The organism is Qipengyuania gaetbuli (assembly GCF_009827315.1).
GTDB classification, from domain to species: domain Bacteria; phylum Pseudomonadota; class Alphaproteobacteria; order Sphingomonadales; family Sphingomonadaceae; genus Qipengyuania; species Qipengyuania gaetbuli.
This window is the reverse complement of sequence record NZ_WTYF01000004.1, coordinates 1,789,486-1,842,753: the sequence shown is the minus strand read 5'-3', so window position 1 is coordinate 1,842,753 and position 53,268 is coordinate 1,789,486. Positions and strand designations below refer to the sequence as shown.

Below are 53,268 nucleotides of genomic sequence, written 5' to 3'. Positions count from 1 at the left end.
GCTGTTGTGCGCTCTGGCCGTCATTCTCTTCGGTGCGGCCTTTCTGATCGAACGGGCCAACCCTATTGATATGGGGTCGGCGCCGACCTAGCTGGTGTGGGCCTCACGGGAGAGAACCATGTCCTATTCGTCCGCCGCAATCGCCACTTTTGGCAACATCCTTGGCACGCTCGACCATCTCGCGGCCAAGGCCCAGAAGGCCGGGGTGTCCGACGAGCGATTGGTCGTGGGGCGGCTCGCCGAGGACATGCTTCCGCTGGAATCGCAATTCCGCATCGCGGTGAACCAGGTCTACATGGCGCTCGGCCGGGTGTGGGGCATGGACATTCCGCACGAAGAGACGGCGCTTGCCAGCTTCGACGAGGTCCGCGCCATGCTGGCCAAGGCACGCGAGTATGTGGCTTCTGCCGGTGAACGCGAAGCCGCGGCGCATGACGCGGAAATCGACATGACCCTGCCCAACGGCATGCGCTTTGTGATGGCCGCGCACGAATACCTGCGCGACTGGACGATGCCCAACTTCTATTTCCACGCCGCAACCGCCTACGCCATCCTGCGCAAGGAAGGCGTGGGACTGGGCAAGATCGATTTCGTCGGCTTCCTTGCGCGCTATGCGCGGCCTGCGGGCTAGGCCTCGACCCGGAAAAGCTTCTCGCGCGAAGTCGCGCCGCACAACATCTCGACCCGCGACGGCGCAATGCCGAGCGCGTGGGCAAGTAGCCGGATGACTGCATCGTTCGCCGCGCCGTCCTGCGGCTTGGCGCGCACTTTCACGAGCACGCGGCCATCCTCGATCGTCACCGCCTCGCTGCGCGCGCCGGGCGTGACCCGGACGGCGAGACGCTGCCGATCATCGAGCAGGGCGAGCAGTTCGCCGGCTTCGGGAAGCTCAGCCTTTGAGCGCTTCATCAACGGCGGCAGCGTGATGCTTCGCGTTCTCGGCGTAATGCGCCGTGCCCATGCGCATGCCGGCCACGGCCATGTCGTCGAGATCGCGCATCTTGCGCGCCGGGCGGCCGCCCCACAGCTCGCGCGCGCCCATGACCTTGCCCTCGGTCAGCATAGCGCCTGCTGCCAGCATGGCGTCGCTGCCGATCACGGCCTTGTTCATGGCAATCGCGCCAAGGCCAACGAAGCCGCGGTCCTCGATCCGGCAACCGTGGACCATCGCCATGTGCCCGATCAGCACGTCGTCGCCGATGATGAGAGGCGAGCCATCGGGATCGCCCGGACGCGGCGGGTCGCAGTGGAGCACGCTGCCGTCCTGCACATTGGTCCGCTCGCCGATGACGATGCGACTGACATCGGCGCGCAGCACGCAATTGTACCAGATCGAGCTTCCCGCCCCGATCGTCACGTCCCCGATGATCGTGCAGCCCGGCGCGATGAAGGCGCTCTCGTGGATGTTCGGAACCTTGCCGTGGATCGGTACGATATTGACGCCGGGCCTGGTCACTGGGCATTCTCCCATTGGTCTTTTGTCATGCTGTAGAGGATGGTCTTACGGTCCTCTGGCGGAAAGTTCGGGTCCTCGAAATCGAGATCTTCGCGCCGGACCATGCCGAGCTTTTCCATCAGCTTCCAGCTGGCCACGTTGAGGTCGCTGGTCAGAGCGACGACTTGGGGTGCATCCACGCGCCCGAAGGCCCAGTCGAGAATCGCGCGCACCGCTTCTTCGGCATAGCCCCGTCGCCAGCGGTCCTCGCGGATGAGCCAGCCGATCTCGTGATCGCCCTGGTTCTTCGCCAGCGGGTTGTCGACCAGCTTGATGCCGGCATGGCCGACGAGTTCGCCTGTGTCCTTTTCGACCAGCATCAGGAAGCTGAAGCCGCGCGTGGCGTACCACTGGATCGCCTTGGCGTGCTTCGCCTCGATTTCGTGCAGTTCCTTGGGGCCGCCCAGCCGGGCCATGACCGCCGGCGTGTTGAGCAGTCGGTATTGCTCGGCCGCGTCGCTCTCCTCGATGGTGCGCAGGATCAGGCGGTCGGTTTCGGCGATGATGTCAGCCATGCCAATCGCCGCGCGCGATCGAATAGACGATGATGACGGGATTATCTTTGTCGAAATCGGCGTTCGCGAAATCGAGATCCTCGCGCCGGCGCATGCCGAGCCGTTTCATGAGCCCCCAGCTGCCCTCGTTGCCCATGACGGTGAGCGCCACGACCTCGTTCGCGCCGAAACGCTCGAAAGCGAGGTCGAGCGAGGCCTTGGCCGCTTCCTTCGCATAGCCCTTGCCCCAGGCATCTTCGCGCAGGCGCCAGCCCACTTCCATCATGCCGATCGGCCCGCCCTGCTGGTTGCAGCGCTTGAGCCCGCAAAAGCCGAGGATTTCGCCGTCGTCCTTGCGCTCGACCACCCAGAAGGTGTGGCCGTGGTCGCGGGTGTAGGACAGCAGGCGGTCCTGTGCACCCTGACGCTTGGCATCGTCGGCAACGCCGCCCAGCCAGCGCATGACTGCAGGCGTGTTGGTCGCCGCCCAGAACGGCCCCCAGTCCTCCTCGCGCCAGTCGCGCAGGACCAGCCGGTCGGTTTCGTGCCGGAACTCAGCCATTCAGCAGTCGGGCTGCCAGCGGCGCGTGATAAGTCAGCACGCCCGAACAGCCGGCGCGCTTGAAGGCGACGAGCTTTTCCATGAGCAGCGCCTCGCGGTCGCCGACACCGGCTGCCGCGCCCGCTTCGATCAGCGCGTATTCGCCGCTGACCTGGTAGGCGAAGACGGGCACGCCGAACTGCTGCTTCGCGCGCCAGATCACGTCGAGATAGGCAAGCCCCGGCTTGACCATGATGCTGTCCGCACCTTCGGCGATGTCGAGCGCGATTTCGCGCAGGGCCTCGTCGCCGTTGGCAGGATCCATCTGGTAGCTTTTCTTGTCGCCCTTGAGCAGGCCGCCGGACCCCACGGCGTCACGGAACGGGCCGTAGAAGGCCGAGGCGTATTTCGCCGCGTAACTCATGATCTGGACGTTGGGATGGCCGTTCATTTCTAGCGCCATGCGGATCGCCTTCACGCGGCCGTCCATCATGTCGGAGGGCGCAACAATATCGGCCCCGGCTTCGGCCTGCGTGACCGCCTGGTCGACCAGCACCGCGACAGTGTCGTCGTTGAGGACATAGCCATTCGCATCGATCAGCCCGTCCTGCCCGTGGCTTGTATAGGGGTCGAGCGCGACATCGGTGAGGATGCCGATATCGCCGCCGCAGGCATCGCGCACTGCCTTGATCGCCCGGCACATGAGATTGTCCGGGTTGAGCGCTTCGGCCCCGTCGTCGCTACGCTTGCCCTGCGGCGTGTTCGGGAACAGCGCGATACAGGGAATGCCGAGTTCGACCGCTTCCCGCGCGCGTTTCGCAATCCCGTCGATCGACCAGCGCGAAACGCCCGGCAGGCTCGCGACAGGCTCTTCCACCCCCGTGCCTTCGGTGACGAAGAGCGGCCAGATGAGATCGGCCGGGGTCAGCACCGTTTCGCGGTGCATCCTGCGGCTCCAGTCGTGGGCGCGAGTGCGGCGCATCCGCGTGGCGGGATAGGAAGCGTTGGTCATGATGCGCACCGTCTGCCGCAATCGCGGCGGCGGCGCAATCTCAGCCGACCGTCTTGGGCGCGTCGAGCTTGTCGATTTCGCGCAGGGGCGTTTCGCTGGCGATTTCCTCGGCCGTGGGCGCGAGGTCTTCGAGCGCGGCGCCTGCCTCCACCGTCTTGATCCGGCGCAGCGTTTCGCGGAAGCGCTGCAGCTCTGCACCCGACAGCTGGGCGCGGGTGACGAACTTGACCGAGGCCGGGTTCACCGCGCGGCCGCTGCGGTACATTTCGTAATGGAGGTGGGCACCGGTCGACAGGCCAGTCGAGCCGACATAGCCGATGACCTGCCCGCGCCGCACCGATTGCCCGCGGTTCACCGCAATGCGGCTCATGTGGCAGTAACGCGTGTCGATCCCGCCTGCATGGCGCAGGCGCACCGCATTGCCGCAGCCGCCCATGCGGCCCGCACCGGTCACCTGCCCGTCGGTCACGGCGACGATCGGCGTGCCGTGCCCGGCCTTGAAGTCGACGCCCGAATGCATGCGCCGATAGCCGAGGATCGGGTGGCGCCGCATGCCGAAGCTGGAGGACATGCGCCCGGGCACCGGCGCGACGAGGCCGCCGCGTTCCTCACCCACGCCCGAAGCTTCGTAGAACTGGCCGTCCTTGCCCCAGCGCATCAGCTGGATCGGCGTGCGCGAGCCGCGTTCGAGCCCGGCGAAGATCAGCTGGCCCGCCTGCCGCTCGCCTGTAGCGGCGCGGCGATGCGAGACGATGATGTCGAAGCTGTCGGTGGCGCGCACGTCGCGTTCGAGATTCACCTGCTGCGAAAGCGCCTTGAGATAGGCCTGGATCGCGCTCGATGGCGCACCGGCCGCGCGGGCGGAGCGGTAGAGGCTGTCACCCACCGTGCCGCGGATGCGCAGCGGCGTGTCGTCGACGCGGATGGCCTTCTTCGCCAGCGTCAGTTCGGCTCCCGGATCGAGACGCGAGACCGACAGTTCGAGGTCGAACCGCGCGCGGAACGTGAGGTCTTCGAGCGGGCGCGATACGCCCGGTGCAGGCCGGCGGCCCAGCGTGATGTCGATCTGCGTACCCGGTTCGAGCTCGCCGAGCGGGATGGCGCCCTGCACCATGGACAGCACCTGGCGCGCCTCGTCGCGGCCGACCCCTGCGCGCAGCAGCGTTCGCTCGAAACTGTCGGGCGAGGAAAGCGTGGCGAGCATCTGCAGCTGCGGCCGCTCGGGCGCTTCCGCCAGCGGGCGCACAAGGTTGCTCGGGCCCATGCGGCGGCCGGTATCGGCGCCGAGCGCCAGCGGCAGGATCGCCTGGCTGTGGTATTCGTCGAGCACCGGCTTGTCGTCGGGCAGCGGCGAGGCCGCCTCGAGCGGGGCGAAGTCGGGCCAGAAAGCCAGCGCGACCACCGACAGGCCGACGAATGTGCCAAGACCGCGGAACCAGCGCTTCGATCCGATGTCGGCGCCGAGATCCGGCGCGATGTCGAGCGTTTCAATCCGCGCGAACAGCTGGTCGCGAAGCGTGCCAAGCGAAAAACGGGAAGTGGAAGACGTCGCCTGTGCGCCGGGCATGGCGATTGCGGCCGCCCCTGCGGAGCCGCCAGCAAGCATCGATACCGATTGCGGTCCCTCGTCCTCGTCGGACTCGTACACCTGAAACCCTCCGTCGCGAGCGCATGGCAGCGCCCAGCCCGTGCATTCGTAAAGCGACCTAATCCATGGCGGAATCAAGGTAAAGATCGCCTTAACCGCGACGTCTTTTCGTCGGGAATGCGGTCAATTGCGCGTATCGGGCGACGGGCGGTTGCGCATGGCGGGGGGCGCTGCCACCTAGGCATGCGTGAACGACGCCCCGATCAAGGCGGTCCTCGGGCCCACCAATACCGGCAAGACCCACCTCGCCATCGAGCGCATGTGCGCGCATTCGAGCGGTGCGATCGGTTTCCCGCTGCGCCTGCTCGCCCGCGAGGTCTACGACCGGGTCGTGGCGATCAAGGGCGAGAAGTCGGTCGCGCTCATCACCGGCGAACAGCGGATCGAGCCGCCCGAGGCGCGCTATCTGTGCTGCACGGCGGAGGCGATGCCGCGCGATGCGGGCGAGCGGGCCTTCGTCGCGCTGGACGAGGCGCAATTGTCGGCCGACCGTGAGCGGGGGCATGTTTTCACAGACCGCCTGCTCAATGCGCGGGGACGTGAGGAAACCATGATCCTCGGCGCAGCCACGCTGGAGCCGATGGTTCGCGCATTGGTACCCAAGGCGGAGATCTCTGCCAGGCCGCGCTTTTCCACCCTCACCCATATCGGCCCGCGCAAGCTTTCGCGCCTGCCTCCGCGCAGTGCCGTCGTCGCGTTCAGTTCCGAAGCGGTCTATGCGGTCGCCGAGATGCTGCGCCGCTTTCGCGGTGGCGCCGCCGTGGTCATGGGCGCACTTTCACCGGAAACGCGCAACAAACAGGTCGAATTGTTCCAGAATGGTGAGGTGGATTACATCGTCGCCACCGACGCCATCGGCATGGGCCTCAACCTCGACGTGAACCATGTCGCCTTTGCCGGCCTGACCAAGTTCGACGGGGTGCGCATGCGGCGGCTGCATCCCGCAGAGATGGCGCAGATCGCCGGGCGTGCAGGGCGCCACCAGCGCGACGGCACTTTCGGCACGCTTGCCGGAGCGGGCGGCAAGTTCGGCCCCTCGCCCGAATTCACCGAGGAAGAGATTTACGCGATCGAGGAGCACCGCTTCGCCCCGATCACCAAGCTGTTCTGGCGCGAGGCGGAGCCGCGGTTCGATTCGCTCGCGACGCTCATCGCCGATCTCGAGACGCCTCCGGCCCACGAAGCCTTGCGGCTCGCGCCCGAGGCAATCGACCTCGCCACGCTGAAACGGCTGGCCGAGGAGCCCTTTGCCGCCACGATCCGCAGGCACGGCAAGGTGAGGCGCTTCTGGGAAGCCTGTTCGCTGCCCGATTTCCGCCAGCGCGGGCCCGACGTGCACGCCCGCTTCGTCGCACGCCTGTGGCAGGATCTGCAGGAGGGCTATATCGGCGCGGACTACGTTGCCGCGCGGATCTCGGAACTCGACAATACAAGCGGCGACATCGATACGCTCCAGGGGCGGATCGCCGCGATTCGCAGCTGGGCCTATATCTGCCAGCGTCCCGACTGGGTGCTGGCGCGTGACGAAATGGCGTCACGGGCAAGAGGCGTGGAAGCAAAACTGTCGGATGCGCTCCATGCGCGGCTGACCGAAAGATTCGTGAACCGGAGGACGGCAATCCTGATGAAATCGCTGGGACAGGACGCGGGGCTGCTCCCCATCGCGCTGGATGCAGAAGGCGTGCTGCGCGTCGAGGACGAGGCGCTCGGCCATGTCGAAGGGTTCCGCTTCGTCGTCGACCAGGCCGCCAACCACGCCGACCGCAAGATGCTGCTGGCTGCAGCCGAGAAGGCCCTGCCGCGCATCCTGGGCGAACGCGCCGAAGCGCTCGCCGCCTCGGATATGGCGGACGTGGAATTGTCGCGCGGGGCGATCCGGTGGAAGGGCCACATGCTGGCCAAGCTCAACTCGCGTGACGGACAACTAAAGCCGGAGCTCGAGCCCGCACGCGAGCTAGCAACCTTGCCCGAGGCATCGCGCAAGACGCTGATGGCCGCGCTCGGCACCTGGCTCGACGGCAAGCTCGAACCGCTCGAACCGCTGCACCGGATGCATGTTGCCGCCACCAATCCCGATGCCGGGTCGCAGGCGCGCGCGCTGCTGCTCAACCTCATCGCCGGGCACGGTTTCGTCACCCGCGAAAAGGCAGGGCTCGAACACCTGCCCAAGGAAATGCGCCCCTTCCTGCGCAAGATCGGCGTGACTTTCGGCGCGCTCGACATCTATTCGCCGTTGCTGCTCAAGCCCGCACCGCGCCAGCTGCTCGCAGCCCTCGGCATCGACCGGCGCCCGCTGCAGGACGCGATGCTCCCGGTCATTCCGGATGCGAAGAAGCTTCCGTCGGGATACCGCCATGCCGGGACGCAGGCGATCCGGCTGGACCTGGCGGAAAAGATCTTCCGCGCCGCGCACGATGCGCGGACCAAGGCCGGCGGGAAGCGGCGCTTCGCGCTCGACCTTGCCCTGCCCATCTCGATCGGGCTGGAGGAAAAGAACGCCGAGCGCCTGCTGGGCCAGGCAGGCTTTCGCGTCCAGCGCGCCCGCCCGCTGGCCGAAGGCACCTTCGGACCGCCGCGTCCCGACCAGTGGGAATGGCGCCCCTCGGCACGGCGCAAGCAGAACCAGCGCCCAGCGCCCGCACCGGCGAAACCGCGCGAAGGCAGCGCCTTTGCCGGCCTTGCCGACCTCATGAAACAAGGCTGAGAGTGCGGATCGACCGCCTGCTGTGCTTCCTGCGCTTCGCGCGCACACGAAGCGCGGCTCAGAGGCTGGTCGAAGAGGGGCACATCCGCCGCAATGGCGAGCGCGTGACGCGTGCCAGCCGGGACATTGCCATCGGTGATGTGCTCACTCTCCCGCTGGGGAACGCGGTGCGCCTGATCGAGGTTGTGGAGTTGCCGACGCGCCGCGGTCCGCCGCGCGAAGCAGCGGCCTGCTATCGCGAACTTGACCCGGGCGGGCAAAGCGGAATAGCAGCACCTTAGCCAAAGCGAGACAGGGAATTATCGCACCATGACCTACGTCGTCACCGACGCCTGCATCAAATGCAAATACACCGATTGCGTCGAGGTCTGTCCCGTCGACTGTTTCTACGAGGGCGAGAACATGCTCGTCATCAACCCGTCGGAATGCATCGACTGCGGCGTGTGCGAACCCGAATGCCCGGCCGAGGCGATCCTGCCCGATACCGAGGACAATCTCGAGAAGTGGCTGGAGTTGAACACCAAGTATTCCGCCGAATGGCCGAACATCACCCAGAAGAAGGAACCGCCGGCCGACGCCGACGATCACAAGGGTGAAGAGGACAAGTTCGACAAGTACTTCAGCACCGAACCCGGCGAAGGCGACTGATCGCCGCCGGCGCCTTCCGGCGCAGCTGCATTCCCTGCTGACTCGAGAAGCCGGCTCCGCGCGGCTGGCAGCGATGGCCCGTGCGCAATCGGAAGATTCGATTGCCCGGGCCCGAAAGCGTCAAAGACTCGCAATAATCCACAAGCTGTGCTATATAATGCAACAACTGCGCCGGTGTGCTCCCGGCCAGATGTGAGAATCGAAAGGGCCGGAAGAGCAACCAATCCGCAAGTCGACCGTTATGCCGCATGCCTCCCCCCGGGTGCGGACAGGTCTTTTTTGCCGCTTGGCCAAGCCTTCCACCCCGAGAAAGGATTGATTCATGGCGAGCAAGGCTGATGCCTTCGACGTTGGCGACTACGTTGTCTATCCCAAGCACGGCGTTGGCCGTGTCATCGAACTGCAGAGCGAAGAAATCGCCGGCATGCAGCTCGACCTCTACGTGCTCCGCTTCGAGAAGGAACGCATGACGCTGCGCGTTCCGGTCAACAAGGTCGAATCGATCGGCATGCGCAAGCTGTCGTCGGACAAGACGCTCAAGGAAGCGATGGAAACCCTGAAGGGCAAGCCCAAGGTGAAGCGCACCATGTGGTCGCGCCGCGCCCAGGAATACGAAGCGAAGATCAATTCGGGCGAAATCGTCCTGATCGCCGAGGTGACCCGCGACCTGTTCCGCCCGGACGACCAGCCGGAACAGAGCTATTCGGAACGCCAGATCTTCGAAGCGGCATCCAGCCGTCTCGCCCGCGAACTCGCGGCGATGGAGAAGACCGACGAAGCGACCGCGCTCGAGAAGATCCTCGACGTGCTGCGCGAACATGCGCCGCAATATTACGAGAACACCGAAGAAGCCTGATCGGCCAAGGCCATTGCTGCTTCGACGAAGGGGCCGCTCCGCAAGGGGCGGCCCTTTTCGCATGGGTTGAACCCACCCTCTCGCTGTATTATATCGCCAATACGGACTAGCGGGATAGGCAGAGGGAAGGCCGCATGATGATTACCAGGATTCTCAAGGGACTCGCCCCGGTCGCAGCACTGGCGGCGGGCGCACTCCTCGCAGGTTGCGACGGGGTCAACATCCAGATCGGCGATGGCGAAGGCGTGCCGCTGGCGGAACTCGACACGAGCGGCGCCGCGCCGACCGAAATCGTCCTTGCCGCCCCCGACAACGTAATTGTCACCCACGGCGCAGCGCTCGACATCGACGTGACCGGCGACCAGGCGGCCGTGGATGCCATGCGTTTCCACATCGAAAAGGACGCGCTGGCCATCTCGCGCGCCAAGGACAGCGGCAAGGATCTCGGCCGCGCCACCGTGCGCGTCACCATGCCCAGCCTCAAGGCCATGGTCCTTGCCGGTTCGGGCACGATCGAGGCCGATCGCATGGACGATAACGCCGACGTCACGGTGGCCGGATCGGGTTCGGTCAAGGTCGCGAAGATGGACGTCAGCAGCCTCGACGTGACCATCGCCGGTTCCGGCGATTTCGAAGCGACCGGCAGCACGGACAAGCTCGACCTGACCGTTGCCGGCTCGGGCAGCAGCAAGATGGGCGGCCTCAAGGCCGGGTCCGCCGATATCTCGGTGGTCGGATCGGGCGATGCCGAATTCGATTCCGACGGCACGGTTGATGCCAGCATCGTGGGCGCGGGCAGCGTCACCGTGAACGGCAATGCGACCTGCACGGTATCGTCGGTCGGATCGGGCAAGCTGACCTGCAAGGGCGGCACCACCAAATCCAAGGCCCAGGCACCCGAACCGCCGGCAGCACCCGAGGCTCCCGAAGCACCGGAGGCTCCGGAAGGCTAATTCATCGCCTGATAAGGGAAATTCGGCTAGGCGGCGCAGTGAAAGGAATTTCGATGCGCCGCCTGGCCTTTTTTGTGCTTCCCATCGCCGCCCTGGGCACCAGCGCCTGCGTCGGCACTCTCGTCGACGTCGCGACTGCGCCGGTCCGCGTCGTCAGCAAGGGCGTCGACCTTGCCACGACCAGCCAGTCGGAAGCCGACGAGAAGCGCGGCCGCGAAATCCGTCGGCGCGAGGAACAGCTGGCCAAGCTCGAACGCCAGTACGAGAAGCAGCTCGACGAATGTGAGAAGGGCAAGCAACGGTCCTGCAGCAATGCCCGCGACACCTATGCCGAGATGCAGCAGATCCTGCCCACCATCCCGGTCGAACCCGAAGACGACTAGTTCGGAGGCGTCGCCGCCCTACGCAGGCGGTCGTTGATCGCCACGCCTACCCCTTCATGCGGAACAGGTGCGACCGCGATGCGCGGCTTGTCCGACCGCGCACCTTCGTGGAGACAGGCATAGAGGCGTGACGCCGCCTCGATCAGGTCGCCACTTGCCGACAGCGTGCAATCGCCCGCAACCGCGCCGAAGCCGATCAGGAATTCGTCCGGCTGCGCGTCTGCGGCCCCAAGGCGAACGGGCTTGCCCGGCGCGTAATGGCTCGCCAGCTGCCCCGGCGCCTCGATACCGCTGCCGTCCGGGGAAGAGTTGCGCGGCGCGACTTTGACCGGGCCCGGTCGCAGTTCTTCAAGATTGCCGTCCTCGCGTACTGCCACGATGGTCGATTCGAGTCCGGCACGACATTCGCCCGCGTCGAGCACCGCATCGATCCGTCCGTCGAGCGAGGCCAGCACATGGGCCGCGCTGGTCGGGCTGATGAAGCCGCTTCGATTGGCAGAGGGCGCAGCGACGGGCGCACCGGTTTCATTTAGGACCGCGCGCATCACCGGATGATCAGGCATGCGCAGCGCAACGGTCGGGAGGCCTGCAGTGACTGCCGCCGCAAGTCCCGCATCCTCGCGGCGCGGAAGCACGAGTGTCAGAGGTCCGGGCCAGTGCTCTTCTGCCAAGGCCTCCGCTTCGGCGCTGAATTGCGCCAGTTCCCTTGCCTGCTCGATGGTCGAGACATGGACGATCAGCGGGTTGAAGCTGGGGCGCCCTTTCGCCTCGTAAATCCGCGCCACCGCGGCGTCGCAGTCGGCCCGCGCAGCAAGGCCGTAAACCGTCTCTGTCGGCACGGCGACGAGGCCGCCCTCGCGCAGAATCGCAGCCGCGTGGGCGATGCCACCTTCGTCGGCCTGAAGCGTTTCCGTAGCGTATTTGCCGCCCATGCCCGCGCGCTATATCTGACGCTGCAGAAAGCCAAGAGGAATGCACCCGTGACCTACACTCCAGCCACCCAGGACCAGCTGCTCGCCATCCGCGTCAATGCCGGGATCGAGGAGCTGGCGAGAACCGAGAAATTCGCCGCCGCCGAGCCGGACATGGTCGAAGCCATCGTCGAGGGCGTAGGCCAGTTTGCCGCCGGCGAGTTTGCCCCGCTCAACCGTGTGGGCGATCTGGAAGGGGCAAAGCTGGAAAACGGCGTCGTGCGCCTGCCCGAGGGCTATGCCGAAGCTTACGAAGCCTATGTCGAGCAGGGCTGGAACGCGATTGCCTCGCCTGCGGAATTCGGCGGACAGGGCCTACCCTTCACACTTGCCTGCAACGTGCTCGAAAATCTCGGCACGGCGAACATGGCGTTCAACCTGCTCCCGATGCTCAGCGTGGGCGCGATCGAGGCGCTGGAGCATCACGGTTCGGAGGACCTGCAGCAGAAGTACCTGCCGAAGCTGGTGAGCGGCGAATGGTCGGGTACGATGAACCTGACCGAACCGCAGGCCGGCAGCGATGTCGGCGCGCTGCGCGCTACCGCCATGCCGATCGGGGATGGCGAGCATGCCGGCAAGTACCGGATCAAGGGCCAGAAGATCTACATCACCTGGGGCGAGCACGAACTGGCGAAGAACATCATCCACCTCGTCCTTGCGCGCCTGCCCGAGGCGCCCGAGGGCAGCCGCGGTATCTCGCTTTTTGTCGTGCCGAAATATCATGTGAATTCAGACGGTTCGCTCGGTCCGCGCAACGATGTGCGCTGCGTCAGCCTCGAACACAAGCTTGGCATCAATGCCTCGCCCACATGCGTCATGAGCTATGGCGACAATGACGAGTGCATCGGTGAACTGGTCGGCGCACCCAACCGCGGCCTCGCGGCCATGTTCACGATGATGAACAACGCGCGCATCAATGTCGGCAACCAGGGCGTCCAGATCGGCGAGCGCGCGACGCAGCAGGCGCTCGGCTATGCGCGGGACCGCGTGCAGTCGGCCCGCGCAGGCTCGCCCGACAAGAGCCCCGTGGCCATCGTGGAGCACCCCGACGTGCGCCGCATGTTGCTGCGCATGAAGGCGCTGACCGAAGGTGCCCGCGCGCTGCTTTACTACACCGCCGGACAGGTCGATCGCGGCGTTCTGGGCGATGAGGCCGCCCGGGCGCGCGGCGAGGTCCTGACCCCGCTGATCAAGGCATGGGGCACCGATATCGGAACCGAGGTCGCGAGCCTCGGGATCCAGGTCCACGGCGGCATGGGCTTCGTCGAGGAAACCGGCGCGGCCCAGCACTGGCGCGATTCGCGCATCGCCCCGATCTACGAAGGCACCAACGGCATCCAGGCCGCCGATCTCGTCACCCGCAAGCTCGGCCTCGACGGCGGACAGGCGCTGGTATCGCTGACAGCGGATATCGCGCGCGATTGCGCCGACGAACCGGCGCTGGCAGCCCTCGCCAAGGATTGCGCTGCCGTCGCCGCTTGGATGAGCGATGAAGCCAGCCTCGACGACCGTCTAGCCGGTAGCGTGCCCTTCACCACCATGCTCGCCGTGGCTGTCGCAGGCTGGCAGCTGGTGCGCCAGCTTCGCGCGGTGGAAGCGGGCGGTGCGCCGTCGCTTGCCGTCACGAAGCCTGCAAGCGTGCGCTTCTTCCTCGACCGGATCGTGCCGGAGGCTGCGGGCCTGCGGACGTCGGCCATGGCAGGCGCCGAAGCGCTCTACGCGATCGACACCGAAGCCCTGCTCGGCTGACGCAAGTCGCGCGGCGCAACTTTAGTCGGCGGTCACCTGCCGCGCATAATCGTCGCGCCCGAATGTCGCCTCCTGCCCGCGCAGTTCGCGCTGCGGTGGCAAGCGGCGGCCGGTAACCCGCTCGATCGCAGCCTGCGGCTTCGCGCCGGGCGCGCTGACGCGCCAGATGATGCCGGCGGTATCGTCGCTGACGAGGAGCGAGCCGTCGCTCGCCCATTCGACCCAGGTCGGCCGCCCGCGCGTCGTGCCGTCACCCGTCAGGAAGCCGCCGAGGACCTCGATCGGCTGCCCGGTCGGATTGCCGCGATCGTCGAAGGCGACATAGACCACGTCGTAGCCCGAGGGCGGCTTGCGGTTCCACGAACCGTGGCGTGCGATGAAAGCGCCGTTCGAGAACTTGTCGCCCAGCGCAGCCCCTTCGCGGCTGAATACGAGGCCCAGCGCAGCCACGTGGGGCCCGAGTGCATATTCGGGGGTGCGCACGTAGTTGATGTAGCTCGGATAGGGATATTTCACCCGGCGGTCGAAATTGTCGCCGAAATAGACCCAGGGCCAGCCGTACTGCGCGCCGACCGGGACATTGGTGAGATAGTCCGGCACGAGGTCGGAGCCGAGCATGTCGCGCTCGTTCACGGTGGTCCAGAGTTCGCCAGACCACGGGCTGAAGTCGAGGCCGTTGGCATTGCGCAGGCCGCCCGCAAAGACGCGGCGCCTGCCGGTCTCGAGGTTCACTTCCCAGATCAGCGCGCGACCCTCTTCGGCCTCCATGCCCTTGTCGGCGATGTTCGTATCGGAACCGACCGCGATGTAGAGGCGGTCGCCTTCGGGGTGGAGCGCAAGGTTGCGCATCCAGTGCCCGCCGGCGGGCGCCAGATCGGTGATCTTGCGCGGATCGCCGGATACGCCGTCAGCGCCCAGCTCATAAGGATAGGCCAGGACCTCGTCGTGATTGGCGACGTAGAGCGTGCCGTCGCCCCATGCGAGGCCCGAAGGTGAATCGAGCCCGTCGAGCAGCACCTTGCGCGTCTCGGCAACCCCGTCGCCATCGCCATCGCGCAGCAGCACGACCTGGTTGGGCGATTCGCCACCCGCACCGGCGCGGTTCATCAGCAAGTCCGCAATCCATGCGGTAATCCCACCCTCGTCCTTGGCAGGAGCGCGGGTCAGCGAGACGAGGATATCGCCGTTGGGCAGCGCCTGCACCGTTCGCGGGTGCTCGAGCCCCTCGGCGAAGCGGTTGACGGCCAGACCTTCTGCGGCATCCGGCGCTTCGCCCTCTGCCCAGCCCACCGGCTCGGCGATGGCGACTGTCGGGAAGGATTCCGCATCGGGTTCGTCAAGACGCGGATCGGTGCCGACCACCTCGTCGAACGGAATATCGGCCGTATCCCCGCGCGAGAGGAAATAGAACGCGATTGCAAGGATCGCGACGATGACGAGAAGGGCGATGCCCAGCTTCTTGAGAATGCTCATGATGCAGGCGATACGACAGGCCCGCCGCGCTCGCAACGCCCCTTGCAAGCGCGGCTCTTTCGCCTAGATCGCTCGACATGTTCGATTTCCGCCCCGCCCCGGATTGCCCCAAGCCCGAAGCCTATCGCCAGCTGGTCGATGCCGCCGACGCGTTGACGTCGAGTGAGCCCGACGCAGTGGCGAACATGGCGAATATCGCTGCCTTGCTGTGGGATTTCCTGCCCGACCTCAACTGGGCGGGTTTCTACCGCATGGTCGAGGGCGAACTGGTGCTCGGCCCCTTCATGGGCCGCCCGGCCTGCATCCGCATCCCGCTGGGAAGCGGCGTATGCGGGGCCGCGGCACAAAGCGGCGAAACGCAGCTGGTCGAGGATGTCCACGCCTTCCCCGGACACATCGCCTGCGATGCGATCACGAATTCGGAACTCGTCGTGCCGGTCATGCGTGACGGCGAGGTTATCGCCGTCATCGATCTCGACAGCCCCTCCAAGGCTCGCTTCGACCAGGACGACCGCGCGGGAATCGAGCGTTTGGCAGAAATCCTCGCCAGCCGGATCTGATTCTGCCCCGAAAGGGGACGCAGGTGCAGCTTTTTTGCCGGTCGTGCGTGCGGGTGATAGTTTCGCCCGTAATCGCCAATCCCCGCGTGGAGCGCCTGTCATGAACCGCACCGCCCTAGCCCTTGCCGGCCTTGCTACCATTTCCGGCGTTCCTGCCCTCGCACAGGAGGCCAAGCCGGCCGAACGGGTCATCGAGATCGAGGAGCGGGTCATGCTCCCCGCCGAAGCCGTCACTCCCCAGGGCGAACCGGTAGTTATCGAGCGGATCATCATCCGCCGCGATCCGGCCCAGGCAGGCGCGGACTGGGTGCAGCAGGACGGGACCGTCCACCGGTTCCACACCATGCCTGCAAATACCGTACGTTCAATGACTTATGTTCCATCTGGCGGTGCCGGCGCCTTCCCGGTTCCGCCAGGTGGACGCATCGTCCAGTTCGATCGCGCCGCCTGGCTTGCCGAGTGCCGCGACCGGCTCTCGACCTATGACGACGACAAGCGCGGAGAAGTTATCGGTGCGCTGGCGGGCGCTGCATTGGGCGGCGTCCTCGGCAACCGCATCGCGGGTCGCGGAAATCGCACGCTCGGCACCGTCGCCGGGGTGGTCGCAGGCGGGCTGGCCGGCGCCGCTATCGGCGATGCGGTAGAGGGCGATCCGCAACCTTCGGCCGAGGCTTATGGTGAATGCGAAGCCTATCTCGACGATTACATGGCTAGCGCACAGTCGGGCGCGCTGAGCGGGGCCCCTGCCTATTACGGACAGGAATACATGCTGGTGCCTGTCACGGTGACCGTCCCGCAAAGGGCAGTTTACCGCGAAGTAGAGGTCGAGGTCGAAACCAAGGAATAAAACGGAACGGACGTCACAGCGTCCGTTCCGGTTCAGATATCGCCGCCGGTCAGGCGCTGGCAGATAAGGTCCAGCTGGTCGAGCGTGCGATAGCGGATCGTCACCGTACCGGTATTCGGCGTCCCGTCGGTCCTGATCTGCACCGGCAGTCCGAGAAATTCCTCCAGATGCCCCTGCACTGCCGCGATATCGGCATCGGTTTCGGCTTCGGGAACGCTGGGACGTGACTTGCGCGGTTTGGCAGAAGCCCCGCCCTTGCGCGCCAGTTTCTCGACTTCGCGGACCGAAAGACCTTCCTTCACTGCGCGCGAGGCGAGTTCCGACGCACCCTCGTTGCCGATTAGCGCGCGGGCATGGCCCATGGAAAGCCTGCCGTTCGCAAGCAGGGCGAGGACGTCTTCCGGAAGAGCCAGCAGGCGCTGGAGATTGGCGACGTGGCTGCGCGACTTGTCGACGAGGCCAGCGATTTCCGCCTGGGTCATCCCCTCGTCATCGGCAAGCTTCTGATATGCCCGCGCTTCTTCCAGCGGATTGAGATCTTCGCGCTGGAGGTTTTCGATCAGCGCCAGCGCCAGAACCTCGCGCTGGTCGAGATCGCGGATAATGGCGGGTATCTGGTGGAGCCTTGCGCGCTGCGCCGCGCGCCAGCGACGTTCGCCGGCAACGAGGCGATAACGCCCTCCGCTTCGCGGCGTGACGATGATGGGCTGGATAACGCCGCGCTGGGCGATCGAGGCGGCAAGCTCGTCCAGCGCATCGCTGTCGAAATGGGTACGCGGCTGCCCGGGCAGCGGCTCGATATCCGCAACCGGAATACTGGCGAGCCCGGATGTGGCTTGAGCAGGCGTCGAACCGGTTAAATCACTGCTTTCGCTCGAGGAATTGACTAGCGGCTCTTCGCGCTGGACCTCGCCCAGAAGCGCGCCGAGGCCACGGCCAAGTTTCTTCTTGCGGTCGATAGCTTGGCTCATGCGGCCTTCCTTCTTTCGGGCAGGCGTCCGATCAGCTCGCGCGCCAATCCGATGTAGGCGCGGCTGCCGGGACAATTGTGGTCGTAGACGAGCGCGGGCATCCCATGGCTCGGCGCTTCCGACAGGCGGACATTGCGCGGAATGACGTTTTCGAAAACCAGATTGCCGAGACAATCGCGAACATCGTCCGCCACCTGGTCGGTCAGGCGGTTGCGACGGTCGAACATCGTCAGCGCAACGCCGACAATGCCGAGATCGGGATTGAATCGCTGCTGTACCCGCTCCACCGTCTGCAAAAGCTGGCTGAGGCCTTCCAGGGCGAAAAATTCGCACTGCAGGGGCACAAGCAGCGTGTCCGCCGCGCCCAAGGCATTCAGCGTCAACAGGCCCAGCGAAGGCGGGCAATCGATGAAACAGATGTCGTATCCGGCGAAACCACCCTTCCCGGCCTGGGCCAAGGCCTTGGACAGGCGCGCGGTGCGATCTTCCACCGAGACGAGTTCAACCTCGGCACCGGACAGGTCCTGGGTTGCCGGCACGATATCCAGCCCCGGAATTTCCGTCGGCTGGGCGCACTGCGCCAGCGAGGCCTCTTCTAGAAGCAGGTCATAACTTGTGTATTCGCGCGCCGAACCCTCGATCCCCATCCCCGTCGAAGCGTTTCCTTGCGGGTCCAGGTCGATGAGCAGGGTTTTCCAGCCGGTGGCAGCCATCGCAGTTGCGATATTGATGGCGGTTGTGGTTTTGCCCACCCCGCCCTTCTGGTTGGCAATTGCGACGGTAATCATTGCTTTTCCCTCACTTTGCCCCTGCCAAGGACGATCCCAGCCTCGCTATCCGTAACAGATTGTTCCACGTGGAACATGTTTCGGAGCGTTTTTGGAAGTTCCTGCACTTCCTGCGCTGCCGACCGGCCCTTGGGCAACACCCAATGCGTCCGCTCTGTGGAGAAGCGTGCGGATAACCGGAGGAGTTTCGGCAGCGGAGCGAAGGCTCGTGCTGAAATCACGCCTGCCGGAAAACTTTCGACCAGTTCCAAGCGGCCGCCTTCGGTGCGACAGTTCGCAAGACCCAGTTCGTTGATCATCCGCTCAAGCCAGGCGACTCGCAATTTGCGCGATTCGACGAGAACAACTTCCAGGTCAGGGCAGAGGGCTGCGATGACCAGCCCCGGAAGGCCCGCCCCCGTCCCAAGGTCCAGCCACGGTCCCGATGTTTCACGTGGAACATGGTCGAGAAGCTGGGCCGAATCGGCAAAGTGCCGCGACCACATGCTGTCGAGCGAGGCCTTTGCCACGAGGTTCTGGCGCTCGTTTTCCTGCGCAAGTGCGTCACCGAGACGTTCCAGCCGCTCGATTGCCGCTGCGTCAGCGAAGCGCGCAACAAATTCTCGAGCCTCGGATTCGCCGCGGATTATCATGCCGCAACCCCCTGTGCCCGCTTCACATGCACGAGCAGTGCCGCAAGCGCAGATGGAGTAACGCCGGGCACGCGGCCCGCCGCGGCGAGAGAGGCAGGACGAGCCGCCGACAGTCGCTCGACCATTTCGTTGGAAAGTCCCGGAACCGCGGCATAGGTGAAGCTGTCAGGAATGCGCAGATTTTCACCCGCCCGCAGTTCGCGCAGCTCCGCATCCTGCCGCTCCAGATAGGGCGCATAGAAGGCGTCTTCCGCCATCTCTATGGCGAGCGGATCGGCCGGATCCAGGCCCTCAACAAGATCGGCGAGGCTGCCGATTGAAACGTGACCGCCGCGAAGCCATTCGGCTGCTGGACGGGTCCCCATGTCGAGACGCACCGTGCTGCCTTCATCCGTCAGCGCGCGCGCAGATATCGGGGTGTCGAGCAAATTCTGGATGACATGCTGGCGCTCGCCACGGCGGGCAAACCATTCACGGCGCTCCTCCCCGATAAGACCTGCGGTAAGCCCGAGTGGGGTAAGGCGTGTGTCTGCGTTGGCAGCGCGTAGCCGCAAGCGATACTCCGCGCGCGCGGTGAGCATGCGATAGGGTTCGGTGACGCCCTGAAGCGTGAGATCGTCGACCATCACCGCGATGTAGGAATTCGAGCGGTCCAACTTGGCACTCTCACGTCCAAGAACGGCAGCTGCCGCCTCCATGCCGGCCACCAGTCCCTGCGCGGCGGCCTCTTCGTATCCCGTGGTCCCGTTAATCTGCCCCGCGCAGTAGAGGCCGGGCATGTCCCGAACCTCCAGCGTGGAGCGGAGGGCGCGCGGGTCAATATGGTCGTACTCGACCGCATAGCCCGGAACCTCCATCTCAACCCGCTCGAGGCCTTCCATGGCGCGAAGCATGCCGAGTTGCACATCGGTCGGAAGCGATGTGCTGATACCATTGGGATAGACTAGGTGCGTCGATAGCCCTTCCGGTTCCAAGAAGACCTGGTGGCCATCCCTGTCGCCGAATCGGTGGATCTTGTCCTCGATGGAAGGGCAATAGCGCGGCCCCGCCGCACCGATTGCACCGGAAAACAGCGGCGAACGGTCGAGATTGGCCCGGATGAGGTCGTGTGCCCGTTCATTGGTGCGCGTGATCGCACAGAACACCTGCGGATTGACCCTCCCTTCCGAAAGGGACGACATCGTCCACATCTCGCCATCGGACGGCTGCTCTTCCAGCCGCGCCCAGTCGATCGTGCGCCCGTCGAGACGTGGCGGGGTGCCGGTCTTGAGGCGAGCCATCGGCAAGGCAGCATCGCGCAATTGGGCGGCAAGGCGATGGGCAGCGTTCTCGCCGATCCGTCCGCCTTCGAACCGTTCCTCGCCGCGAAACAGCGTGCCTCCCAGGAAAGTCCCGGTGCAGAGAATAACTGCAGCACTTTCCAGCGCAGACCCGTCGGCAAGTTCGAGACCGGTGACGCGGCCATTCGAGAGCCTCAGAGCCGCAGCCTCGCCCTCGACAAGGGTAAGGTTATCCTGCCGCGCCACGATGTCCTGCACCCCCGCATGGAAAAGTCGGCGGTCGGCCTGGATACGCGGCCCCCAAACGGCGCTTCCCTTCGAGCGGTTGAGCATCCTGTAATGGATTGCCGCTGCGTCGGCAGCACGCCCGATCACCCCGTCAAGCGCATCGACCTCGCGGACGAGGTGGCCCTTGCCTAGTCCGCCAATCGCGGGGTTGCAGCTCATCGCGCCGATCTTGGACAGGTCGAAACTCACCAACGCGGTGCGTGCGCCCATGCGCGCCGAGGCACAGGCGGCCTCGACGCCGGCATGGCCGCCGCCGATAACGATGACTTCGAAGGACTGCATGGTAGGGCCGATAATTGCCTTTGTGCGCAGCGTCAAAGGCGAAGATGTTCCACGTGAAACACTACTTCCCGATGCAGAAGCGGCCGAACAGGGCATCGAGCACATCTTCTGTCGAATGCCGGCCGAGCAAGCGGTCAAGCGAACGCCGCGCAATTCGCAATCTTTCGCCGATCAGCAGGAGGTCCTCGTCCGCCGAAATGCCTCCGATTGCATCATGGGCATCCGAAAGCGATTCCGCCTGTCTTTGGTTGAATGCGGCAAGGCCGGGCTTGGGAAGCAATTGGCGAGCACGCTGGACCAGGTCTGCGATCAGTGCCTCGACACCCTCGCCCGTCTGCGCCGATACGTAATGCGCAGCATTCGACTTGGCCGCCCCTTCAATATCGCTCTTGGACGAAATCTCGAGCGACCCGGCCGGCCCCTGCCCCTCATCGCCCAGCCACAGGATGATATCCGAGCGATCGAGTTCACGCCTTGCGCGGTCTATGCCGATACTTTCGATGGAGCCGGCACCACTTTCCCGTAATCCAGCTGTATCGACGAGGATGAACGGCACCCCTCCGAAGGCGACCGGACGCTCGATCACGTCGCGGGTCGTTCCCGCCTCTTCCGAGACGATAGCTGCTCCCTCGTCAAGCAAAGCGTTGAAAAGCGAAGATTTGCCAGCATTGGGCGGGCCGGCAAAAACCACCCTGATCCCGTCGCGCAGGCGCTCTGCACGGGGGGCATCGAGGGCTGCGCGCCAATCGGCTGCCAGCGATGCCGCCGCATCGGTGAATTCGGGCGGAAGCGCCTCCACATCGCCCTCGTCCGAGAAATCGAGCGCGGCCTCGACCTGGGCGGAAAGGCCCAGCAGGCGATCGCGCCAGCCTTCGACCTGTCGGGAAAGCTGCCCCCCCGCCGACGCCTCCGCCGCGCGGCGCTGCAATTCGGTTTCCGCGGCCAGGAGATCGGCAAGACCTTCGGCCTCCGCCAGATCGACCACCCCATTGGCGAAGGCGCGCCTCGTAAACTCGCCCGGGTCCGCGCGGCGCAAGCCCTCCATCGCGCCAAGCGCGCGTTCGATCGCCGCAACGACTGCCCTGCCCCCGTGACAGTGGATTTCGGCAAGGTCCTCGCCTGTCGCGGTTCGAGGGCCGTCGAAAAACAGGACCAGCGCCCTGTCGAGCACTCCGCCCTCGCCGTCCTTCAGCGTGCGCAACGAGGTGGTACGCGGAGCAGGTAGGCTTCCCGCTAGGCGTTCAAGCGCCCCCGCCGCAGCCGGGCCGCTGATGCGGATCACGCCGATGGCGGCGGGCGGCGACCCGCTGGAGAGCGCGAATATCGTGTCGGTCACTGGCGGCGCTGGACTCAGTCGTCGGACGGCTTATCCGCCTTGGAGGAAGTGCGCGCGGCATTGGCGCCTTCCATGAAGCTCTGGAACAGCTTGAAGCCGGCCTGGCCCATGGGAGCGAGCTGCTTGGCATATTCCTGCAGCTGGTCAGTGTTGGACACGCCCTTCATCGCCTTCGACATCATGTCGACATAGACAGCGTTCGCCTTCCCCACGTCGGGCAGGCCCATGAAGGTCCGCGCCTCCTCCGGCGTGCAGTCGATTTCGATATGGACCTTCATCGCGTTTCCTCCGTTGAGTGCTGGAGCGCACTTCTGGTGTCTGACACTATCTGGGTTTGCCAGCCCCGCACCGCAAGCGCTAGGCCTGCAATCGATCAAGGGAGAGAATATGCAATGAGCGAGATGGTCAGCATTTCCACACTGGACGGCGAGAACAGCTTCAACGCCTATGTCGCGCGCCCGCAAGGCACCCCGCGTGCCGCCATCGTGGTCATCCAGGAAATCTTCGGCGTGAATGCCGGCATCCGTCGCAAGTGCGACAAGCTGGCCGAAGATGGCTACCTCGCCGTGGCTCCCGACCTTTTCTGGCAGTTCGAGGATGGTATCGAGCTCGATCCCGATATTGAGGCGGAAATGGGCAAGGCTTTGGATTTATTCGGCAAATTCGACCAGGATCAGGGCGTCCGCGATATCGAGGCGGCAATCAAGTATGCGCGTTCACAGGGCTGCGCCAAGGTCGGCGCGGTCGGCTACTGCCTCGGCGGACGGCTTGCCTACATGACCGCGGCGCGCACCGACAGCGATGCCTCGGTCGGCTATTACGCGGTCGGGATCGACAATCTGCTGCGCGAAAAGCACGCCATCGCCAATCCGCTGATGCTTCACATTCCGACCGAAGACGGCTTCGTCGACAAGGCGACGCAGAAAGCCATGCATGACGGGCTGGGCGACCATCCCAAGGTCAAGCTGCATGATTACGAAGGGCTGGATCACGGTTTCGCGACCGAATTCGGCAAGCGCCGCAGCGAAGAGGCGGCCCAGCTGGCCGATTCGCGCACCAGCGCCTTCTTTGCCGAACATCTCGGCTGAGCCGGACGCGGGGCGTGGACAGGCTTCCCTTCCGCTACATCATCCCGGTCGCCCTGTACGTGCTGGTCGGCGCGGCCTGGGTCTTCGAACCGGCGCGCTGGACCTTGTGGATCCTCCTGCCTGGCCTCCTCCTCGCAATATGGGATTTTGCACAGGAAAAACATACTCTTAGGAGAAATTACCCGCTCGTCGCCCGGATCAGATGGGTAATGGAAGACCTGCGCCCCTTTGCGCAATCCTATATCGTGGAAGACGATCTGGAGGGGCGCCCCTTCAGCCACCAGGCGCGCGCCCTGGTCTATGCGCGGGCCAAGGGCGATCTCGATTCGCATCCGATGGGCACCGAACTCGACGTCTATTCAGACGAATACGAGTGGGTGGGACATTCTATTGCCCCGTCGCGCGACACACCCGAGGAATGGCGGGTCACCGTGGGTGAGAAGACCTGCGCGAAACCCTATTCCTCCTCGCTGCTCAATATCTCGGCGATGAGCTTCGGTTCGCTGTCTGCGAAAGCGATCGAGGCCCTCAATGCCGGAGCGAAACTCGGCAATTTCGCGCATAACACCGGCGAAGGATCGATCAGCAAGTACCACCGCGAACCGGGCGGCGACCTTATCTGGGAGCTGGGCAGCGGCTATTTCGGCGCGCGCGCAAAGGATGGCCGCTTTGATCCCGAGCAGTTCCGCGACAATGCCGCAAGCGATCAGGTCAAGATGATCGAATTGAAGCTGAGCCAGGGCGCCAAGCCCGGCCACGGCGGCGTGTTGCCCGGCGTAAAGGTCACGCCCGAAATCGCCGAGGCGCGCGGCGTACCTGTCGGCGAGACTGTCACTTCGCCGGCAGCCCATCCCGAATTCGATACGCCGATCGAACTGCTGGAATTCGTGACGCGCCTGCGCGACCTGTCAGGCGGCAAGCCCACCGGCATCAAGCTGTGCGTCGGCCAGCCACACGAGATTTTCGCCATCGGCAAGGCCATGATCGAAACCGGAATGCATCCCGATTTCGTCACGGTGGACGGTGCCGAAGGCGGTACGGGAGCTGCCCCGCTCGAACTGAGCAATTCGGTCGGCATGCCGCTGCGCGAAGGGCAGATTTTCGTGCGCAACATGCTGGTCGGTACAGAATTTCGCGACAAGGTGAAGATTGCGACCTCCGGCAAGATCCATTCGGGCGCCCAGATGGCCAAGAGCTTCGCCCTGGGTGCGGACTGGTGCAATGCCGCGCGGCCCTTCATGTTCTCGCTCGGCTGCGTCCAGTCGATGAACTGCCACAAGGGCACCTGCCCCACCGGCATTGCCACGCAGGATGCCTGGCGCCAGCGCGGCCTGGTGGTCGAGGACAAGGCGCCGCGCGTCGCCCGTTTCCAGCGCCAGACGCTGCACGCGCTGAAGGAAATCACCATCGCCATGGGCCTCGACAATCCCTGGCAGATGCAGCCGATGGATATGCGCGAGCGCATCAACGGCGCGCGCTCGGACGCGTTCGACAAGATCTACTATTTCGCGGAACCTGGCGTATTGCTGGACAAGCCGTCCTCGACCCCCCTCGCCCGCCACTGGGAAGCGGCGCGGGCCAACAGTTTCAGGAGACATTGATGAGTGCGAAACAAGGCCTCGCGCGCTGGCACAAGGTTATCGAGAACGGGTCCGATCCGGCCGAGCTAGCAGCGATCATGCGGCCCGATGCGGTGTTCCATTCGCCGGTCGTCCATACGCCGCAGGAAGGGCGCGATATCGTCGTCGCCTATCTGTCTGCCGCGGGCCAGACGCTGGGTAACGACAGCTTCACCTATGTCCGCGAACTGGTGGACGGAGAGAACGCCATGCTCGAATTCACCACCGAGATGGACGGCATCAAGGTCAACGGCATCGACCTCATCCGTTTCGACGAGGAAGGCCTGATTGCCGATTTCAAGGTCATGGTCCGCCCGCTCAAGGCGGTGAACAAGGTCTGGGAAATGATGGCCGCCCAGCTCGAAAGGCAAAAGGCCGGCTGAAACAGCACCTGCGGCTCAAGCGCGCAGGAAATCCTCGACCAGCCCTAGCACCAGGTTACCGTCCGGTTTTCCGGCCAGTTCCTCGCGCAGCTGGTCGATGGCTGGCGGACCGGTGAAGTTGATCAGCCGCTTCATCGCCCAGTCGGGAAACCAGGGTTCCTGCGCCCCTTCGTCATAGACGATGACCAGGTCGGCATGGCGGGGATCACGCTCGATCTCGGCGAGGAGGCCTTCGACTTCCAGCGGCGGCCCTTCGAGGAATTGCAGGAACCGTTCGCCATCGTGCAGCAGGAAACCGGTGATCCCGCGCGCAGGATTGCGGCGGTTGGAGGTGTCGATGATGTTGAACACCTCGGCGGTGGCAACACCTGCAGCGATGGTGCTGCGATAGACAATCCTCTTCACAAGCCCCCCACCCGGCAGGGCTTTCCTGCCGGGCGCCCCTTTTCCTTACTGGTTCATATTGGCGAAGAAGTCCTCGTTGGTCTTGGAATCCTTCATCTTGTCGAGCAGGAATTCCATCGCGTCGACCGTGCCCATCTGCATGAGGATACGGCGCAGGACCCACATCTTCGACAGCTTGTCCTTCTCAACCAGCAGCTCTTCCTTGCGGGTGCCGGACTTGCCGACATCCAGCGCCGGGAAGATGCGCTTGTCCGCAACCTTGCGGTCGAGGACGATTTCCGAGTTACCGGTACCCTTGAATTCTTCGAAGATGACTTCGTCCATGCGACTGCCGGTATCGATCAGCGCGGTGGCGATGATGGACAGCGAACCGCCTTCCTCGATGTTGCGCGCTGCACCGAAGAAGCGCTTCGGGCGCTGCAGTGCATTGGCGTCGACACCGCCGGTCAGCACCTTGCCCGAGCTGGGCACCACGGTGTTGTAGGCGCGGCCGAGACGCGTGATCGAGTCGAGCAGGATGACGACGTCGTGCTTGTGCTCGACGAGACGCTTGGCCTTTTCGATGACCATTTCGGCGACCTGCACGTGGCGGTTGGCCGGCTCGTCGAAGGTCGAGGAGATGACCTCGCCCTTCACGCTGCGCTGCATGTCGGTGACTTCTTCCGGACGCTCGTCGACGAGCAGGACCAGCAGAAAGACTTCCGGGTGGTTGTCGGTGATCGCCTTGGCGATGTTCTGCAGCAGCACGGTCTTACCGGTGCGCGGCGGTGCGACGATCAGCGCGCGCTGGCCCTTGCCCTGCGGCGAGATGATGTCGATCACGCGGGCCGACTTGTCCTTGACCGTTGGATCGAGCGTGTCGAGCGTCAGCTTCTCTTCGGGATAGAGGGGCGTGAGGTTGTCGAAATTGGTGCGGTGACGCACCGCATCCGGATCGTCGAAATTGACCTGGTAGAGCTTGGTCAGGGCGAAATAGCGCTCGCCCTCCTTGGGGGCGCGGATTTCGCCTTCGACGGTATCGCCCGTGCGCAGGCCCCATTTGCGGACCTGGTTGGGCGAGACGTAGATATCGTCGGGACCGGCAAGGTAGTTTGCCTCGGGGCTGCGCAGGAAGCCGAAGCCGTCCTGCAGCACCTCGATGGTGCCGATACCCATGATTTTTTCTTCGTATTCTTCGTCTTCGGCGAGCTCACGAAGGATGCAGAACATCAGGTCCTGCCGGCGCATGGTCGATGCGCCTTCAACGCCCAGTTCCTCGGCCATTGCCACGAGGTCTGCGGGCGTTTTCGCTTTCAAGTCTTTGAGATGCATAAATTTTACTCGATAAATCTGGAAATGGCCGGCGGGTCGGTGTGGGCTTGGGGAAAGCGGACCCGGCGCCATCAGTCATGCGGTGCCATTTGCCGGTGATGGGTGTGAAATAGGACTGCGTCCGCGCGCCGTCAATCGGCAAACGCGGCTACCGGACCCCCGCTCAGAACGGCCGGACGACCACCAGCACGACGATGAAGGCGAGCAGAATGCCCGGCACCTCGCCATAGACGCGCAGCTGCTTCTCGGTAAGCGGACGTTCCCCGCGGGCCATTGCCTTGGACCGGGCGACCATTATGCCGTGATAGCCGGTCAGCACGATCACGAGCAGCAGCTTTGCATGGAACCAGCCAAGGCTGAACGCGCCGCTCTGCATGGCCAGCAGCAGGCCGAGCACCCAGACCACGATCAGGCTGGGGGTGAGGATGATCTTGCGCAGCAGGCCCATGCGCTTCGCCCACAGCGCCTCTTCTTCCGATCCGGCCGCGGCATCGTGACAGTAGATCATCTGGCGCGGCAGCATGAACAGGCCTGCCATCCAGAAGACCATGAAAATGATGTGCCCGGACTTGAGCCAGAGATAGGTCATCGCAAGAACGTCCTGCATGGGTTCGATCTAGTCATTGCGCGGCGCTTCGTCACCCCTGCCAGCCGCGCACGGTGGCAATCAGCCGCTCGACGTTTTCGATCGGCGTGCGCCGGTCGATCCCGTGGCCGAGGTTGAAGACATGGGGGCGGTCCGAAAAAGCCTCGAGGATTGCCTTGATGCGCCCTTCGAGGGCCTGACTACCCGAAAGCAGCAAAAGCGGGTCCAGATTGCCCTGTACGGCCATTCCGGCAGGCAATTCGCGCGCGACCCACAGCGGATCGAGCGTTTCGTCCACGCCGACCGCCTTCACGCCCGTCTCGCGGGCATAGGCGGGCAGCTTCTCGCCCGAACCCTTGGGGAAGCCGATCACCGGCGTGTCGGGATGGCGCTGTGCCAGTGCAGCAACGATCGCGGCATTGGGCGCGATGACCCAGCGTTCGAACTCGTCGGGCGCAAGGCTGCCGGCCCAGGAATCGAACAACTGCACCGCTTCGGCACCCGCCTCGATCTGGCCGGAAAGATATTCGACCGTTTCGCCGACGATGGCATCGATGATCGCCTGCAGCTTGCCCGGATCGCGATAGGCGAGCGCGCGGGCATCGTGCTGGTCGCGGCTGCCCTCGCCTGCGACCATGTAGGTGGCGACGGTCCAGGGACTTCCGGCAAAGCCCAGCATGGTGACGCCTTCAGGCAGGCGCTGACGGCAAAGGCGCACGGTCTGGTAGATCGGCTCGTAGCGCGAATGGTCGACCTTCAGCCCTTCGAGCGCGGCATCGACCAGCGGCGGCGAGAGCTTGGGACCTTCGCCGGCGAGGAATTCGAGATGCTGGCCCATGGCGTGCGGCACGATCAGGATATCGGAGAACAGGATCGCCCCGTCGAAGCCGAACCGGTCGATCGGCTGGAGCGTGATCTCGCACGCCGCCTCGCTGTCATAGGCCATGGCGAGGAAGCCGCCCTTCTCGGCGCGCAGGGCGCGGTATTCGGGAAGGTACCGACCAGCCTGGCGCATGAGCCAGAGCGGCACCTTGTCCGCGCGCTTGCCGTTCAAAGTGTCGAGCAGGAGGCCGGGCATCGAGAGAGAGTCCAATCCAATAAAAATGATTATTATAAGAGTTGAAGGAGTCTGTTGGCCCTGTGGATAATGGGCATAGCGGCCCCCTGCCTCATTTCTCCAGCAAGGGAAAGGGCGAGGGGCGGATTGCGACTCGGCAGATGGCTTGAGTCGAGTCAAACTTATCCCTGCTGTCCCCAGCCTGCGCATAAATCGGGTTTGCTGTGCGGGAATCGCCCCCGAACAGGACTCGTAGCGGGGAGGGAATTCATCCCCGAACTTGTCGGCAGACCTGTCCCGTGGTTTATCCGGCGCTTCTCCACAGGCCGAAAGTCGCAACCATAACCGACCGCATCCACCTCCACCTGCTGTCCGATTCCACCGGTGAAACGCTGGAAATGCTGGCCAAGGCCGCGCTCGCCCAGTTCGACGATGCGGATGTCGTCCGGCATTTCTGGCCGATGGTGCGCTCGCGCCAGCATCTCGACCGGATCGTGCCCGAACTCAAGGCCAATCCGGGGCTGGTCCTGTTCACGCTCGTCAATCCCGAAGCCCGCGCACGGCTGGAGGAAGTGTGCACCCAGAACGGCCTGCCCGCCGTGCCGATCCTCGACCGCGTGACCGAAGCACTGGAAAAGGCGCTGGGCCAGGAAGCGCACGGCCGGCCCGGCCGACAGCACCAGATGGACAAGGCCTATTTCGAACGTGTCGAGGCAATCCAGTTCACCATCGCCCATGACGACGGGATCGGCTGGGAAAACTGGGAAGAGGCGGACATCATCCTTGCCGGTGTGTCGCGCAGCTCCAAGACGCCGACCAGCATCTACCTCGCCAACCGCGGGTACAAGGTGGCCAACATCCCGCTGGTGGTGGAAAGCCCGCCGCCGCCCAAGCTGTTCGAACTGAAGAAGCCGCTCGTCGTGGGCCTGACAACCGCGCCCGAACGGCTGGTCCAGATCCGCCGCAACCGCCTGCTGACGCTCAACGAACAGTCGCAGACCGCCTACATCGACAACGAGCGGGTGAAATCGGAAGTCGCCTTCGCCCGCCGCATGTTCGCCGATAACGGCTGGCCGGTGATCGATGTGACGCGCCGCTCGATCGAGGAAACCGCCGCCGCGATCATCCGCCTGTGCAGCGAACGCAGCCACAAGGCGGCAGGCGAATTCGAAGGAGGCAAGGCGATATGAGTGCGATTGCAGGCGAAGGCATGATCCTCGCCTCGAACTCCGCCTCGCGCAAGGCGATGCTCGAAGCGGCAGGCGTCGCTTTCGAGGCGCGTGCTGGCGACGTGGACGAGCGCGCTCTCGAAGCGGAAATGGAGGGTGCGGAACCGGCCGAAATCGCGCAGGCGCTGGCTGCTGCGAAGGCAACTGCCGTGCAGGCAAGTGGCCTCGTTCTCGGCAGCGATTCCCTGGTCGAGGTCGAGGGGCGGCGGTTCGACAAGCCGGCGACGCGCGAACAGGCGGCAGAACACCTGCGCTTCTTCTCGGGCAAGGTCATGACGCTGCACAGCGCCGCCGCGCTGGCGCGGGACGGGCGCATCGTGTGGATGGGATCGGACTTCGCCCGGCTGAAGGTCCGCCAGCTCTCCGAGGAATTCATCGAGGCCTATCTCGATGCCGAATGGCCCAAGGTTTCCTATTGCGTCGGCGTGTTCCGGATCGAAGGGCCCGGCGTCCAATTGTTCGAAAGCATCATGGGCGACCAGTTCACCGTGCTCGGTATGCCCTTGCTGCAAGTGCTCGGCGCGCTGCGCGAGGAAGGTGCCTTGCCCTCGTGACGATTTATGCGGAAGTCATCGGCGATCCCATCGCGCAGTCTAAGTCGCCCGCGATCCACGGGTTCTGGATCGCCAAGCTCGGCCTCGATGCGGATTATCGTGCGCACCACGTGACCGCCGACGATCTCGCCGCCTATCTGGAAGAACGGCGGGGCGATCCCGACTGGCGCGGCTGCAATGTCACCATGCCGCACAAGCAGGCGGTCATTCCGATGCTCGACCGGCTCGAACCGCTCGCCCGCCGTGTCGGTGCGGTGAATACCATCGTCCGGGCACCGGACGGCGCACTGGTGGGACGCAACACCGATGTGGCCGGCTTTCTCGAGCCGCTGCGCGAACGCCTCAAGGCCACGCATTATTTCCGGATGGCCCGGATCCTCGGCACGGGCGGCGCGGCGCGGGCAATCGTTGCGGGACTGGCAGACGAAGGTTTCACCCTCGTTCTTGTCGGGCGCGATACGGGCAAAGCGGAGGCTCTGCTTGGCGAACTCGATCCGGGAGGCGAACACCATGTCGCCCCGCTCGACCATTTCGCCAAAGCCACCGACTTTGCCTTCGACGATCGGGAAGGCTGCTGCGACCTGGTCATCAACGCCTCCCCGCTCGGCATGCGCTGCCAGCCGCCGCTCGAATTCGACTGGAGCCATGCGCCCCCCGGTTCCGTTGCCTACGATATCGTGACCGATCCGGTCGAAACGGAATTCCTCCGGCAGGCGCGGTCGGCAGGTTTCGAAACCATCGACGGTCTCGCCATGTTGATCGGGCAAGCCGCGGCTGCCTTCACCCATTTCTTCGGCGTCGAACCCCCGCGCGAACACGATGCCGAACTGCGCGAAAGGCTGATGGCATGACCCGCCCCCTCATCGTCGGGCTGACCGGCTCCATCGGCATGGGCAAATCCACCGTTGCCGCCATGTTCGAGCGCGCCGGTGTGCCGGTCTTCGATGCCGACAGGGAGGTGCGCGCCATGCAGGGCCCGGGCGGCGAACTGGTCGATGCGATCGAGCGAGAATTTCCCGGCAGCACCGATGCCGAGGGCGTGCTGCGTGACCGGTTGGGCCAGCAGGTTTTTGCCGACCCGCAAGCGCTCGCCCGGCTCGAGGGAATCGTGCATCCTGCCGTCGCCGAAAAACGCGGGGCTTTCCTGATCGAGCACGCCGGGCAGGACATGGTCGTTTTCGACATCCCGCTCCTGTTCGAAAAGGGCGGATCGGAGGCTGTGGACGCGGTCGTCGTCGTCTCGGCTCCGGCCGAAGTGCAACGCCAGCGCGTGCTTGCGCGACCCGGCATGACGCCCGAAAAATTCGCCCATATCCTCTCGATCCAGGTGCCCGATATCGAGAAGCGCGAGCGTGCCGACCACGTTATCGACACCGGTACGAGCATTGCCGAAACCGAGAGGGCGGTACGCGCCCTCATCGAAAAACTGCGCCAAGAAAAGCGCGGCTAAACCTCTTGTAATCCGCCTGCGCGAGTCCGATAGTCGGGCCAATGCGCGAGATCGTCTTCGACACCGAAACCACCGGGCTGGATCCAAGGACCGGCGACCGGATGGTCGAAATAGGCTGTATCGAACTGCTCAATCTCGTGCCCACCGGCGCGACCTATCACACCTATTACAATCCGGAACGCGACATGCCCGCCGGCGCGGAAGCCGTGCACGGGCTGTCGGCCTCGTTCCTGTCGGACAAGCCGCTGTTCCGCGACATTGCGCACGAATTGCTCGACTTCATCGGCGATGCCCCGCTGGTGGCGCATAATGCCGGGTTCGACTTCGCCTTTCTCAATGCCGAACTGGCGCTGTGCGAACGCGAGGCGGTGTGCACCAGCCGCATGGTCGACACCGTGGCCATCGCCAAGAAGCGCCATCCCGGAGCCAAGCTTTCGCTCGACGCGCTGTGCACGCGATACGGCATCGATCGCAGCCACCGCGTGAAGCATGGCGCACTGCTCGACGCGGAACTGCTGGCGCAGGTCTATGTCGAGCTGAAGGGCGGCAGGCAGATCGGCCTCGAACTGGCCGCCGAGCGGGTGATTCAGGTAGAGCGCGAAGTCATTGCGGTACGCCAGGCGCCCGACCGCCCCCGGCGCGAGCCGCGGCCCCACGCGCCGAGCGAGGAAGAACTCGCGCGGCACAGGAAATTCATGTCCGGGATCGAAAACCCGCTCTGGGGATAGGTTCAAGTACCCGCCCGGTCGACACAGCCGGGCCGGGGATCGGCAGGGTGCGATAGAGGAGATACCATATGGATGTTCGCGTCTCAGGCCACCAGATCGACACCGGCGCTGCCCTGCAGAGCCATGTCGAAGACCGCATGCAAGGTATCGTCGACAAGTATTTCAACCGCGCGATCTCCTCGCATATCACGCTCGGCAAGGGGCCCGGCGGGTCGTTCACTTCCGATATCGTGACGCATGTGATGCAGGGCCTCATCCTCAAGGGCCATGCCGAGGCGCATGACGTGCACCAGGCTTTCGAACAGGCCGCCGGCAAGATCGAAAAACAGCTGCGGCGCTACAAGCGTCGTATACAGGACCGCCACGAACAGGCGCAGCACGCTATGCGCGAGGAAGAGGCTGCCTATACCATCTTCGCCGCGCCCGAACCGGACACCGAGGAGGAAATCACTGCCGACAGTCCGCCGATTATCGCCGAAACCAGCGCGATCATCCCGGAATGTTCGGTTGCCGATGCCGTGATGATGCTCGACTTGCAGAACACCAACGCCATCCTGTTCAAGAACGGGGCTACCGAAGCGCACAACATGGTCTATCGCCGCCCCGACGGCTCGATCGGCTGGGTCGAGCCCCGGTAAAGAAGGACGCAATGATGAACGAGGCGGCTACCAGCGGGGCCGAGCGGCACTGGCGCGCGCTCGAGCGGCTCTATGCCTCCGCCCCGGTGAACTCGCTGTTTGCCTCGCAGTTGGAGGTGACGGGCGAAGGCCGCGCAAGGATCGTATTCGACGTGACCGAAGCCGCCTACCACGCGGCCGGTGCCGCACACGGGACGATCTATTTCAAGATGCTCGACGATGCGGCGTTTTATGCGGCGAACACGCTCGTGACCGACCGTTTCCTGCTGACGACTTCCTTCAACCTTCATTTCACCAAGCCGGTGCGAACCGGCAAGGTGGTGGCGGAAGGACGCTGGGTTAGCGGGCGCCGCCGCGTGTTCGTGGCCGAATCGCGCCTGGTGGACGAGGAAGGCGACGAAATCGGGCGCGGAACCGGCACGTTCATGAAGTCGCGCATCCCGCTCTCCAGCCTCGCCGGATATTCGGGCTGAGGGCCGGCATGGAGGGCGCGCGCCTCCCCACCCACCTTGAAGTGACGGGCCTGATCCGGGCAGCACAGCAGCAGGGCGGCTTTGCAACGGTCCTCCGGTCCGGCGAACGCGATGCGGGAACCCTGGCGATATTAACCACCAATAGTGGCAATAATACAATGCTTTGGGAGCGCCTGCCGCGCCTCGATGGCGACCGAATCTTCGAGTGCACCAAGCAGCAAGATACGGAAAACAAAGGGGAATTCGAGGATTATCTGGCCCGCCGCATGGCCCGTGACCCCGATCTTTGGATTCTCGAACTGGATGGCCCCGAAATGGAACGCTTGGTCGCAGAGTGGGCCCGTTAACTTGACACGGTTTCAAATGAGACTATTTGGCCGCCCAGCTTCGATGCGTAGGCGGCTTGCAACGGCAATGGGGTCGGCAGGCTAGCACGCAGACGGGGAGCAAGCGGCAGGACCGCAATCGGATCCGACCATATGGCGCCAGAAACGCGTTGTGGATCCCGGCCTGCGACAGCGAGCTCACCGCTTAGTCATTCGGAATAATGCGAAAGAGTTTGTTTGCCGCCGCGGCGACTGCCGCGGCGCTTATCGCGAGCCTTGCCGGGGCTGAAGAAACCGGCGCCACGGTCCTCGCTGCAGAAGCGGGCCGTAATACCACTGTCTCCGAAACCGCCCTCACCGACGAGGTTGTCCCGGTTTTCGTCGAAGGCGAAGTGGTTGAGGACATTCCGGAAGAACCGGAATCCACCGACGAGATTTCCGACGACGCAGCGCAGGCCGCCAGCCTGCACGACCTCGTCGCCTCCATGCCCGCAGCCGGCCAGCTGTCGGAAGAAATGCGCTGCCTTGCCGGCGCAATCTATTTCGAATCGCGCGGCGAGCCGCTCGAAGGCCAGCTTGCCGTTGCGCAGGTGATCATCAACCGCAGCGAATCGCGCCAGTTCCCGTCGAGCTATTGCGGCGTGGTCTACCAGCGTTCGCAGTTCAGCTTCGTGCGCGGTGGCCGGATGCCCAGCATCAAGCAGCACTCCGCTGCCTGGAAGCGGGCCAAGGCGATCGCCCGCATCGCGCATCAGGGCCTGTGGGACAGCGCCGCTGACGATTCGCTGTATTTCCACGCGAATTACGTCCGTCCGAGCTGGGCGAAGCGCAAGGTCGCCCGCGCGACGATCAATACGCACATCTTCTACCGTTAAGTCCGGCAGAAGGGATCAGATTGGGGCCGTCTCGCCGTGATGCGGGGCGGCCCTTTTCCATAGCGAGGGTGCTCAGCTGCGCAATTCGACCCAGACGGGCGTGTGGTCGCTGGACTTTTCGCGGCCGCGATATTCCTTGTCGACGCCGGCGGCCGTCATCCGGTCGGCCAGCTCGGGCGAGAGCAGGATGTGGTCGATCCGGAACCCGTGATCGCGCTGCCAGGCACCGGCCTGGTAATCCCAATAGGTCCAGACGCCGCCGCGCGGATTGAGCGTATCGATCGCATCGGTCCAGCCATCGCCCAGCAGGCGCTTATAGGCATCGCGCGATTCGGGCTGCATCAGCGCGTCCGACGCCATGGCCTTGGGCGACCAGACGTCCTTGTCTTCGGGAATGACGTTGTAATCACCCAGCACCACGGCGGGCACTTCCTCGTCCCATATGGCCTTCATGCGCTCGCGCAGCTTGCCCATCCACGCGAGCTTGTAGTCGAACTTTGGACCCGGGTGCGGATTGCCGTTGGGCAGATAGAGGTTGCAGATGCGCACGCCGTTGACCTCGGCCTCAAGGTAGCGCGCCTGTTCCCCCTCGCCATCATTCGGGCCATCGATGCCGAGGCCGCGCTGGATTTCGACAGGCTCCACCCCATCGGCAAGGATGGCGACGCCGTTGAAGCTCTTCTGCCCGTGCCAGATCGCCTTGTAACCGATTTCCTCGAACTCGGCGGCAGGGAATCCGTCGTCCATCGTCTTGATTTCCTGCAGGCAGGCGACGGTGGGACGCGTTTCCTCGAGCCATTCCTTGAGGCGCGGAAGGCGGGCCTTGATTCCGTTGATGTTGAAGCTGGCAATACGCATGGGCCGCGTGATGCCCGAAACGCCGCGCCGGGTCTAACCTAAATCCCGAAGCTGGATCCGCAGCCGCAACCGGCTGCTGCTTGCGGGTTTTCGACCTTGAAGGCTGCCCCGCCGAGCGATTCGACGAAATCGACCGTGCTGCCGGCGACAAGGTCGAGGCTCACCGGGTCGACCACCAGGCGCACACCGTCGGTTTCGCTGACGCTGTCGTCGGCTTCCGCACCTTCGGCGAGGTCGAACTTGTACTGGAATCCCGAACAGCCCCCGCCTTCGACCGAAAGGCGCAGGATTGCAGGCTTTGCCTGCTTGGCGGCAATCGCGGCGACGCGCTTAGCAGCGGACGGGGTGAGGGTAAGCATCTCGGCCATGGGCGCGATGTAGGGAGTGACGGGCCGCTGCTCAACCGTGCGTGATATATTCCCGCATGGCCTCGGCTTCGTGCTGCACCTCGTCGTAACGGAACTTCACGAGGTCGCCGATGGAAATGAACCCGCACATCATCTCGGTCTCGATGACGGGCAAGTGGCGGATGCGCCGGCGGGTCATCAGGCCCAGCGCGTCGTCGATGGTCGTCATCCGGTCGACCGTGATGGCGGGCGAAGTCATCACTTCCCCGACCCTGCGGTCGAGACAGGCCTCGCCCTCGTCGGCGAGGCGGTGAATCACGTCGCGCTCGGAAAAAATGCCGGCGACACGGCCCTGTTCGAGCACGGGCAGGGCGCCGATACGCTTACTGGCAAGGATACGCACGGCTTCGCGGACGGACTGTCCGACCTCTACCGAGATGATGTCGGAACTCGCCCGCCCCTCGATGAGATTGCCGATGTTCATGCGCCTCTCCTGTGTTGCCTGTGCGGCAAGAATGACATTTTCCGGAGCAATTGGCGAGTCCGGCGGCGTGAAACCGTTGAAGCGCGCGCTTCTCGTCGCCATTGAGGGGGCATGACCAAGAAATCGCCGCTCGACGATCCCCAGCAGGCAGCCTTCGCCTGGGCACGGTTCCGGCGGCTGATGCGCTTCCTGTTCCTGCTGACGGTCGGCATCGTCGCCATCGCGATGGCCCTGCTCTACAAGCAGGGCAGCGCGGCATCGGTGCATTACTACATCGCCATCGCGCTCGGCATCGGTTTCACCATGCTGCTGACCGGCGCTTTGATGGGGCTGATGTTCCTGTCGTCGGGTACGGGCCATGACGAAAGCGTCGAGGACCTGACCGGCGACAGCTGGCGCGACAAGGACTAGCCGGCGCTGTCCGGTTCGTGCAGCCGGTATTCCTCGACCGGGACCCCGCCGATCAGATGGCGCTGGATGATCGCCTCGAGCACCTCTTCATCGCATGAGTGGTACCAGACGTTTTCCGGCCAGACGACGGCGATCGGCCCCTTGGCGCAGACCTGGAGGCAATCGGCCTTGGTTCGCTGCACCTTGCCGCCAGGCCCCACCAGGCCCAACTCCTTCAGCCGCTTCTTGAGGTAGTTCCAGGCAGCCTTGCCATCGTCGCGCGAACAGCATTTCTGCTTCTCGCTGATGGCGCACAGGAAGATCTGGCGCTCCAGCCCCGAAGCGCCGATTTTCGCATAGGCCCTTTGCGCCTTCGCTAGCTTACTCACCCGCGCCGTCCGGCTTCAGCCAGCGGTCGAGCCAGGCGAACACGGTGTTGTGCCACTGCAGCGAGTTCTTGGCGCCCAAAACCCAGTGGTTTTCCGAAGGGAAGACAAGCAGCTGGCTCGGGATGTTGCGCTCCTGCAGGGCCGTGAAGCTGGCAAGGCCCTGCGTGTAGGGCACACGGAAGTCCTTTTCGCCCGCGATCACCAGCATCGGCGTCTGCCACTGGTCGACGTGGTTGACCGGGTTCCAGCGCTCGTATTCCTCGCTGTTCTCCGCATAGCTTCCGCCGAATTCCCACTTGGGAAACCAAAGCTCTTCGGTGGTGTAATAGAAGCTGCGCATGTCGAAGAGGCCGTCGTGCTGCACGAGGCAGTCGAACCGGTCGGGCCATTTTCCGGCAATCCAGTTCATCATGTAGCCACCGTAACTTGCCCCCATGGCGCAGGCGCGAGTGCCGTCGATCTGCTTGTCCCGCTCGAGCGCGGCGGCAAGACCGAGTTGCAGGTCCTCGAGCGGTTTACCGCCCCAGTCGTTGCGGATCGCATCGGTGAAGGCCTGGCCGTATCCGGTGGAGCCGTGGAAATCGACCGAGATGACCGCATAGCCCTGGCTGGCGACAACTCGCGGGTTCCAGCGGCTCGACCAGGCGTCGTTGAACGAGCCCTGCGGCCCGCCGTGCACATAGAGGATAGCAGGCATCTTGCCATCATGCCCGTCGAGCTTGGTGATCTGGCCCCAGACGGTGTCGCCGTTCGCGCCCTTGAAGCTGAAACGCTCGACCACGACCGGCGCGAGCTTGCCGACGACCTGCGAGGCGACCTGCGTCAGCGGCTTGGCCTGCGCCCAGTCGCGCGACAGGTACAGCTCGGCAGGCGCGCCGATCGAATCGCGGGTGAACAGCAAATCGCCGCCATGCAGCGGCACGATATTGCCGATGTGCGCTTCGTTGCCGGCCATAAGGTCGAGCCGTTCGACCGCGCCGGTGCGCGGATCGATGCGGAAGGCCGGCGTGTCGAGGACGTCCTGCGCACTCGCCACGATCCAGCGCGAATCCGGGGTCCAGGCGATGCTGCCGAAGCTGCGGTCGAAACTCGCGGTCAGCGGCGTGGTAACGCCGGTCTTGAGGTCGCGCAGCATGATGACCTGCCGGTCCGCCTCGTAAGTTGGCCGCTCCATGGCGACATAGGCAAGGTACTGGCCATCGGGCGAAGGGGTCGGCAGTGCATCGAGCGCCTCGTTGGCCTTGGTCAGATTGACCGGAGCGTTGCCCGACAGGTCGGAGAACCAGATGTCGAGATTGGTCGAATAGGGCTCCTTCGCATCGGCTTCGCGCGCGGTGAAGAACACGCCCTTGCCATCGGCCGCCCAAGCAACATCCTCGCCGCCGCCGAAGGGCATGGTCGGCGTGTCGCCATTGGGCCCGCCTGCACCGAGCGGCCCGTCCACGGGCGTGCCGGTGCCGGTGGCGATGCCGTTTTCGAGCGGGAAGGCGAATACGCGGCTGAGCGCACCCGGCGTCTCCCAGCTGTCCCAGTGGCGGTAGAACCCGCCATCGCCTTCGTAGAGACGACCGTCGCCGGGGCCGGGCAGGTATTTCTTCGCGCTGTCATCGCAATCGATACGCGTGCAGCTGCGTGCGATGTCGGTCCAGATGGCGATCCGGCTACCGTCGCGCGCGACGCTGTAGCCATTGACTGCGCGGGGCAGGGCGGTGACCTGTGCCGCGTCCGATACCGAGCCGTCGGAACCGATGCGGGCGCGCCAGACCTGAGTCGTGGCATTGTCGCCTGCGCCATCGGCCATGTAGTAGAGCCAGCCGTCATCGCCGAAGGTCGCCGAGGAACCTTCAAGGTCGAGCGCGACGGGCGCGCTGTCCACGTCGGCGAGCGAACGCAGGTAGAGCTTGCCCGAACGCTTGAAACTTTCCGGATCGGTCGTCGTGACCGAATAGACCGCCAGCGTCCCTTCCGGATTGACCGTGGGACTGCCGAGACGCGGCATGGTGACGAGGTCTTCGGCACTCATCGGAGCGCGCGCCTCCTGCGCGGCGAGCGGGGTGGCGAGAAGCGCAAAGGCGCTGGCGAGCGGGAATGCGGCCCGGATGCGTGCTGTCATGGCCGCGCGGTGTAGCGCGACAATTATGGCAAGGGTAGGGGGGTTAGCTCTTCTTGCCGGCAATGCGCGCGATCTCGGCCTTGACCAGCTCTTCGACCATGCCGGGCAGGTTCTTGTCGAGCCATTCGGCCAGCATCGGGCGCAGCAATTCGCGGGTCAGACCTTCGAGCGAGGTTTCGCCCTGGCGCACGATCTGCGGCTGCTTGCCCGGCTGGGCGAGCATGGCGAGCGCGGCGAAGTTCTGGCGCATGGCTTCGCGCGTGTCGCCGCGGGTCAGGGCGTCTTCCTCATCGTCGCCATCGTCCAAAAGGGCTGCGGCAGAGGCTTCGACGTCGTCAGCCTCGACCACCAGTTCCTCGCCCAGGTCGGCACCCAGTTCGAGCACTTCTTCCGCTTCTTCGGCATCGGCGGGTTCGGCAGCTTCGGTCACGAGGCCGCGGCGCTTGCGGCGGTCGGCGATCATTTCGCCGCGCTGTTCGCTGTCGCGTGCAATGACCTTCTTGATCGAATCGAGGATTTCTTCGACCGACGGTTCGCCCTGCTGTCCCATGCCTACCCCTGCAACCTCACTGGAATCCCGAATCGGGACGCACGCTATAGCCCAGCCTATTCGCCAGAGTCAGCAGATTCGGGAATTTCCGCTGTCGGTGCGGGCACTTCCACCGTGCGCGGCGACCTGGTTACCGGGTCCGGATCGCGGCTCCAGTCCCAGATATTGCCGCGTACGCGGTCGTAATTGGCGACCGGATCGTAGAGCACGCCCTCGTCGCCGAGGCCCAAGTCGCGCGCCTCGGCACGGCCCATTGCGGCCAGCAGCGAAAAGCCCGCAACATAGGCGTTGCGGCGCGCCGTCACGAGCTGGACGCGGCTTTGCAGCAGTTCCTGTTCGGCATTGAGAACGTCGAGAATGGTGCGGTTGCCGATAGAGTTTTCTGCGCGCACGCCTTCGAGGCTCAGTTCGGCAGCGGCCACCGCGCTCTGCGAGCTTTCGATGATCGCGAGCGAGGCCTGCCAGCTCGACCAGGCGGAGCGGACCTGCGCGATCACGTCACGCTCGGTCGCGATCACGGTTTCGAGCGCAGCCGAGGCGCGCGCCTGTGCCTGGCGCTGGAGTGCGGCCGTTCGCCCGCCCTGGAAGATCGGCAGGCGCAGCGAGACACCGGCCGAGGCGGCGGTCGCGGTCTGGTCGCTAGGAATGCGCGGGCTGGTCGGATCCTGCGGATCCTCGAACCCGTCGGGAATGCTGCCGAGGAAGTTCTGGTAGTCGTAGCCCGCGAAGATCGAGACGCGCGGCAGGCGGCCCGAACCGGCGACATTGATGTCGTATCCTGCCGCCGCAGCGCGTTCCTGCGCAGCGATCAGGTCGGGATTGTGTTCCAGCGCCACATCGACCGCGGTCTCCACATCGCCAGGAAGGCCCGGCAGGGGCGGCGGCGGGGCAAGGTCGTTCGGCGCATCGCCGACCAGCGCGATATAGTTTTCGCGCGCGGCGATCAGGTTTGCCTGCGAGGTCCTGAGATCGCCCTGCGCAACGGCCAAACGGGCCTGAGACTGGGCAACGTCGGTGCGGGTCAGGTCGCCGATTTCGAACCGGTCGCTGGTTGCCTGGACATTGACCGACAGGACATCGACCTGGTTGGACGAAAGCGCGACGAGCGCCTGCCCGCGCAGCACGTCCATGTAGGCGGCCACGACGCGCGAGAAGATGGCGCTTTCGGTTGCGCGCAAATCGGCCCTGCCGGCCTGCACGCGCTCTTCCGCGGCGCGGATCGAATTCTTCACCGCACCGCCCGAATAGATTGGCACACCGAGGTCGACGCCTGCGACCAGTGCGCGCTCGGGCGCGAAGAAGCTGGTGGAGTTCTGCTTGAGGAATTCGGTCACGCTCGCCGTGCCGTCGACGGAAGGAAGGCCCGCCGATTTCTCGATCGGGACGTTCTCGTCGGTGGCGCGCAGCTGGGCGCGCGCCGCCTCGAGTGTGGGGTTGTTGAGATAGGCGTCAGTCAGCGCTTCCTGCAGCGTGTCGGCATGCGCCGCCCCCTGCGGAAAAGCGATTGCGGCAATGCTCGCCGAAATAGCCAGTCCTGCCCGAAACCCTCCCAATGCCATTCAGAAACTCCAGCTTGCCGGTTTGTCGAATGCGCCGAGGCGCGGAATGCCCATCTCTGCGAGCGGCAGCAGGCCTAGCGCCTTGCCGGCCTTGCGACCCGTGGCGAGGCGCGTGACGCCGCGCTCGACCAGGCCGGTCACGATGCGGCCATTGTCGGCCACCAGCTTGGCGAGGCCGGCGGGGACGTGTTCGATCGCCCCGTCGACGAGCACGAGCGTGTACTCGCCCTTCTTCTTGGCGTTTGCGGCCTTGTCCGGGCTGGTCACGTCGAGCGAAGCGACAAGCGGCTTGACCAGTGCGGGCAGGTAGCCGCTGCCGGCATCGACCACGAGCACCTTGTCCTCGCTCGTCGGGCGGGCTTCGGCCAGCATCGCGCCGTGGAACAGCGGTGCAGGCAAGAATCCGCCATCGGCAAGGCGGATGGCCCGGTCCATGTAGGCGGTGCCCTTCGCGCTGTCCGGCACGAAATCTTCGCGCGCAACAGCGCCCATGCGTTCCAGAACGAAGGCTTCATTCACGCCGCTGGTGCGCAGCTGGCTGTCGATCATCGCCTTGCGGGCGGCGGCATAGTCGGGGCGGGTCTGAGTCTGAGTGGTCATGATATTCCGGGGGCTGTATTACATCGATAACACGGCTTTGCAAGCTCCCGTTGCCTTAGGCGCAAGACCCGTTGCTTCCAAGCGCTTTGACCGATGGCCTGTTCCGCGCCTATCGGGGAGCGCAAATCTGCAACATGGGAATGCGCGGCGATGAGCGACATGACGACCATCACGGAAGAGGACCTGATCGAGAGCGTTGCCGACGCTCTCCAGTACATCTCCTATTACCATCCGATGGACTACATCCGGGCCCTTGGCGAAGCCTACGAGGCCGAGAAGGGCCCGGCGGCGAAAGATGCGATCGCCCAGATCCTGACCAACAGCCGGATGTGCGCGGAAGGCCACCGACCGATCTGCCAGGACACCGGCATCGTCAACGTCTTCGTGAAGTGGGGCATGGACTGCCGCCTCGACAGCAAGCGGAGCCTGCAGGAAGTCGTCGATGAAGGCGTGCGCCGCGCCTACAACCACCCCGACAACAAGCTGCGTGCCTCGATCCTTGCCGACCCGGCATTCACTCGCCGCAACACGCGCGACAACACGCCGAGCGTCCTCTCGGTCGAAATGGTCCCGGGCAATGCTGTCAGTGTCGATGTCGCGGCGAAGGGCGGCGGCAGCGAGAACAAGTCCAAGTTCAAGATGATGAACCCCTCGGACAATATCGTCGACTGGGTCGTCGAACAGCTGCCCTCCATGGGTGCCGGCTGGTGCCCGCCCGGCATGCTCGGCATCGGTATCGGCGGTACCGCCGAACACTGCATGAAGCTCGCCAAGCTCAGCCTCATGGACCCGATCGACATGGGCCAGCTGAAACAGCGCGGCGCGCAGACCGATCTCGAGCAATTGCGGATCGACATCTTCGATGCGGTCAATGCGCAGGGCATCGGCGCGCAGGGGCTTGGAGGCCTGTCGACCGTGCTCGATGTGAAGATCATGGACGCGCCGTGCCACGCCGCAGGCAAGCCAGTGGCGATGATCCCGAACTGCGCAGCGACCCGTCACGCGCATTTCACACTCGACGGATCGGGCCCCGCCTATCTCGAGCCGCCGAAGCTCGACGAATATCCTCAGGTGACCTGGAAGCCCGATGCGGCAGCACGGCGGGTCAACCTCGATGCGCTCACGCCCGAAGAAGTGTCCAGCTGGAAGCACGGCGACCGCCTGCTCCTGTCAGGCAAGATGTTGACCGGACGCGATGCGGCGCACAAGCGGATCAAGGACATGCTCGATGCAGGCGAGGAACTGCCCGTCGATTTCCGCGGCCGCGCGATTTATTACGTCGGCCCAGTCGATCCGGTGATGGGCGAAGTGGTCGGCCCTGCCGGCCCCACCACCGCCACGCGGATGGACAAGTTCACCGAAATGATGCTCGACCTTGGCCTCCTCGCCATGATCGGCAAGGCGGAACGCGGTCACAATGCGGTGGAGGTGATCAGCCGCTTCAAGGTTGCCTACCTGATGGCGACGGGCGGCGCGGCCTATCTCGTCAGCCGCGCGATCAAGGGCGCCAGGGTGCTCGCCTTCGAGGATCTCGGGATGGAGGCCATCTACGAATTCGAGGTGCAGGACATGCCGGTCACGGTCGCCGTCGACAGTGCGGGCAACAATGTCCACACGCTGGCGCCTGCCGAATGGCGGCGCCGGATTGCTGAAGGCGATCTCGAACCCGCCGAATGACGTTTATCTTCGACAAACCGCGTGGGTAGTCCGACCGCCGGACTTCCCAGCGCGCCTTGGAACGGGCAGATAAAACCCGTTTTGAACGCTGAACGACAGATGAACCCGGAAACAGTCAACGTCCCGGTCCGCACGGTTGCCGTGTCGATCGTCGGCCTGTGGTGCGCCTATTTCCTCCTGATCACGGCCCGTGGCTGGCTGATCGGCCTCGACTTCGAATTCGACCTGATCTGGCGACGCGTCGCCGTGACGGTTGCGGCAATGGGCGTGACCTTCGTGCTCTGGCTCATCGTGCGCCTGTTCGACAATCGCTCGCTCGCCGCACAGATAAGTGTATCGCTGGTCTTCGCAATGCCTGCCGCGCTGCTGATCGCGCAATCGCAGCAGTGGTTCTTCGCCCCCATTCAGGAACGCTACGAAGCCAAGATCGCGGAGGAACGCGGCATTTCGCTGCGGCGCGACGACAATGGCAATCTGATCATCGAAGGTCCCACGCCGGTCGAACCGCAAATCGGCGGACCGCTGGGAACGGCAACGCCGACCACCGGCACGGCGCAGGTCGTCCTGCCCGACGACCGGGCAGAAGATCGCTGGCTGCAGCTGATCGAGATGGGTCTCGACCGCTATTTCCTGCTGCTCGCCTGGTCGGCGCTTTACCTCGCCCTGCTTGCAGGCGTTCGCGCGCAAGTTGCCGAGCGTCGCGGCGAACGTTTCCGCACGGCGGCCAAGGCAGCCGAGCTGCGCTCGCTGCGCTATCAGGTGAACCCGCACTTCCTGTTCAATACGCTCAACTCGCTCTCCGCGCTGGTGATGACCGGCAAGGAAGACCGGGCGGAACAGATGATCCAGTCGATCTCGCGTTTCTATCGCCACTCGCTGGCCGATGATTCCACTGGCGATGTCAGCCTCGAGGACGAGATCGACCTGCAGGAACACTACCTGGAAATCGAATCCGTCCGTTTCCCCGACCGCCTGCGGGTAAGGGTCGACCTGCCGCACGACCTTGCCAACCTCAAGGTGCCGGGTATGATCCTGCAGCCGCTGGTCGAGAACTCGGTCAAATACGGCGTTTCCGCGAGCAATCGGCCGGTGACCATCAGCATTGTCGCGCGCGAGGAATACGGGCGGCTGGTGCTCAGAGTCAGCGACGATGGCCCCGGCGTGCCCGCGGGTCACAAGGGCGGTTTCGGCATTGGGCTTGCCAATGTGCGTGACCGGCTGGAGGCACGTTTCGGCAACGAGGCGTCGATCAGTTCCGGCCCTGCGCTCGACGGATACGAGACCGAACTCAGGCTTCCGATGGTGAAACATGGCTGACGAGAACGGAGACCGGCTGCGCACGCTGATCGTCGACGACGAGCCGCTCGCTGTCGAACGGATGCAGGTGATCTGCTCCAAGATGGACGACCTTCACGTTGTCGGCACGGCCAGCGACGGGGCGCAGGCCCTGCGCCTGATCGAGGCATTGGGCCCCGACCTGATCCTGCTCGACATGACCATGCCCGAAGTGGACGGCCTATCGGTCGCCCGCGAACTGGCGGGCCAGGAAGAGCGGCCCGCCGTGGTCTTCGTGACCGCACATGACAATTATGCGGTCGAGGCCTTCGATCTCGACGCGGTCGATTATGTCCTCAAGCCGGTCAAGCCGGACCGGCTGGAACGGGCCATCCAGCGCGCGCTCTCGCGCCGTTCCGAAGGCGGCCGCACCGAGAGCAAGTGGCTCGAGGAACTGTGGATCCCGCACCGCAGCGAACTCATCCGGATCGAGACCGACGAGGTCAGCCGCATCGATGCGGAGCGCGACTATGTCCGCCTCCACGTGGGCGATCGCTCCTACCTGCTGCTGCAGACAATCGCGGGCCTCGAAAAGCGCCTCGACCCGGCGAAGTTTATCCGCATCCACCGCTCCACCATCTTGCGCAAGGAACACATCAAGGGCCTGCGCCATGACGGGCTGGGCGTGTGGTCGGTCGAGATGGACGATGGCGAGGCACTGCGTATCGGGCGCACCTACCTGCCCAAGGTAAAGGCGATGGCCGGGCGCTAAGGCGGCCTCGCCCGGGTCCGCTTCAAATCAATACAGCGCTGGAAAAGGGAGGACCCCGACCGGGGGACTGCATTCCGGCCGGGGTCCAGAAGTTTGACGGGCTGGGGGTATCAGCCGCCCTTGGCGTGCTGTTCTACGACAGCAGCGAACTGTTGGTTGGCGCGCTCCTTGGCGGCGACGTAGCAGCGCTCTGCGTCACGGTCGCGAATGCGCGTGCCGGTGATCGAATTGTCGAGCTTGCAGACGCGCCGCGCCGCGATGTCGATCCGGTCGGAAAGCTTCTTCTGGCCCTGTGCCGTGGCGAGATTGAGGTCCTGGTAGGCAACCTCGGTGCTCGTCTTCACCGGCATGTCGCCGCCCGCAAGAGCTGGGGCGGAAAGCGAGAGCATGGCGATCATGATAATGGGGGTCTTCATGGGTCTTCTCCGGGTTGCGGCGGACCCCGGTGTTCTAGGGGGACTGGGGTACGTGAGGTCCGCCGCTGAGAACCGTATTACCCAGCTACAACTGTAATCGCACGCGACCTTCGACCGGCGGCGAGGCGATTTGGACGATGTGCTGGCGGCAGCCGACGAAACGCGATTCGCAATCTGCGAACGGCAAGCCTATGTTTTCCGGGCCATGCTGGTCGTCCTGCTCTTCTTTCTCGGAGTCGCGAACTTCGCGGTGCACAAGGCAGTGCTGAACAGCGGCCACCCGATGCTGGACGCGCTGCCCTCGTTCTACCGCAGCGCGGGCGGACGATTGTCGCTCATTTTCGAGTTCGTGGTGCTGCTGGTTGCCATGCTCCTTGCCGCAAACGGGTGGCCCGGTGCGGCGACCGCCTATGCCGTTTACAGCCTGCTCAATTTCGGCACGGCCTGGCTGGTCCTGACCGGGCGCATCTGACGCGCGGGAACCGCGTGTGCCGACGGGCGCTTGGCAGGTATGACGGCGAACTCTCCCCTCTGGCTGCTGGTCAATTCGCAAAGCGGCAGCTTCAGCGAATCCGCTGTGAAGGCAGTGGAAGACGCTTTTTCCGCCAACGGCCTGACCGTGGCCCGCCGGATCTGCTTTCCGGACGAGGACATGCCGACCGCAGGCGAACTGGATGCTGCGGGCGTGGGCCTGCTGGCCGTCTTTACCGGCGACGGTACGCTCAATGCCGCGGTCACGGGCCTCTATGGCTGGAGCGGCCAGATCCTGGTCCTGCCCGGCGGGACGATGAACCTGCTGTGCAAGCGTCTCCATGGCGACGATGCTCAGGCAGGGGACATTATCGAGCGCGTTGCCTCGGGTGTTGCCATCGCGGTCCGCCCGCCGGTCGCACGCTGCAAGGCAGGCGATGCCCTGGCCGGCCTGTTGGTCGGGCCGGGCACGAGCTGGGCCCATGTCCGCGAGGCCATGCGCGATCTCGATATTCCCGCAATCCTGAAAGGCACGGGCGAGGCGGTCGGCGAAACCGCAGGCGGCATCATGGTCCGCTGCGCCGAGCCGGAGCGCGGCCGCAATGATGGCTATCCGCTGATCGAGATCACCCCTTCGCACCGCGGGATGCAGGTCGATGCCTTTTATGCGGACGAGGCGGGCGAATATGTCCAGCAGGGTTTTGCCATTCTGCGCCGCCGGTTTCGCGAAGGTCCGCACGAGCGGTTGGGGCTGCTGGAGGAGGCGCGCTTCGTCTCTGCCGACGGCAGCGCTTTACCGGTCCTGGTCGATGGCGAGCCGGGCGAAGTGGAAACGGGTGCGATATTCACTGTGGCTGCATGCGAGGTCGATCTGCTAGCGACCCACCATGGCTACTGACGCGCGGCGCATCTTCCACCTTTCGGATATCCATTTCGGGCTCGAAGACAATCGCGCGCTCGACTGGGTCCAGCAGGAAATTGCCGAGAAGCGGCCGGATGCCGTGGCCATCACCGGCGACCTCACCATGCGCGCGCGCCACCGCGAGTTTGCCGCGGCGACATCGTGGATCAATTCGCTGGACGCGCCAGTGACGGTCGAGGTGGGCAATCACGACATGCCCTATTTCAATCCGATCGAGCGGTTCGTCGATCCCTACCGCCGTTTCCGTGGGATGAGCGAGAAGGTCGAGAAGGAAATCGACCTCGGCTGCCTTGCCATCGTCCCCCTGAAGACCGCGGTTCGCGCGCAGCCGCGCCTCAACTGGTCTAAGGGCTGGGTCACCGATGCCGCGCTGGAGAAGTGTCTTGCTGCGATCGATGCCTTGCCGAAAGGGGAGCGCGCGCTGGTAACCGTGCACCATCCGCTGCGCGAAGTGGGGACGCAAGGCACTGCGCTCACCAAGAATGGCGACAAGGCGCTGCGCGAACTGGCGAAGCGCCCCGTCGTCGCGGTGCTGTCCGGCCATGTCCACGATGCCTTCGACATCATGGAGGAGACCAGCGAAGGCCCGGTACGCATGATCGGCGCCGGCACGCTGTCGCAGCGCACGCGCTCGACGCCGCCGAGCTTCAACGACATCCAGTGGGACGGCGAGGCGTTGCACGTGACCGTGCGCAACCTGCAGGATGTGGAGACCTGCGACATGCAGATCGACGACGTTCCGGAAAATGCCATGCCTCCGCGCGAACCGGGCGAACCAGTTGCGCCCGTCCGCCAGGTCCCGCGCGTCGATCCGCCCGTCCACTGAGCGCGAACGCGCGATTAACTCCGTTTTTACCGTCGCGTGCGAGGCTGGGCCCCGAATAAGGGGAAAGTCGCGATGGAATTCTTCAAGGCCGTGCCGCTCGGCGGCATCCTGACTTACGTCGTGTCGCTGGTGATCGGCTCGCAGGGCTCGCGCGGCGGGTTCCTGTCGATCTACCGCGCCGAGATGTTCGAATACGAGCTCTGGTGGAGCTGGCCGCTGTTCTTCGCGGGTAGCGCGCTCGCCTGGGGCATCATGATGCTGCAGCGCTGAGGCGGCGCAACGAAAAAGGCGGCCCCTCGCGGAGCCGCCTTTCCTCGGTGATCGGTAAAGATCGTCTGGAAGCGGATTAGCGCTTCGAGAATTGGAAGCTGCGACGTGCCTTGGCACGGCCGTACTTCTTACGCTCGACCACGCGGCTGTCGCGGGTGAGGAAGCCGGCGGCCTTGACCGTCGAACGCAGGGCCGGCTCGTACTTGGCGAGAGCCTGCGAGATGCCGTGCTTGACCGCACCGGCCTGGCCCGAAAGGCCGCCGCCCTTGACGGTGGCGACGACGTCGTACTGGCCCTGACGCTCGGTGATGGCGAACGGCTGGTCGATGACGAGACGCAGCGTCGGACGTGCGAAATACACTTCCTGGTCGCGGCCGTTGACGATGACCTTGCCTGTGCCCGGCTTCAGCCAGACGCGCGCGGTGGCGTCCTTGCGGCGACCGGTCGCATAGGCGCGGCCCTGGGCGTCGAGTTCCTGCTCGCGCAGGGGAACGTCGGCCTTGGCAGCGATCTCGGCAGCGTCACCCTCGGGGGCGTCGCCGGCGATGTTCTTCAGATCGGCGAGATCCGAGACGGTTTCGTTCTTCTGTTCGTCGGCCATTATGCAGCAGCCTTGTTCTTGCGGTTCATCGAGGCAACGTCGAGCACCTGCGGCTTCTGGCCGTCATGCGGGTGTTCGGTGCCGGCATAGAGGTGGAGCGCCTTCATCTGCGCACGGCCGAGCGGGCCGCGCGGGATCATGCGCTGCACGGCCTTTTCCAGGACGCGCTCGGGGAAGCGGCCTTCGAGGACCTTCGCCGGAGTCGTTTCCTTGATGCCGCCCGGGTGACCGGTGTGCTTGTAATAGACCTTGTCGTTCATCTTCTTGCCGGTGAAGACCACCTTGTCGGCATTGATGACGATGACATGGTCGCCGCAATCGACGTGCGGCGTGAAGCTCGGCTTGTGCTTGCCGCGCAGGATGTTGGCGACGATTGCCGCGAGGCGACCGACGACGAGCCCTTCGGCGTCGACGATGTGCCAGTTCTTTTCGACCTCTGCCGGTTTGATCGACCGGGTGGCCTTGGTGAGAGCCTTCATGGCTTTGTGTCCGTTTTCTCGAGTTCACCGTACTGCCTGGCAGTACGAACTTACCTTGCGGATCCGTGCAGACGGGGCCGCTGAGCGCGCGCCAAATGGCGGTCAAAGTGCGATTCGTCAAGCAAATCTGCGGGTCTGCGGTGGGGTAAAATAATACGCCTTAGCCTACGGGGACGATGCGCCAGGCTTCGCGCGTCTCGCGGCTACTGTCCCCGATGCGCGTGGTCACGCGCCGCTCGCTATGCCGCAGCAGGCCGGTTTGCGGATCGGCGCTCGCCGCGATGGCGACTTCGAAAGAGCCCTGCAATCCGCCCGCGAGCATGACCGGCTGCGTTTCGACGCTTTGCCCCGTCGCCGGATAGAACAGGTCGCGAGGCACCTGGCTGACGAGGCCGGATGCGGCGTTGCCGATAGATGAGATAAAGGATCGCGCTTCCTGTCGCTCCCTCGGGTTGGCCACTGCCGCCTCGATGATATCCATTGCGCGCGCGACAGCCGTGCCGATATCGGGACCTGTCTCCTCGTCCCCGCCGACGATCAGGCCGGATCGGTCGAGCTGTACGGGGAAGATGGCGCTGGCATCGCGGGCCTCTTCCATACGCGCGAAAGCTGCGAGCGATGGCGGCGCGTCGACCTTGGCGGAGATGTGGGAGGCATCCACAACTGCACCCGCGCCCAGCGCCTAGAACGTGCAGGACCAGCAGCGCGTGACGCGGATAAGGGCATTGTCCGCAAGGTGCCGGTCGAGCGTGCGCTCGAGAACGAGAGTAGCGCTCGGGAATGCGGGCCTTGCCCGGCTCGCGGCGGCGAGCGGCGCCGGAAGCATGGGCAAGACTGCCAGTGCGCCGAGAGCGCGCACCACCGACCTGCGATCACTTCCCGGCATTGCGACCCCCCGTAGCCAGTCCGCCCAGCCAGCTGCGCGTAGCCGCACCCGCCTGACACGGCCAGCCGAGTATCGCCGGGCTTTCGTAGGGGTGCAAGGCCTCCAGTCGCGCAATCGCCTGTTCGAGAAGGGCAGCGTCGGTCTTGAGCAGGGCGGGTGTCTCTTCCGCGCTCCCACGCTCTCCGTCCCATGCGAACAGGGAGGTGATGGAGCTACCGATGTTGATGCAGGCGATAAGGCCTTCGTCGATCAGCTGGCCCCCGATACGCTGTGCCGTCTCTGCGTCCGGGAAGGGGCAGTAGACGAGCGCGGTCACGCTTTCCTGCCGAGCAGGTGAGCGGCCCAGGTGAAGCTGGCAACAAGCAGCGCGCCGACCACCTGGTGCGCCACCGCAAGCCAGAGGGCGACACCCGTCATGACCGTGGCGATGCCGAGCAGGATTTGCGTTCCGAAGGCGGAGTGAATGGCTTTCGATGCGCGCCTGTCGATCGACCTGACCTTGCGCGCCATCACGATCAGCGCTGCCACCACGACCCACGCCCACCAACGGTGCAGCCAATGGACCAGGTAGGGGTCGTGCGTCATCGCGTAGAACAGCCCGCGCGAGGCGTCGAATTCGGGGATGAAGCGGCCCTGCATCAGCGGCCAGCTATCGCTTGCAAGGCCCGCATTGAGGCCTGCCACCCACGCCGCCAGCACAAGCTGGATGAAGAGCAGCGCGCCCACCCAGCTTGCGGTCGTCGTCCAGCGCGCCTTCGCGGCGTGTCCGGTAGCAAGCTGGCGGAAGTCGAGCGCGGTCCAGACCAGTGCCGCCAGCGTAATCATCGCGGTCATGAAATGCAGCGAGAGCATGAAGTGGCTGACATCGGTCATGGTCTCGTTGAGGCCGCTCTTGACCATGAACCAGCCGAACACGCCCTGCAGCCCGCCCAGCGCCAGCAGGCCGACAAGGCGCAGCTTGTACCCTTGCGGAATGGCACCGCGCACCCAGAACCACGCGAGGGGCAGCGCAAAGGCGAGGCCGATCAGCCGTCCCCACAGGCGGTGGAACCACTCCCAGAAATAGATGAACTTGAAGGCGGCAAGGTCCATGCCTGCCGGCCCGGTCACGTTCTTGTATTCGCCGGTCGCCTTGTAGAGATCGAACTCGGCCTGCCATGCCGTCTCGCTTAGCGGGGGGATCGCGCCGGTCAGCGGTTTCCATTCGGTGATCGAAAGGCCGCTCTCGGTCAGGCGGGTGATCCCGCCCACGGCGACCATGACGATAACCATCACGGCCACGGCAAACAACCAGTTGGCGAGCGCGATGGGGCGGGTGTTGTTGAGGTTGGCAACCATGGTGCGCCTGTTTGCCGCGCCGCACGCCAAGTGCAAGTGCGAATCGAGCAAGCGGCATTCCGGCCACTGCAACGCGGCATTCGTCGTAAAATGCGCTCGCCGCCCTTGTAACAAGAGATACTATCACATATCTCGCATGTCATGTTGCAACGCGCCATCTCTCCGATTCGGCGTCGACTCGACCGCGTCGGGATCGGCCTCTCGGGCCTGTGCGCGATCCACTGCCTCGCCTCGATCGTGCTGGTCTCCGGCCTTGGCGTGGGCGGAGAGTTCTTCCTGTCGCCCGATATCCATCGCTACGGACTGGTCGTCGCGACCCTGGTTGCGGCTGTCGCGATCGGCTGGGGCGCGCTGCGCCACCGCATGGCCGCACCCTTCGTCATCGCCATGACCGGCCTCACCTTCATGGGCGGCGCGCTGGCCGTGCCGCACGGGGTGAAGGAAGCGGTGCTGACGATCATCGGCGTCGCGCTCGTCTCGCTCGGCCACATCCTCAATATGCGCCATTGCCATTCCGCCGCTTGCAAGGAGCGCTGCGGAGACTAAGTCGGGGCGCATGATTGCGCTGACCGTAAATGGCGATACCCGCCGCACCGCCGCTTCCACCATCGCCGACCTCGTGCGCGAGCTGGAACTCGACCCTGCCAAGGTTGCAGTCGAGCACAATGGCACCATCGCGCCCCGCAGCGAGCTGGAGCGGCACGCGCTGGCCGAAGGCGACGTGCTGGAAATCGTTCACTTCGTCGGGGGCGGCGAAGGTGCTGCATCGGACGACAGCTGGACCGTCGCGGGCCGCACTTTCCGGAGCCGCCTGATCGTCGGCACAGGCAAGTACAAGGACTTCGAACAGAACGCCGCTGCGCTCGAAGCCTCGGGTGCGGAAATCGTCACTGTCGCCGTCCGCCGGGTCAATGTCAGCGATCCCAAGGCACCGATGCTGACCGATTACATCGACCCGAAGAAGATCACCTACCTGCCGAACACGGCCGGCTGCTTCACGGCCGACGAAGCGATCCGTACGCTGCGCCTCGCGCGCGAGGCGGGCGGCTGGGACCTGGTCAAGCTGGAGGTGCTGGGCGAGGCCAAGACGCTCTATCCCGACATGCGCGAGACGCTGGTCGCGACCGAGACGCTGGCCAAGGAGGGCTTCCTTCCGATGGTTTACTGTGTCGATGATCCGATCGCGGCCAAGCAGCTCGAAGAGGCGGGCGCCGTTGCGGTCATGCCGCTGGGCGCGCCGATCGGTTCGGGCCTCGGCATCCAGAACCGCGTGACCATCCGCCTGATCAAAGAAGGTGCAAGCGTGCCGGTGCTCGTCGATGCCGGTGTCGGCACTGCCTCCGATGCCGCGGTGGCAATGGAACTGGGCTGCGACGGCGTGCTGATGAACACCGCCATTGCCGAGGCGAAGG

General features: G+C 64.8%; 66 protein-coding genes (2 of these 66 cut by a window edge). 33 read left to right on the top strand and 33 right to left on the bottom strand.

What is annotated here, in order from left to right; translation table 11 throughout:
* Both GRI42_RS11565 and GRI42_RS11560 read left to right on the top strand, forming a co-directional pair.
* Positions 1-91, top strand: the 3' portion of a protein-coding gene (locus GRI42_RS11565) for a YoaK family protein (RefSeq protein ID WP_160608634.1). The gene continues 575 nt to the left of window position 1, outside the view; 91 of the gene's 666 nt are visible here — the last part of the coding sequence; the start codon falls outside the window, past its left edge; it ends in the stop codon at positions 89-91.
* A 27-nt stretch (positions 92-118) separates the two neighbouring features.
* Positions 119-631 (top strand): DUF1993 family protein, encoded by a 513-nt coding sequence (locus tag GRI42_RS11560; RefSeq protein ID WP_160608633.1) that lies wholly within the window; start codon positions 119-121, stop codon positions 629-631.
* On the opposite strand, the gene GRI42_RS11555 is transcribed toward GRI42_RS11560, so the two are convergent.
* Genes GRI42_RS11555 through GRI42_RS11530 form a run of 6 tightly spaced genes read right to left on the bottom strand, consistent with a single transcriptional unit; the run spans position 628 to position 5,148 of the window.
* Complete coding sequence (locus GRI42_RS11555) at positions 628-909, bottom strand: DUF167 domain-containing protein (RefSeq protein ID WP_160608632.1); 282 nt, start codon at positions 907-909, stop codon at positions 628-630. The two genes, GRI42_RS11560 and GRI42_RS11555, sit on opposite strands and share 4 nt — an antisense overlap.
* Positions 890-1,456, bottom strand: coding sequence for a gamma carbonic anhydrase family protein (locus GRI42_RS11550; RefSeq protein ID WP_315899669.1), 567 nt, complete (start codon positions 1,454-1,456; stop codon positions 890-892). Before GRI42_RS11550 ends, GRI42_RS11555 begins: the two co-directional genes overlap by 20 nt.
* The gene (locus GRI42_RS11545) at positions 1,453-2,010 is read right to left on the bottom strand and encodes a GNAT family N-acetyltransferase (RefSeq protein ID WP_160608630.1); all 558 of its coding nucleotides are present in this window, start codon (positions 2,008-2,010) and stop codon (positions 1,453-1,455) included. Before GRI42_RS11545 ends, GRI42_RS11550 begins: the two co-directional genes overlap by 4 nt.
* Positions 2,003-2,551, bottom strand: coding sequence for a GNAT family N-acetyltransferase (locus tag GRI42_RS11540; protein ID WP_160608629.1), 549 nt, complete (start codon positions 2,549-2,551; stop codon positions 2,003-2,005). The genes GRI42_RS11545 and GRI42_RS11540 overlap by 8 nt, the downstream gene beginning before the upstream one ends.
* Positions 2,544-3,542, bottom strand: a complete 999-nt coding sequence (gene hemB, locus GRI42_RS11535) for a porphobilinogen synthase (RefSeq protein WP_160608628.1) — start codon at positions 3,540-3,542, stop codon at positions 2,544-2,546. The genes GRI42_RS11540 and hemB overlap by 8 nt, the downstream gene beginning before the upstream one ends.
* A 40-nt stretch (positions 3,543-3,582) precedes the next feature.
* The gene (locus GRI42_RS11530) at positions 3,583-5,148 is read right to left on the bottom strand and encodes a peptidoglycan DD-metalloendopeptidase family protein (protein WP_160609197.1); all 1,566 of its coding nucleotides are present in this window, start codon (positions 5,146-5,148) and stop codon (positions 3,583-3,585) included.
* 229 nt (positions 5,149-5,377) lie between these two features.
* Here GRI42_RS11530 and GRI42_RS11525 point away from each other — a divergent pair, with 229 nt between their 5' ends.
* The 6 genes from GRI42_RS11525 to GRI42_RS11500 all read left to right on the top strand — a co-directional run bounded on the left by GRI42_RS11525 (position 5,378) and on the right by GRI42_RS11500 (position 10,734).
* Positions 5,378-7,894 (top strand): helicase-related protein, encoded by a 2,517-nt coding sequence (locus tag GRI42_RS11525; RefSeq protein WP_160608627.1) that lies wholly within the window; start codon positions 5,378-5,380, stop codon positions 7,892-7,894.
* Positions 7,895-7,896: 2 nt separating this feature from the next.
* On the top strand, positions 7,897-8,175 hold the full coding sequence (locus GRI42_RS11520; RefSeq protein ID WP_160608626.1) for an RNA-binding S4 domain-containing protein: 279 nt from the start codon (positions 7,897-7,899) through the stop codon (positions 8,173-8,175).
* 28 nt (positions 8,176-8,203) lie between these two features.
* Complete coding sequence (gene fdxA, locus GRI42_RS11515) at positions 8,204-8,542, top strand: ferredoxin FdxA (protein ID WP_160608625.1); 339 nt, start codon at positions 8,204-8,206, stop codon at positions 8,540-8,542.
* Positions 8,543-8,864: 322 nt separating this feature from the next.
* The gene (locus tag GRI42_RS11510) at positions 8,865-9,398 is read left to right on the top strand and encodes a CarD family transcriptional regulator (protein WP_006832856.1); all 534 of its coding nucleotides are present in this window, start codon (positions 8,865-8,867) and stop codon (positions 9,396-9,398) included.
* Positions 9,399-9,532: 134 nt separating this feature from the next.
* Positions 9,533-10,351, top strand: a complete 819-nt coding sequence (locus GRI42_RS11505) for a head GIN domain-containing protein (RefSeq protein ID WP_234033941.1) — start codon at positions 9,533-9,535, stop codon at positions 10,349-10,351.
* Between the two features lie 53 nt (positions 10,352-10,404).
* Positions 10,405-10,734, top strand: a complete 330-nt coding sequence (locus GRI42_RS11500) for a hypothetical protein (RefSeq protein WP_160608624.1) — start codon at positions 10,405-10,407, stop codon at positions 10,732-10,734.
* Here the strand turns inward: GRI42_RS11500 and GRI42_RS11495 are convergent.
* A complete protein-coding gene (locus tag GRI42_RS11495) occupies positions 10,731-11,666 on the bottom strand; it encodes an L-threonylcarbamoyladenylate synthase (RefSeq protein ID WP_160608623.1) in 936 nt (311 codons plus the stop codon). The two genes, GRI42_RS11500 and GRI42_RS11495, sit on opposite strands and share 4 nt — an antisense overlap.
* A 48-nt stretch (positions 11,667-11,714) precedes the next feature.
* Here GRI42_RS11495 and GRI42_RS11490 point away from each other — a divergent pair, with 48 nt between their 5' ends.
* Complete coding sequence (locus GRI42_RS11490) at positions 11,715-13,454, top strand: acyl-CoA dehydrogenase (protein ID WP_160608622.1); 1,740 nt, start codon at positions 11,715-11,717, stop codon at positions 13,452-13,454.
* 21 nt (positions 13,455-13,475) lie between these two features.
* On the opposite strand, the gene GRI42_RS11485 is transcribed toward GRI42_RS11490, so the two are convergent.
* Positions 13,476-14,927 (bottom strand): PQQ-dependent sugar dehydrogenase, encoded by a 1,452-nt coding sequence (locus GRI42_RS11485; protein ID WP_160608621.1) that lies wholly within the window; start codon positions 14,925-14,927, stop codon positions 13,476-13,478.
* Positions 14,928-15,004: 77 nt separating this feature from the next.
* Between GRI42_RS11485 and GRI42_RS11480 the strand changes: the two genes are divergently transcribed.
* Together GRI42_RS11480 and GRI42_RS14170 are read left to right on the top strand one after the other, a co-directional pair.
* The gene (locus GRI42_RS11480; protein ID WP_160608620.1) at positions 15,005-15,487 is read left to right on the top strand and encodes a GAF domain-containing protein; all 483 of its coding nucleotides are present in this window, start codon (positions 15,005-15,007) and stop codon (positions 15,485-15,487) included.
* A 100-nt stretch (positions 15,488-15,587) separates the two neighbouring features.
* Positions 15,588-16,334: a glycine zipper 2TM domain-containing protein gene (locus GRI42_RS14170; RefSeq protein ID WP_325065329.1), complete on the top strand. Its 747-nt coding sequence runs from the start codon at positions 15,588-15,590 to the stop codon at positions 16,332-16,334.
* Between the two features lie 32 nt (positions 16,335-16,366).
* On the opposite strand, the gene GRI42_RS11470 is transcribed toward GRI42_RS14170, so the two are convergent.
* The 6 genes from GRI42_RS11470 to GRI42_RS11445 form a co-directional block, all read right to left on the bottom strand.
* Positions 16,367-17,305: a ParB/RepB/Spo0J family partition protein gene (locus tag GRI42_RS11470; RefSeq protein ID WP_160608619.1), complete on the bottom strand. Its 939-nt coding sequence runs from the start codon at positions 17,303-17,305 to the stop codon at positions 16,367-16,369.
* The gene (locus GRI42_RS11465) at positions 17,302-18,093 is read right to left on the bottom strand and encodes a ParA family protein (protein ID WP_160608618.1); all 792 of its coding nucleotides are present in this window, start codon (positions 18,091-18,093) and stop codon (positions 17,302-17,304) included. The genes GRI42_RS11470 and GRI42_RS11465 overlap by 4 nt, the downstream gene beginning before the upstream one ends.
* Positions 18,090-18,722: a 16S rRNA (guanine(527)-N(7))-methyltransferase RsmG gene (rsmG, locus tag GRI42_RS11460; RefSeq protein WP_160609194.1), complete on the bottom strand. Its 633-nt coding sequence runs from the start codon at positions 18,720-18,722 to the stop codon at positions 18,090-18,092. The genes GRI42_RS11465 and rsmG overlap by 4 nt, the downstream gene beginning before the upstream one ends.
* A complete protein-coding gene (gene mnmG / locus GRI42_RS11455) occupies positions 18,722-20,575 on the bottom strand; it encodes a tRNA uridine-5-carboxymethylaminomethyl(34) synthesis enzyme MnmG (RefSeq protein WP_160608617.1) in 1,854 nt (617 codons plus the stop codon). The genes rsmG and mnmG overlap by 1 nt, the downstream gene beginning before the upstream one ends.
* 61 nt (positions 20,576-20,636) lie before the next feature.
* A complete protein-coding gene (gene mnmE, locus GRI42_RS11450; protein WP_160608616.1) occupies positions 20,637-21,911 on the bottom strand; it encodes a tRNA uridine-5-carboxymethylaminomethyl(34) synthesis GTPase MnmE in 1,275 nt (424 codons plus the stop codon).
* A gap of 14 nt (positions 21,912-21,925) precedes the next feature.
* The gene (locus GRI42_RS11445) at positions 21,926-22,189 is read right to left on the bottom strand and encodes a DUF6489 family protein (RefSeq protein WP_160608615.1); all 264 of its coding nucleotides are present in this window, start codon (positions 22,187-22,189) and stop codon (positions 21,926-21,928) included.
* A 114-nt stretch (positions 22,190-22,303) separates the two neighbouring features.
* Here GRI42_RS11445 and GRI42_RS11440 point away from each other — a divergent pair, with 114 nt between their 5' ends.
* Genes GRI42_RS11440 through GRI42_RS11430 form a run of 3 tightly spaced genes read left to right on the top strand, consistent with a single transcriptional unit; the run spans position 22,304 to position 25,001 of the window.
* Entirely contained in the window at positions 22,304-22,999 is a 696-nt protein-coding gene (locus GRI42_RS11440; RefSeq protein WP_160608614.1) for a dienelactone hydrolase family protein, read from the top strand.
* Positions 23,000-23,013: 14 nt separating this feature from the next.
* Entirely contained in the window at positions 23,014-24,600 is a 1,587-nt protein-coding gene (locus GRI42_RS11435; RefSeq protein ID WP_170290015.1) for an FMN-binding glutamate synthase family protein, read from the top strand.
* The gene (locus tag GRI42_RS11430) at positions 24,600-25,001 is read left to right on the top strand and encodes a nuclear transport factor 2 family protein (RefSeq protein ID WP_160608613.1); all 402 of its coding nucleotides are present in this window, start codon (positions 24,600-24,602) and stop codon (positions 24,999-25,001) included. The genes GRI42_RS11435 and GRI42_RS11430 overlap by 1 nt, the downstream gene beginning before the upstream one ends.
* A gap of 15 nt (positions 25,002-25,016) precedes the next feature.
* On the opposite strand, the gene GRI42_RS11425 is transcribed toward GRI42_RS11430, so the two are convergent.
* The 4 genes from GRI42_RS11425 to hemE form a co-directional block, all read right to left on the bottom strand.
* Positions 25,017-25,406 (bottom strand): BLUF domain-containing protein, encoded by a 390-nt coding sequence (locus tag GRI42_RS11425; RefSeq protein ID WP_160608612.1) that lies wholly within the window; start codon positions 25,404-25,406, stop codon positions 25,017-25,019.
* Positions 25,407-25,451: 45 nt separating this feature from the next.
* The gene (rho, locus tag GRI42_RS11420; protein ID WP_160608611.1) at positions 25,452-26,717 is read right to left on the bottom strand and encodes a transcription termination factor Rho; all 1,266 of its coding nucleotides are present in this window, start codon (positions 26,715-26,717) and stop codon (positions 25,452-25,454) included.
* A gap of 163 nt (positions 26,718-26,880) precedes the next feature.
* A complete protein-coding gene (locus GRI42_RS11415; protein ID WP_160608610.1) occupies positions 26,881-27,324 on the bottom strand; it encodes a CopD family protein in 444 nt (147 codons plus the stop codon).
* A 31-nt stretch (positions 27,325-27,355) separates the two neighbouring features.
* Positions 27,356-28,381, bottom strand: coding sequence for a uroporphyrinogen decarboxylase (gene hemE, locus GRI42_RS11410; protein ID WP_160608609.1), 1,026 nt, complete (start codon positions 28,379-28,381; stop codon positions 27,356-27,358).
* Positions 28,382-28,659: 278 nt separating this feature from the next.
* Between hemE and GRI42_RS11405 the strand changes: the two genes are divergently transcribed.
* From GRI42_RS11405 to GRI42_RS11365, 9 genes are all read left to right on the top strand, one after another.
* Positions 28,660-29,550, top strand: coding sequence for a pyruvate, water dikinase regulatory protein (locus GRI42_RS11405; protein WP_222554768.1), 891 nt, complete (start codon positions 28,660-28,662; stop codon positions 29,548-29,550).
* The gene (locus tag GRI42_RS14000; RefSeq protein ID WP_160608608.1) at positions 29,547-30,143 is read left to right on the top strand and encodes a Maf family protein; all 597 of its coding nucleotides are present in this window, start codon (positions 29,547-29,549) and stop codon (positions 30,141-30,143) included. The genes GRI42_RS11405 and GRI42_RS14000 overlap by 4 nt, the downstream gene beginning before the upstream one ends.
* Complete coding sequence (locus GRI42_RS11395) at positions 30,140-30,994, top strand: shikimate dehydrogenase family protein (protein WP_325065328.1); 855 nt, start codon at positions 30,140-30,142, stop codon at positions 30,992-30,994. Before GRI42_RS14000 ends, GRI42_RS11395 begins: the two co-directional genes overlap by 4 nt.
* Positions 30,991-31,593 carry a dephospho-CoA kinase gene (gene coaE, locus GRI42_RS11390; protein ID WP_160608606.1) on the top strand — a complete coding sequence of 201 codons (603 nt, stop codon included), beginning with the start codon at positions 30,991-30,993 and terminating at the stop codon, positions 31,591-31,593. The genes GRI42_RS11395 and coaE overlap by 4 nt, the downstream gene beginning before the upstream one ends.
* Positions 31,594-31,634: 41 nt before the next feature.
* Positions 31,635-32,321: a DNA polymerase III subunit epsilon gene (gene dnaQ, locus GRI42_RS11385; protein ID WP_160608605.1), complete on the top strand. Its 687-nt coding sequence runs from the start codon at positions 31,635-31,637 to the stop codon at positions 32,319-32,321.
* A 68-nt stretch (positions 32,322-32,389) separates the two neighbouring features.
* Positions 32,390-32,959, top strand: a complete 570-nt coding sequence (gene hpf, locus GRI42_RS11380) for a ribosome hibernation-promoting factor, HPF/YfiA family (RefSeq protein ID WP_160608604.1) — start codon at positions 32,390-32,392, stop codon at positions 32,957-32,959.
* 14 nt (positions 32,960-32,973) lie between these two features.
* Positions 32,974-33,432, top strand: a complete 459-nt coding sequence (locus tag GRI42_RS11375; RefSeq protein ID WP_160608603.1) for a PaaI family thioesterase — start codon at positions 32,974-32,976, stop codon at positions 33,430-33,432.
* A gap of 8 nt (positions 33,433-33,440) precedes the next feature.
* On the top strand, positions 33,441-33,779 hold the full coding sequence (locus tag GRI42_RS11370) for a DUF1491 family protein (protein WP_160608602.1): 339 nt from the start codon (positions 33,441-33,443) through the stop codon (positions 33,777-33,779).
* A gap of 200 nt (positions 33,780-33,979) precedes the next feature.
* On the top strand, positions 33,980-34,633 hold the full coding sequence (locus tag GRI42_RS11365) for a cell wall hydrolase (RefSeq protein WP_160608601.1): 654 nt from the start codon (positions 33,980-33,982) through the stop codon (positions 34,631-34,633).
* Between the two features lie 72 nt (positions 34,634-34,705).
* On the opposite strand, the gene xth is transcribed toward GRI42_RS11365, so the two are convergent.
* From xth to GRI42_RS11350, 3 genes are read right to left on the bottom strand one after another with little or no spacing between them, the layout of a single operon-like run.
* Complete coding sequence (gene xth / locus GRI42_RS11360) at positions 34,706-35,491, bottom strand: exodeoxyribonuclease III (RefSeq protein WP_160608600.1); 786 nt, start codon at positions 35,489-35,491, stop codon at positions 34,706-34,708.
* A gap of 38 nt (positions 35,492-35,529) precedes the next feature.
* The gene (locus GRI42_RS11355) at positions 35,530-35,859 is read right to left on the bottom strand and encodes a HesB/IscA family protein (RefSeq protein WP_160608599.1); all 330 of its coding nucleotides are present in this window, start codon (positions 35,857-35,859) and stop codon (positions 35,530-35,532) included.
* Positions 35,860-35,890: 31 nt separating this feature from the next.
* A complete protein-coding gene (locus GRI42_RS11350) occupies positions 35,891-36,322 on the bottom strand; it encodes a CBS domain-containing protein (RefSeq protein WP_160608598.1) in 432 nt (143 codons plus the stop codon).
* Between the two features lie 111 nt (positions 36,323-36,433).
* Here GRI42_RS11350 and GRI42_RS11345 point away from each other — a divergent pair, with 111 nt between their 5' ends.
* Positions 36,434-36,733 carry a hypothetical protein gene (locus GRI42_RS11345; protein ID WP_160608597.1) on the top strand — a complete coding sequence of 100 codons (300 nt, stop codon included), beginning with the start codon at positions 36,434-36,436 and terminating at the stop codon, positions 36,731-36,733.
* Here GRI42_RS11345 and GRI42_RS11340 read toward each other — a convergent pair.
* The 5 genes from GRI42_RS11340 to GRI42_RS11320 are packed head-to-tail and all read right to left on the bottom strand — an operon-like array spanning position 36,730 to position 41,923.
* Entirely contained in the window at positions 36,730-37,101 is a 372-nt protein-coding gene (locus tag GRI42_RS11340) for a (2Fe-2S) ferredoxin domain-containing protein (protein WP_160608596.1), read from the bottom strand. The genes GRI42_RS11345 and GRI42_RS11340 overlap by 4 nt on opposite strands.
* The gene (locus tag GRI42_RS11335; protein WP_160608595.1) at positions 37,094-39,214 is read right to left on the bottom strand and encodes a dipeptidyl-peptidase 5; all 2,121 of its coding nucleotides are present in this window, start codon (positions 39,212-39,214) and stop codon (positions 37,094-37,096) included. Before GRI42_RS11335 ends, GRI42_RS11340 begins: the two co-directional genes overlap by 8 nt.
* Positions 39,215-39,257: 43 nt before the next feature.
* A complete protein-coding gene (locus GRI42_RS11330; RefSeq protein WP_160608594.1) occupies positions 39,258-39,764 on the bottom strand; it encodes a DUF2497 domain-containing protein in 507 nt (168 codons plus the stop codon).
* Positions 39,765-39,820: 56 nt separating this feature from the next.
* On the bottom strand, positions 39,821-41,323 hold the full coding sequence (locus GRI42_RS11325; protein ID WP_160608593.1) for a TolC family outer membrane protein: 1,503 nt from the start codon (positions 41,321-41,323) through the stop codon (positions 39,821-39,823).
* Positions 41,324-41,923 (bottom strand): protein-L-isoaspartate O-methyltransferase family protein, encoded by a 600-nt coding sequence (locus tag GRI42_RS11320; protein ID WP_160608592.1) that lies wholly within the window; start codon positions 41,921-41,923, stop codon positions 41,324-41,326.
* A gap of 150 nt (positions 41,924-42,073) precedes the next feature.
* Here GRI42_RS11320 and GRI42_RS11315 point away from each other — a divergent pair, with 150 nt between their 5' ends.
* From GRI42_RS11315 to GRI42_RS11305, 3 genes are all read left to right on the top strand, one after another.
* Complete coding sequence (locus GRI42_RS11315) at positions 42,074-43,600, top strand: fumarate hydratase (RefSeq protein WP_160608591.1); 1,527 nt, start codon at positions 42,074-42,076, stop codon at positions 43,598-43,600.
* A gap of 99 nt (positions 43,601-43,699) precedes the next feature.
* Entirely contained in the window at positions 43,700-44,917 is a 1,218-nt protein-coding gene (locus GRI42_RS11310) for a sensor histidine kinase (RefSeq protein ID WP_160608590.1), read from the top strand.
* Positions 44,910-45,647 (top strand): LytR/AlgR family response regulator transcription factor, encoded by a 738-nt coding sequence (locus tag GRI42_RS11305; protein ID WP_160608589.1) that lies wholly within the window; start codon positions 44,910-44,912, stop codon positions 45,645-45,647. Before GRI42_RS11310 ends, GRI42_RS11305 begins: the two co-directional genes overlap by 8 nt.
* Positions 45,648-45,757: 110 nt before the next feature.
* On the opposite strand, the gene GRI42_RS11300 is transcribed toward GRI42_RS11305, so the two are convergent.
* Positions 45,758-46,063 (bottom strand): UrcA family protein, encoded by a 306-nt coding sequence (locus GRI42_RS11300; protein ID WP_160608588.1) that lies wholly within the window; start codon positions 46,061-46,063, stop codon positions 45,758-45,760.
* A 139-nt stretch (positions 46,064-46,202) separates the two neighbouring features.
* Here GRI42_RS11300 and GRI42_RS11295 point away from each other — a divergent pair, with 139 nt between their 5' ends.
* The 4 genes from GRI42_RS11295 (at position 46,203) to GRI42_RS11280 (ending at position 48,552) form a co-directional block, all read left to right on the top strand.
* A complete protein-coding gene (locus GRI42_RS11295; protein WP_407692167.1) occupies positions 46,203-46,535 on the top strand; it encodes a hypothetical protein in 333 nt (110 codons plus the stop codon).
* Positions 46,536-46,574: 39 nt separating this feature from the next.
* The gene (locus GRI42_RS11290) at positions 46,575-47,432 is read left to right on the top strand and encodes a diacylglycerol kinase family protein (RefSeq protein ID WP_160608587.1); all 858 of its coding nucleotides are present in this window, start codon (positions 46,575-46,577) and stop codon (positions 47,430-47,432) included.
* Positions 47,422-48,282 carry a metallophosphoesterase family protein gene (locus GRI42_RS11285; protein ID WP_160608586.1) on the top strand — a complete coding sequence of 287 codons (861 nt, stop codon included), beginning with the start codon at positions 47,422-47,424 and terminating at the stop codon, positions 48,280-48,282. Before GRI42_RS11290 ends, GRI42_RS11285 begins: the two co-directional genes overlap by 11 nt.
* Positions 48,283-48,354: 72 nt before the next feature.
* Positions 48,355-48,552, top strand: coding sequence for a hypothetical protein (locus GRI42_RS11280; protein ID WP_160608585.1), 198 nt, complete (start codon positions 48,355-48,357; stop codon positions 48,550-48,552).
* A 76-nt stretch (positions 48,553-48,628) separates the two neighbouring features.
* Here the strand turns inward: GRI42_RS11280 and rpsI are convergent, their stop codons facing one another.
* The 6 genes from rpsI to GRI42_RS11250 all read right to left on the bottom strand — a co-directional run bounded on the left by rpsI (position 48,629) and on the right by GRI42_RS11250 (position 51,856).
* Positions 48,629-49,153, bottom strand: a complete 525-nt coding sequence (gene rpsI, locus GRI42_RS11275) for a 30S ribosomal protein S9 (protein ID WP_160608584.1) — start codon at positions 49,151-49,153, stop codon at positions 48,629-48,631.
* Positions 49,153-49,632, bottom strand: coding sequence for a 50S ribosomal protein L13 (rplM, locus tag GRI42_RS11270; RefSeq protein ID WP_160608583.1), 480 nt, complete (start codon positions 49,630-49,632; stop codon positions 49,153-49,155). The genes rpsI and rplM overlap by 1 nt, the downstream gene beginning before the upstream one ends.
* Positions 49,633-49,792: 160 nt before the next feature.
* Positions 49,793-50,293, bottom strand: coding sequence for a hypothetical protein (locus GRI42_RS11265; RefSeq protein ID WP_160608582.1), 501 nt, complete (start codon positions 50,291-50,293; stop codon positions 49,793-49,795).
* 21 nt (positions 50,294-50,314) lie between these two features.
* Positions 50,315-50,518, bottom strand: a complete 204-nt coding sequence (locus GRI42_RS11260) for a hypothetical protein (RefSeq protein WP_160608581.1) — start codon at positions 50,516-50,518, stop codon at positions 50,315-50,317.
* Positions 50,505-50,834 (bottom strand): divalent-cation tolerance protein CutA, encoded by a 330-nt coding sequence (cutA, locus tag GRI42_RS11255; protein ID WP_160608580.1) that lies wholly within the window; start codon positions 50,832-50,834, stop codon positions 50,505-50,507. Before cutA ends, GRI42_RS11260 begins: the two co-directional genes overlap by 14 nt.
* Positions 50,831-51,856, bottom strand: a complete 1,026-nt coding sequence (locus GRI42_RS11250) for a COX15/CtaA family protein (protein ID WP_160608579.1) — start codon at positions 51,854-51,856, stop codon at positions 50,831-50,833. The genes cutA and GRI42_RS11250 overlap by 4 nt, the downstream gene beginning before the upstream one ends.
* A 141-nt stretch (positions 51,857-51,997) precedes the next feature.
* Here GRI42_RS11250 and GRI42_RS11245 point away from each other — a divergent pair, with 141 nt between their 5' ends.
* Positions 51,998-52,402: a MerC domain-containing protein gene (locus tag GRI42_RS11245; RefSeq protein ID WP_160608578.1), complete on the top strand. Its 405-nt coding sequence runs from the start codon at positions 51,998-52,000 to the stop codon at positions 52,400-52,402.
* A gap of 10 nt (positions 52,403-52,412) precedes the next feature.
* Positions 52,413-53,268, top strand: the 5' portion of a protein-coding gene (gene thiS, locus GRI42_RS11240) for a sulfur carrier protein ThiS (protein WP_160608577.1). It continues 125 nt past the right edge of the window; 856 of the gene's 981 nt are visible here — the first part of the coding sequence; the start codon lies at positions 52,413-52,415; its stop codon lies off the right edge, out of view.

Excerpts from the sequence above, each read along its gene's own strand:
- GRI42_RS11440 (WP_160608614.1), top strand. The coding sequence starts at position 22,304 with ATGAGCGAGATGGTCAGCATTTCCACACTGGACGGCGAGAACAGCTTC.
- hpf (WP_160608604.1), top strand. The coding sequence starts at position 32,390 with ATGGATGTTCGCGTCTCAGGCCACCAGATCGACACCGGCGCTGCCCTG.
- hemB (WP_160608628.1), bottom strand. The coding sequence starts at position 3,542 with ATGACCAACGCTTCCTATCCCGCCACGCGGATGCGCCGCACTCGCGCC.
- GRI42_RS11375 (WP_160608603.1), top strand. The coding sequence starts at position 32,974 with ATGAACGAGGCGGCTACCAGCGGGGCCGAGCGGCACTGGCGCGCGCTC.
- hemE (WP_160608609.1), bottom strand. The coding sequence starts at position 28,381 with ATGCCCGGCCTCCTGCTCGACACTTTGAACGGCAAGCGCGCGGACAAG.
- GRI42_RS11280 (WP_160608585.1), top strand. The coding sequence starts at position 48,355 with ATGGAATTCTTCAAGGCCGTGCCGCTCGGCGGCATCCTGACTTACGTC.
- GRI42_RS11545 (WP_160608630.1), bottom strand. The coding sequence starts at position 2,010 with ATGGCTGACATCATCGCCGAAACCGACCGCCTGATCCTGCGCACCATC.
- GRI42_RS11250 (WP_160608579.1), bottom strand. The coding sequence starts at position 51,856 with ATGGTTGCCAACCTCAACAACACCCGCCCCATCGCGCTCGCCAACTGG.
- GRI42_RS11510 (WP_006832856.1), top strand. The coding sequence starts at position 8,865 with ATGGCGAGCAAGGCTGATGCCTTCGACGTTGGCGACTACGTTGTCTAT.
- GRI42_RS11300 (WP_160608588.1), bottom strand. The coding sequence starts at position 46,063 with ATGAAGACCCCCATTATCATGATCGCCATGCTCTCGCTTTCCGCCCCA.
- GRI42_RS11290 (WP_160608587.1), top strand. The coding sequence starts at position 46,575 with ATGACGGCGAACTCTCCCCTCTGGCTGCTGGTCAATTCGCAAAGCGGC.
- GRI42_RS11350 (WP_160608598.1), bottom strand. The coding sequence starts at position 36,322 with ATGAACATCGGCAATCTCATCGAGGGGCGGGCGAGTTCCGACATCATC.
- GRI42_RS14000 (WP_160608608.1), top strand. The coding sequence starts at position 29,547 with ATGAGTGCGATTGCAGGCGAAGGCATGATCCTCGCCTCGAACTCCGCC.
- rho (WP_160608611.1), bottom strand. The coding sequence starts at position 26,717 with ATGCATCTCAAAGACTTGAAAGCGAAAACGCCCGCAGACCTCGTGGCA.
- dnaQ (WP_160608605.1), top strand. The coding sequence starts at position 31,635 with ATGCGCGAGATCGTCTTCGACACCGAAACCACCGGGCTGGATCCAAGG.
- GRI42_RS11320 (WP_160608592.1), bottom strand. The coding sequence starts at position 41,923 with ATGACCACTCAGACTCAGACCCGCCCCGACTATGCCGCCGCCCGCAAG.
- GRI42_RS11285 (WP_160608586.1), top strand. The coding sequence starts at position 47,422 with ATGGCTACTGACGCGCGGCGCATCTTCCACCTTTCGGATATCCATTTC.
- GRI42_RS11315 (WP_160608591.1), top strand. The coding sequence starts at position 42,074 with ATGAGCGACATGACGACCATCACGGAAGAGGACCTGATCGAGAGCGTT.
- GRI42_RS11505 (WP_234033941.1), top strand. The coding sequence starts at position 9,533 with ATGATGATTACCAGGATTCTCAAGGGACTCGCCCCGGTCGCAGCACTG.
- GRI42_RS11465 (WP_160608618.1), bottom strand. The coding sequence starts at position 18,093 with ATGATTACCGTCGCAATTGCCAACCAGAAGGGCGGGGTGGGCAAAACC.
- GRI42_RS11325 (WP_160608593.1), bottom strand. The coding sequence starts at position 41,323 with ATGGCATTGGGAGGGTTTCGGGCAGGACTGGCTATTTCGGCGAGCATT.
- GRI42_RS11305 (WP_160608589.1), top strand. The coding sequence starts at position 44,910 with ATGGCTGACGAGAACGGAGACCGGCTGCGCACGCTGATCGTCGACGAC.
- GRI42_RS11540 (WP_160608629.1), bottom strand. The coding sequence starts at position 2,551 with ATGGCTGAGTTCCGGCACGAAACCGACCGGCTGGTCCTGCGCGACTGG.
- GRI42_RS11345 (WP_160608597.1), top strand. The coding sequence starts at position 36,434 with ATGACCAAGAAATCGCCGCTCGACGATCCCCAGCAGGCAGCCTTCGCC.
- fdxA (WP_160608625.1), top strand. The coding sequence starts at position 8,204 with ATGACCTACGTCGTCACCGACGCCTGCATCAAATGCAAATACACCGAT.
- GRI42_RS11355 (WP_160608599.1), bottom strand. The coding sequence starts at position 35,859 with ATGGCCGAGATGCTTACCCTCACCCCGTCCGCTGCTAAGCGCGTCGCC.
- GRI42_RS11330 (WP_160608594.1), bottom strand. The coding sequence starts at position 39,764 with ATGGGACAGCAGGGCGAACCGTCGGTCGAAGAAATCCTCGATTCGATC.
- xth (WP_160608600.1), bottom strand. The coding sequence starts at position 35,491 with ATGCGTATTGCCAGCTTCAACATCAACGGAATCAAGGCCCGCCTTCCG.
- rplM (WP_160608583.1), bottom strand. The coding sequence starts at position 49,632 with ATGAAGGCTCTCACCAAGGCCACCCGGTCGATCAAACCGGCAGAGGTC.
- GRI42_RS11555 (WP_160608632.1), bottom strand. The coding sequence starts at position 909 with ATGAAGCGCTCAAAGGCTGAGCTTCCCGAAGCCGGCGAACTGCTCGCC.
- GRI42_RS11260 (WP_160608581.1), bottom strand. The coding sequence starts at position 50,518 with ATGCCGGGAAGTGATCGCAGGTCGGTGGTGCGCGCTCTCGGCGCACTG.
- GRI42_RS11430 (WP_160608613.1), top strand. The coding sequence starts at position 24,600 with ATGAGTGCGAAACAAGGCCTCGCGCGCTGGCACAAGGTTATCGAGAAC.
- GRI42_RS11485 (WP_160608621.1), bottom strand. The coding sequence starts at position 14,927 with ATGAGCATTCTCAAGAAGCTGGGCATCGCCCTTCTCGTCATCGTCGCG.
- GRI42_RS11415 (WP_160608610.1), bottom strand. The coding sequence starts at position 27,324 with ATGCAGGACGTTCTTGCGATGACCTATCTCTGGCTCAAGTCCGGGCAC.
- GRI42_RS11530 (WP_160609197.1), bottom strand. The coding sequence starts at position 5,148 with ATGCTTGCTGGCGGCTCCGCAGGGGCGGCCGCAATCGCCATGCCCGGC.
- GRI42_RS11335 (WP_160608595.1), bottom strand. The coding sequence starts at position 39,214 with ATGACAGCACGCATCCGGGCCGCATTCCCGCTCGCCAGCGCCTTTGCG.
- GRI42_RS14170 (WP_325065329.1), top strand. The coding sequence starts at position 15,588 with ATGAACCGCACCGCCCTAGCCCTTGCCGGCCTTGCTACCATTTCCGGC.
- GRI42_RS11370 (WP_160608602.1), top strand. The coding sequence starts at position 33,441 with ATGGAGGGCGCGCGCCTCCCCACCCACCTTGAAGTGACGGGCCTGATC.
- mnmG (WP_160608617.1), bottom strand. The coding sequence starts at position 20,575 with ATGCAGTCCTTCGAAGTCATCGTTATCGGCGGCGGCCATGCCGGCGTC.
- GRI42_RS11500 (WP_160608624.1), top strand. The coding sequence starts at position 10,405 with ATGCGCCGCCTGGCCTTTTTTGTGCTTCCCATCGCCGCCCTGGGCACC.
- GRI42_RS11365 (WP_160608601.1), top strand. The coding sequence starts at position 33,980 with ATGCGAAAGAGTTTGTTTGCCGCCGCGGCGACTGCCGCGGCGCTTATC.
- GRI42_RS11310 (WP_160608590.1), top strand. The coding sequence starts at position 43,700 with ATGAACCCGGAAACAGTCAACGTCCCGGTCCGCACGGTTGCCGTGTCG.
- GRI42_RS11445 (WP_160608615.1), bottom strand. The coding sequence starts at position 22,189 with ATGAAGGTCCATATCGAAATCGACTGCACGCCGGAGGAGGCGCGGACC.
- GRI42_RS11495 (WP_160608623.1), bottom strand. The coding sequence starts at position 11,666 with ATGGGCGGCAAATACGCTACGGAAACGCTTCAGGCCGACGAAGGTGGC.
- GRI42_RS11470 (WP_160608619.1), bottom strand. The coding sequence starts at position 17,305 with ATGAGCCAAGCTATCGACCGCAAGAAGAAACTTGGCCGTGGCCTCGGC.
- rpsI (WP_160608584.1), bottom strand. The coding sequence starts at position 49,153 with ATGGCCGACGAACAGAAGAACGAAACCGTCTCGGATCTCGCCGATCTG.
- GRI42_RS11245 (WP_160608578.1), top strand. The coding sequence starts at position 51,998 with ATGTTGCAACGCGCCATCTCTCCGATTCGGCGTCGACTCGACCGCGTC.
- coaE (WP_160608606.1), top strand. The coding sequence starts at position 30,991 with ATGACCCGCCCCCTCATCGTCGGGCTGACCGGCTCCATCGGCATGGGC.
- GRI42_RS11560 (WP_160608633.1), top strand. The coding sequence starts at position 119 with ATGTCCTATTCGTCCGCCGCAATCGCCACTTTTGGCAACATCCTTGGC.
- GRI42_RS11480 (WP_160608620.1), top strand. The coding sequence starts at position 15,005 with ATGTTCGATTTCCGCCCCGCCCCGGATTGCCCCAAGCCCGAAGCCTAT.